The organism is Tautonia rosea, assembly GCF_012958305.1.
Taxonomy (GTDB): Bacteria; Planctomycetota; Planctomycetia; order Isosphaerales; family Isosphaeraceae; genus Tautonia; species Tautonia rosea.
Genome location: NZ_JABBYO010000010.1, coordinates 172,019 through 229,689 on the forward strand (window position 1 = coordinate 172,019; position 57,671 = coordinate 229,689).

The window sequence follows — 57,671 nt, forward strand, 5'->3', positions numbered from 1 at the left end:
GAACCGAGGTCGAGCTGATGGATGATCGTGCCGAAGCTTGGGCTGGTCTGGTCGACATCCACGGTGATGATGAAGTCGTTCTCTTGCGCATCAGCATCGACGCAGAAGACATACAGATACTTCTCGGGCCTATCGAGCCGCGTGACGTAGGGCGACAGGCATGTCTCGGCACTGGCGACGGAGGCGACCAGGATCATCGCCAGGATTCGAGGAATCTGCACGCAAAAACTAACGATTCGACACATGGTTTCAACCCTCTTTGGCAAGGTGGCAGGGAAACGGTCGTTGTGGTGCGGGATGACTCAGGGATTCGGGCCAACGTGCTCGGAGGGAACGATGGCGATCGAATCGAGCCATCGGCGAAATGCCTCGGCTTCTCCTCCGCGCAGGATGGTCGCCTTCTCGGTGTTGAAGAAGATCTCAATGTCGATGCCGGTGTCACGCACTTCCGTGATCATGTCCAGATTCAAATAACTTCCACCAATCTTGACCAGGGTCATCGAGGAACCTCCGATCGAAGTTCTGGCCAATTCCTTCCGGGAACTGGCCTGGCCCGTCCGGGCACGACAGTGCCAGGGAGGGCCGTATCCCACGTTACCAGAATCACACGTTCGAATGGATTGCTTTTCCCCCCTCGGCCGCGTGGCAGACGTGCACCTCGACATGGGTGCCGGTGCGTCGGGCGTATGCGTCGAGCACCGAAGCGGCGAAGGCGTCGGCCTGCTCGGTCTGAACCAGATTGACCGTGCAGCCGGCCCAGCCTGCCCCGCAGAGCTTGCCACCGAGAAATCCGGGCGCGGCCTCGGCCGCTTCGACCAATGCATTCAGCGCCGGTGAGCTGTTCTCGAAATCGTCTCGGCTCGAAGCGTGCGAGTCGAGCATCAGGCGGCCCAATCCGGCGAGGTCGCCACGTCTCAGGGCCTCGATTCCTTGCCGGACCCGTTCGTTCTCGGTCAGGACATGCCGCGCGCGACGGAATCCAACCGGGTCGAGCCGATCGCGATAGGCATTCAGGTCGGCGAGGGTAAGGTCACGGAGCGAGGTGACCGATGGAGGTTCCCGATACGGATCAGAGAATGATGATGCCGGTGGATGCTCGCGGAAGAACTGGACGACGCGATCACATTCCTCCCTGCGCTGGTTGTACTTGCCGTCGGCCAGGTGTCGAGAGGTCTTCGAGTCGCAGACGACGATCGCCGGGCTCGGATCGCCCAGCGAGAGCCGTTCGAATTCGAGCGAGAAACAATCGAGCGCGACGGCATGATCACGTTTGCCCAGCAAGGTGCAAACGAAATCGAGCAAGCCCGAGGCAACGCCGACCGTCTTGTTCTCGGCCTCGCGGAGGGTTTGTGCCAGGGCCATCCGGGCCGGTTCGTCGAGCGAGGCGGAGTCCCCCCCCTGCCCTTCGCCGAACAGACCGGCGTTGAGCAAACACAGCGCGAGGGCCCCCTCCAGGCTCGCCGAGCTGGAGAGGCCCGCGCCCAGAGGCACATTGCCGGCGATCGTGGCCTCGAACGCGGATTGAGGCGGCCCGAACCGATCGCTCATGGCCTGGAGGACCCCGTGGAGATAGCGTCCCCAGGCACCGGGAGCGTCTGGCACGTCCTCGTGCAGCGGCAGGCCGTAGAGATCGTCAAAGGCTTCGGAGTAAATCCACGATTCCTGCCCCCGGGTCGGCCGACAAGCCACAACAGTCGTGCGGTCAATGGCCGCGGCCAGGACCAAACCGTTGTTGTGATCCGTGTGGTTGCCCAGCAATTCCACTCGCCCCGGTGCCATGCCAAGGCTCGTCGGCTCCGCGCCGAAGCGCTCGCGGAAGGCGGCCCGAGCACGCTCGATCGGATCGGATGCGGTCATCATCGGTCCCCCTCCTGAATCACTCGGGAGTCAATCGTCATCCGACGGGAACAGCTCGGCCACAGTCACGGAGAAGCCCGGAACGACCTCGCCACCGTCGAGGATTTCTGCCTCACTGAGCAAGACGGATTGCTCGGAGGCGGGGCCGGTATGCACGCGGATGGACCGTGTGGTCGGATCGACCATCCAGACCAGGCGGACCCCGGCCTCGAAGTATTCGCGAAGCTTGCGCTCCATCTCGGCTCGGGAGTTGTTCTTGCTCAGAACCTCGACCGCCAGGTCGGGCACGAGGCTCGGGATCGGCTGGTCAGGAAGTTTGCCACTGGGGAATCGGCCGCGAGCGACGAACGCCACGTCCGGAATCCGCACGAGCTGGGGCATGATCCTCATGGTTCCATCGGCCCCCGAGACGTAACCCAGGCGGCGAGGCAGGACGTGAGTGTTCAGGAGTGTGAGGATCAGCCCTGCAATCAGTGACTCCCGGTAGCCCATCGCCTTCTCCACCAGCACGCCCTCGACTAGCTCGCACGGAAGGTTCTCGTGATCGAGCAGTCGAAGGAGGTCCTCCTCCGTAGCTGAACCCGGCACAGGCCGGAAGCGAACACGAGAGGCCGGGATGTCGCCCAAGCGGTGAAGCAGCTCGGCGATGGTCTCTGGCGGGTCGGTGGCGATCGTGGAGGGGCTGGTCGACGTGGCCACGCGTGAGGCTCCCTCGCGGGTTTGGGGCTGGGGATCATCCCTGTTCTGATTGTACGATGACCCCCTCGGCGTTGCCCAGCGCCTCCGGCCCGGTCTTCACAGGATCAAGAGGGGCATTCCCGACGGTTGAGCTTCGCGCTCTCGGGTTGCCGGAATGACGATCCTGACGCAACACAACCGTGCCTGGTAGAATGAGAGGTCGTGATCCATCGACGAAAAAGCGGTTTTTGAAATGATGTTCGGTCGAGACGCAATCCGACCGTAACGATCATACGAGAAGGAGCGCGGCACGATGGCGATCTCAAGGAACCCGATCCGGCGTATTGCCATCTCGACCGGAGGAGGCGACGCACCGGGGCTCAACGCGGTGATTCGCGCGGCGGTCGTTTCGGCCTTGAATCGAGGGTGGGAGTGCGTCGGAATTCGGGACGGGTACGACGGCGTCTTGACCCCCGAGCGGTTCCCCGATGGTGGTCTGATTCCCCTGACGGCTGACCGGGTGCGCGGCATCACCCACCTGGGAGGGACGATTCTGGGGACAACGAACAAGAATAACCCGTTGAGGTTCCCGACACCGCAGCCGGATGGCTCGATCGTGCCGGTCGACCGCAGCGCCGAGCTGGCCGAGCGATTGGGCGAGAACGTCGATGCGGTCATCGCCATCGGCGGCGACGGCTCGATGGAGATTGCCCACGCCCTGAGCCGGCATGGCCTGCGCGTGATCGGTGTGCCGAAGACGATCGACAACGACCTCGATGGCACCGTTCTCACGTTCGGGTTCCTCACGGCGGTAGCCTTTGCCACGGAATGCCTCGACCGCCTGCACACGACGGCCGAAGCCCACGACCGGGTCATGGTGGTCGAGGTGATGGGCCGCTACGCCGGTTGGATCGCCATGAGCGCGGGGATCGCCGCTACCGCCGATGCGATCCTCATTCCCGAGATTCCCTTCGACCTGGAGCCGGTGGCCCGGAAGATCGTCGAGCGCGACCGGATCGGCCGGCGCTTCTCGATCGTGGTGGTGGCCGAGGGGGCGTATCCGAAAGGAGGCGAAGTCTCACTCGTCCCCGGTGAACCCGGTCGTGTCGAGCGTCTGGGCGGCATGGGCGAAAAGGTCGCCGAAGGGCTTCGGGCCGCGACAGGGAAGGATGTTCGGGTTGTCGTCCTGGGCCACCTGCTTCGCGGCGGCCCCCCCGTCCCCATGGACCGCCTACTGGCGCTTCGCTTCGGAGCAGCGGCGGTACGAACCCTGGCCGACGGCCATTCGGGCGTAATGGTCGCCCTCGACCCGCCGGAGGTCAAGTATGTCCCGCTTGATGTCGCCACTCACCGCATGAAGTCGGTCCCCCTGGACTGCGACACCATCTTGACCGGCCGCGACATGGGCATCAGCTTTGGCGACTGACCGCTCATGATCGTCCGTACGACGGTCCTCGGCACCGGCCCCGGCAAGAGCCCTCAGGGGTCAGGACTCTCGCCGGTTGCCGGATTGCGCTACCGAGGCTGCAAAGCGAAGCATACTCAAAGAAGCTCAACACTCATGCATTGTGGCACACGGTACAGCGTGACTCACGACAACCATCGCTCGTAAGTCTCTTGCATTGTGTCAGGTGGTTGTCGGTCCCGTCAACATCAAAGCCAGAAACACATCGTATTTTCATCATGCTTAATCGAGCGAGCTGGAAGGAGGCTGCCATGTCTGGCGTGATTGGGGTTTGGTTGTGTGACTGCATGGATTTTGGTGGGTCGTGACGGAACTCGCCGGGTCTTGTCTAATGTAACGAGGCGCAAAAACGAATCGCCCCGGTGTCCTCGATCGGTCGAGCGAGCGAGGACGCCGGGGCGGTGAGCGATCGGTCGCGAGCGGGGGGCGAGGCCGAATCAGGCGATGGCTGAGGCTGTGGCGGCCTGCTTGAGGGCCTCGGCCTTGTCGGTCTTTTCCCAAGTGAACTCGGGCTCGGAGCGGCCGAAGTGGCCCCCGGCGGCGGTCTTGCGGAAGATCGGCCGACGCAGCTCAAGGTGGGCGATGATGCCCGAGGGGGTCAGCGGGAAGTGCTCACGGATCAAGGCCTCGATCTGATCGTGCGGAAGAGTTCCGGTGCCGAAGGTGTCGACGTGAATACTCACCGGGGCGCTCACGCCGATGGCGTAGGCGAGCTGGACTTCACATTTCTTGGCCAGTCCGGCGGCCACCACATTTTTTGCGGCATAGCGGGCCATGTAGGCGGCCGAGCGGTCCACCTTGGTCGAGTCCTTGCCGCTGAAGGCTCCGCCCCCGTGACGGCCGGCGCCGCCGTAGGTGTCGACAATGATCTTCCGGCCGGTCAGGCCGGCGTCGCCGTGCGGGCCGCCGACGATGAACTGGCCGGTTGGGTTGATGTGGTAGGTGATCTCCCCCTTAACCATGTCCTTGGGCAAGACCGGCTCGATGATCTCCTTGATCACTGTCTCGCGGATCTGCTGCTGGGTGACGCCGGGGTTGTGCTGGGTCGAGACAACCACGGTGTCGATCCGGACCGGGCGGCCGTCGTCGTATTCGACCGTGACCTGGCTCTTGTTGTCCGGGCGGAGCCAGGGGATCGTGCCGTTTTGCCGCAACTCGGTCAGGCGATTCAGAATGCGGTGAGCCAGGGCGATCGGCAGGGGCATCAGCTCGGGGGTCTCGTCGCAGGCGAAGCCGAACATCAAGCCTTGGTCGCCGGCGCCGATCTCCTTGCCCTTGGCGGAATCTTCGTTGACCCCCATGGCGATGTCGGGCGATTGCTTGCCCAGGGCGACCATCACGCCGCAGGTGTCGGCGTCAAAGCCCATGGCGCTGGAGGTGTAGCCGATCTCTCGGACGACCTGCCGAACCACGCCGGGATAATCGACGACCGCCGTGGTCGTGATCTCGCCGGCCAGGACAACTAGGCCGGTTGTCACCAGAGTCTCGCAGGCGACCCGGGCATTGGGGTCCTGTTCGAGGATCGCGTCGAGGATGCCGTCGGAAATCTGGTCGGCCATCTTGTCGGGATGGCCCATCGAGACCGATTCACTAGTAAACAGGTAGCGATTATTCTGAGACACGGGCAGACCTCTCCTGCGGTCGAGTGACGGGGCCGGGGGACCGGATCACACCTCCAACGGGGCCATCGGGCAAGCGTACCCCCTTCGGGAGCTGCAAACTCCGTTCTTGAGGGGCGAGTCTATCAAGGCCCCCGTCGCGCTGTAAAGCCAAGCCAGCCTTGAGCGTGGGCCCAGTGCCACACAGCCGAGCAAGAATCTGGCCAGATTTCACTGGACAATTCCGGTACGTCCGTTCATACTTCGCCCGTTCTTCTCTGTTCGTGTGTTCAGTAATGGCCGCGAAGGGGAGGACCACGGATAAACGCTTTCACAGTGGAGGACCAGTCAGTGCGACTCAAGACGCAAGGGCAAGCATTCCTGGCGGCCTGGGTGGTCGCGTTGGTTCCAGCGTTCGGACACCCTCAAGAGGACATTGAAGCCATGTTCCCTCAACCGACGGCTGAACATCGACATTTGACCGAGGAGGTTGGCACCTGGGACGCGACAATCACCTCGTTCATGAACGGTCCCGGCCAGCCTCCCACAATGTCCAAGGGGGTGGAGACGAACCGGATGATGGGCGAGTTCTGGCTCCTGAGCGCGTTCGAGGGAGACTTCGGCGGCATGCCCTTCCGGGGCCACAGCCAGATTGGCTTTGATCCCAAGGCCGGCCATTACGTCATGAGCTGGGTCGATACGATGAACCCGAAGCTCTCGACCCACACCGGCTCCTACGACCCGGAGGCAAAGACCTTCACCTTTGTGGGTAAGGCCTTCGACCCGATGCTCGACAAGGAGGTGGACCAGAAGACCATTAGCGTTGCCACCGACTCGGATCACAAGGTCTTCACTCTCTTCATGAAGGCCCCCGAGTACGGCGACGACTGGGTTGAGTTCATGAAAATCGAGTACACCCGACGCAAGGAGTGAACGGTGCGCTCACACGGGGCATCGAGCCCAGCCGCTCAGGATCGCCTGGCGAGCGCCGGGCGATCCGCCCTCGGGCCGGTCCTGCGTTTCGGGGCTCGTCACGTGTGTCACGTCCACGAGGACACACCATCCTGAACCGACAGGATTCCATTGCAAAAGAGTGTCGATTTGGAGATGTCCTCCCAGGGCGATCCAGGCAATTCGGTTTCAGGAGCTCCTGAGGAGGTCGACGATTGCCAGGAAGATCCCGAAAAGGACCATGAAGGGGCCGAGGACCTTGAAAACCATGCCGTACTGCTGATGCCAGGCATCCCACCGGAAATCAGTTCCGGGCGTCTTGCCGATGACCCGGTGGCCCAGCAGGGTCGCGAAGACCCCCGCGACGATCGGGATGGTCGCTTCGACGATGACGGCGAAGAGATCGGGATTCCGCAAGATCGATTCAAAGATTCCAATTGTATTCATTGGGTTTCGGCATCCCGGTTTCGATCGCGGCGATACCAGGTCCAAAGCAGGCGGAGGGTAGTGGCGTCGAGCATCGCCTGGGAGGATGGGTAGGTGCTGGGCTCGGCCTCCGGAGAGGGGCGGCCAAGCAATGCGAGGGTCGAGTCGGTAATGGTGGCGGCATCGGCTCGGGCGATCAGCTCGGCGAGGAAGATCGGGAAGTTCTCGACGGCCGAGGGGAGCAGGCGGTCGCCGAGGTCGCTGTAGTTCATCTGGTCGGCGACAATCCGGAAGGCGATCTGGGGATCGGTGCGGACCAGGTGCAGCTCGGTGACGGGGTCTCGGGGAACGCGCTTCGAGCGACGGGTGCGGGGGGGCTTCGGGCCTCGGAGGATCATCGCGTTGAGTCCCGAGGCGACGGCGTTGGCCCAGCCGATTCCCTGCGGATCGCGGAACTCGTCGTCGGTGGCGATCCGACCGCCGTGGACCAGCTCCAGCTTCGACCAGGGGACGTAGTGGGCCGGTTCGCCTCGGAGTCCGCTGATGCTTAGCCCTTCGGGCTGGATGGCCGCGCGGTGGACCGATCGCGCGGGGACGAGCTTCGGCACGGTATCGACGCGACGGGCCTCGGCGGCGATTCCCTGGTCATACAGGGCGTCGAGCAGCTCGCGGACCTCTCCTTCGGCCAGGGGCCAGGGGAGGATGCCGGGGGCGCGTTTGACCCACTGCATCGCCTCGGTCGGGTGCAGGCCCATCACCCCCCGGAACAGGTCGCGCAGGGCGTCCGGGTTCTCGGGAGCGTCGAAGAGGATCAGGCGGTAATCGGTTTCAGGCATGAGTTTCGATCGCCTGGGCGATCCCCCGATCGGCGTGCGGGTCGATTGAAATTGAGCTTACGCCCTCGATGGTCCGACGGCCAGAGGTCACGGCCCTGCGATGCCGGTGGCCAAGGACGCCAGGGGATTCTGGAAACGAGGGGAGGGTTCGCGCGCAGAGCCTCAAAGACGAGAGAAGGAGAGCGGTCTTCATTGCAGTGGGCCACCACCTCGACGCGGGCTGTCTGAGGGGGTAGAGTCCCGAAACGAGGACGGCATGCGCGGAGGGGCCATCGAGACGACCCGAAACGATCTGATCCGAAACGACGCAACGCGGCGAGGCTGAGCACAACCACACGCAGAAGGCTGGGCGACTCATGGTGATGGCGATCTCTGCTTGGATCAAGCGAATCCTGGGCTCGCTCGGGCCGGGGCTGATCATTGCGTCGGTCTGTCTCGGTCCAGGGAGCGTGACAACGGCCTCGAAGATCGGGGCTGAGTACGGGTATGCCTTGATCTGGGTGGTCGTGTGCGCGGCGGCGGCCATGATGATGTATACGGTCATGGGCGCGCGCTTCGGGGCGACGCAGGTCCGGTCGTTCCTGCAGGCGGTGGCCGATCACTACGGCCGATGGTTTGCGGTCCTGATCGGTCTGGCGGCCTTCTTGATGTCAGCCAGCTTCCAGTTCGGCAACAACCTCGGGGTTACGACCGCGACGGCCAGCGTGACAGATAACTGGGCCTCGCGGAACCTCTCGGCCATGCTCGGCCGGTCGGTGGCCGAGGAGCAGATCTGGCCCTTCGTCTTCACCGGCACAGCGATTCTGATGGTCGCCTTCACGAAGAACCTCTATCGGCTGATTGAGCGGGTGATGATCGTGCTGGTGCTGATCATGATCGTCGCCTTCTTCACGAACCTGGTGGTGGCTCGGCCGAACCTGGCCGAAGCGGCCGCGGGGCTCGTTCCTCAGGTGCCGAAGGGAGACGGTACGATCACCGTGATGGCGGCGATGGTGGGGACGACCTTTGTCTTGCATGCCTGTCTCTATCAAGCGTACCTGGTGCAGTCGAAGGGCTGGCGCTTGCCAGACGTCCGCAAGAGCCTGATCGACTCGATCGTCGGGATCACGTTGCTGTCGACGATCAGCATCCTGATCATCCTCACCTCGGCGGCGGCCCTGCGGCCTCGCGGAATTGTGATCCAGGATGCCGCCGAGATGGCCCTGCAACTGGAGGCGACCTTCGGGCCGATGGCCAAGTTCATCTTCTGCCTCGGGTTCTGGGCGGCGGCCTTCTCGTCGATCCCGGTCAACGCCCTGGTCGGCGGGGGTCTGCTGGCCGATGGGCTGGGGCTTGGCTCGCGGATGGACCAGCCCTGGCCGAGGCGGTTCGCCTTGGGGATCATGGTCATCGGCATGCTCATCGCCACGATGCCGCAGGAAAACCGGGCCAATGCCCTGGTGATCGCCCAGGCCGCGACAATGCTGGCGGTGCCGGCCGTGGGGATCGGCATGTTCCTGATGCTCAACAATCGCTCGGTCATGGGGCGGTTTGCGAACTCGTGGCGTCAGAACATCCTGGCGGGCTTCGGGTTGCTGCTAGTGTTGGTCCTCTCGGTGGCGACCTATGGGAAGTTGATCGACCAGATCGGCAAGGTTCGGGAGCAGTGGCGGACGGAGGCGGCGACAACCGCAGTTCCGGCTTCCGTCGAGGTCGAACCAGTGGACGAATCGGACTAGACGCGGGGGGCAAATCCTGGCAGCATCCGTCATCCCCTCTGGAGGAGGCGGCGTTCGTCCGCCCGACGCTTCGTCGATGTCCGTTGAAGTCTGAAAATCAACGACCCGCGCGCTCCTGGTACGGGGGTGGGCCGTTGGAGGGCGAGTCTCCATGCAGCGGTACCCGATCCGGCTCGGCGTGGTGGTCGTCTGCCTTGTGCTGGCCATCAGTGCTTCCGGTTGCAACGCCCTTGGGCTTGGCAAGAACAAGGATGGCCGATCCGACCAACCGACCTTCTACGACGAGTTCTTCAGCGGCCAGGACGAGGCCGATGCGATCGCCTCTTCGCGCGAGCAGGACCCGGCCGCCCCGGCCCGGATGCACCGGCGGAACCGTTTGCCCGGCGGCCTCAGCTCCGAGGCGAGGGAAATCGAGCGCGGTTCGTTCAATATCTACTGATCCTCCCCTCTCGGTGGTGCGGGGCAGGAGGACCGGTTGAGGGGCCTTCGGGAGCGTGTTGCGATGTTCCGTCTTCGCCTCCCGATCCGGTGGCCGATCAGCCGGAAAACCGATCGCCCCTGGAACCAGTGGTTCGGCGACCGAGGGGAACGGGCCGCCTCCCGATACCTGCGCCGAAAGGGGATGCGCATCCTCTGCCGGAGCTACCGAACCCCTCGCGGAGAGATTGATCTGGTCGCCCGAGACGGGGACACGCTCGTCTTCGTCGAGGTCAAGACCCGTCGCCGAGGGCAGCCCGCCGAGGCCGTGACCCTGGACAAGCAACGGCGGATCACCCGCGCCTCGCTCCAGTTCCTCAAGTGGCACGGCCTGCTCGACGCGGCTCGTCCGGTCCCCTGCCGGTTCGACATCGTGGCAATTGTCTGGCCCGACGGCCTTGGCCGGCCGACCATCGAGCACTTCCCCGACGCCTTCGACGCCGCCGGACCTCGAGGGCAATTCTTCGTCTAGAAGGTTGTTCCCTGGCGGGTCGGGGCCGCGTCAGGCTCGACCATCGATCCGACGCTCGTCGGCTCGGTGACGGAAATCGGTCAGGTGTGGTTGAAGAATTCCGAGCAATGCGCAGCCTTGCCTGGCAAAATGTGGCCCGGCGCCCCCTTTTGATCAAGAAAGGGCAATGGCCCGCGCCAGGTCCGAGCCCGCCTTGCCCGCCCTGCGAGTCACCTCAAGAGGATTCCTCGTGTTGCGTTCACGAATTGGCATGGTCTTCCTGACGGCCTGTCTCTTTCTTTCTTCGTCCTGGGCGAAGGCTCAGGAACCGATCCCGAGGGTCGGCCTCGACGAGGCCTCCGGCGGAACCCTGGTGACGACCCAGCAGCGCCTCAGGCCCGCTGGCACGTCGGTCGAATTCCCCGGTCGGCCGGTTGATGTGGCCGTCTCGCCCGACGGCTCTCTCGTGGTAGCCAAGGACAATCGCGGCGTGCTCCTCATCGACGCCCAGACCTGGCAGATCAACCAGCGTCTTGCCTTCCCCGACGGCGGCGGGTCGATGCACGGCATCGCCGTTTCCCAGGACGGCCGGCGATTCTGGGCCACCTCGGCACAAAGCCATCTTTACGAGGCCACCCTCGCCGATGACGGAGCCTTCGCCTGGTCCCGCACCTACGACCTGCCCGGACCCAACGGCGAAGGACCCTCACACGCCTGCGGCATCGCCCTGAACGAGGATGAGACGGTCGCCTACGTCGCCCTCTCCCGGAACAACTCGATCGGTCAAGTCGATCTGACGACCGGCGCGGTTGTCCGCGAGATTCCCGTCGGTGTCGCGCCGTTTGACGTGGAGCTGGATCCGAGCGGAACGGTTCTTTATGTCTCCAACTGGGGAGGCCGACGCCCGCTCGACGGTGAACAGACCGCGCTGTCGTCCGGCACTCCCGTGCTCGTCGACGATCGTGGCGTCGCCAAGAGCGGGACCGTGGGTAAGGTCGATCTGGAGCAAGGCGCCATGACGGTCGAGGTCGCCACCGGCCTGCACCCGAGCGACCTGGTGCTCGACCCCCGCGCCGGCCGCCTCTATGTCGCCAACGCGAATTCCGACACCGTGGGCATCCTCAACGTGTCGAACGGCGCCTTCTCCGAGGTGGCCGAGATCCTCGTCCGCCCCGACCCCACCTTGCCCTTCGGCAGCGCTTCGAACGCGCTGGCCCTCTCCGAAGACGGCGGGACGCTCTACGTCGCCAACGGTGGCAACAACGCTGTGGCCGTCGTCTCGCTGAACGACGACCGAACCGGTGGTGCGGTGCTCGGCTTCATCCCGGCGGGATGGTATCCCGGTGGGCTGGCTCTCGGCCCCGACGGCCACCTGTTCATTGCCAATATCAAGGGGCTCGGCTCTCGAAGCGAGCCGGAAGACCCCGCCAAGGGGCGATCGGTCTACGCCTACCTCGGCACCGTTCAGAAGGTCGCCCCGGCCGACACCGAGACGCTGGCTGATTGGACCGCCCAGGTCCTCGAAGACTCCCGAGTCCCTCAGGCGCTCCGCGCCTGGGAACGGGAACAGGTCCGGGCCGACATCGCCCCCCGCCCTGTTCCCGAGCGTCTGGGAGAGCCCTCGGTCTTCGAGCACGTCGTCTACGTCATCAAGGAAAATCGCACGTATGATCAGGTCTTCGGCGACTTCCCCCAGGGTGAAGGCGATCCGAACCTCACCATCTTCGGCCGTGAAATCACGCCCAACCATCACGCCCTGGCCGAGCAGTTCGTCCTGCTCGACAACTATTACTGCAACGGCGTCAACTCGGCCGACGGCCATTCCTGGTCGACCGAAGGGAACGTGACCGACCACCTCGAAAAAGCCTTCGGCGGCTTCACCCGGAGCTACACCTTCGGCGACGATCCGCTGAACTATTCCTCGACCGGGTTCATCTGGGATAACGTCCTGCTGCACGGCCTTTCCTTTCGCAACTACGGCGAGATGGACTATGCCGAACCCGTCCCGAAGGACGCCACCTTCGTGCAAATTTATGAAGATTTTCTCAACGGCACGAATGAGATTACGTTCACCCAGAACATCGGTATCGACACCCTCCGCCGCTACTCCAGCCCCAACTTCCCCGGCTGGAACATGAAGATTCCCGAAGTGCTTCGCGCTGACCGCTTCCTCAAGGAGCTGGCCGAATTCGAGGAAACCGGCACGTTCCCCAACTTCGTGATCCTTTACCTCCCCCAGGATCACGGCTCGGGCACGACTCCCGGCATGCCCACCCCGAACGCCCACATGGCCGACAACGACCTGGCCCTCGGCCGGATCGTCGAGGGGATCAGCGCCAGCCGATTCTGGCCGAAAACCTGCATCTTCGTCATCGAAGACGACCCGCAAAACGGCTTCGATCACATCGACGGCCACCGCTCCATTTGCCTCGTCGCTTCCCCCTACACGAAGCGAGGGGCCGTGGTCAGCGAGTTCTACAACCAGACCTCCGTCCTGCACACCATGGAGCGCATCCTCGGCCTGCCTCCCATGAATCAGATGGATGCCATGTCTCCCTTGATGACCGAGTGCTTCACCGACGAGCCCGACTTCACCCCTTACACTGCCCTGCCCGTCACCGTCCCGCTCGACGAACTGAACAAGCAGGTCAGCCAGCTTCCTCCCGGACAGCGCGTCTGGGCCGAGGCCAGTCTCGCCCAGGATTTCACCGTCTTCGACCGCGCCGATGAGGACACCCTCAACCGCATCCTCTGGCACTTCGCCAAGGGGGCGGACACCCCCTATCCCGCTCACCTCGCCGGCGCCCACGGCACCGGCCTCAAGGGTCGCAAGCTCATCCACGTCGAGTTCGAGGATGATGACGACGAGGAAGATGACGACGACGATGACTGATCGCTCGCCGATCCGGTATCCTCGGGGGAGGGTGCTTCGCTGAGCCGCGATCACCCTCCCTTCCCGATCGAGGGACCCAATGCCATGCCAATCCACGACTGGACCTGCGTCCCGGCGGGGACTTTTCACGACGTCCACCACGAGTGGATCTCGACGATCAAGCGAGCCCTGAACGACGGACTTCTGCCGGACAGGTCCTATGCCATGGCCGAGCAGATCGCCGGCGGCATGGGTCCCAATGTCTTGACACTGGAGCGGCCCTCGCCTCGGGTTCCGCTTCCGGAGCCGGGCCAGGACGGGGCTTTGGCCCTCGCGACTCGACCGCCTCAGGTCCGCTTCCATGCCGGTCGAGAGGACGACCTCCTCGCCCGGAAGGCCAAGGCGGTGGTCGTCCGCCATTCGAGCGATCATCGCGTCGTGGCCATGATTGAACTGGTCTCGCCGGGAACCAAAAGCAGCCGATACGCCATCGATGCCTTCGTCCGTAAAGTCCGCGATGCGCTTCACGCGGGCATCCACCTCCTGATCGTCGATCTCTTCCCCCCAGCCCCCGCGACCCCCACGGCATTCACCAGGTGATCTGGGAGGAAGGCAGCCCCGGAGACTTCCCCTTGAACGCCGACGAGCCTCTGACCTGCGTCTCCTACATCGGCGGCCTCATCGGCGAGGTCTTTCTCGAACCCGTCGCAGTCGGACGCCCCTTGCCCGAAATGCCCTTGTTCCTCTCCGATGCCATCTATGTCCCCGTGCCCCTTGAGGTCACCTACGCACGTGCCTGGGATGCCGTCCCCGCCGTCTGGCGCAACGCCATCGCCTCAATCCCTCCCCAATCTTCCACCTGACCCTCCCCCCTTCAATTGCCCCGATTCCGTTAACCTGGGGCACTTGCGAAAGTGATTCGGACGTGAGAAACTGTCGCCCGCGCCTCCAAAGCCGTGGCCGAAGGGTGGGACTCCTTGCGTTCTTGCATGGCTGATTGCTAGCGTTGAGCAAAGACCGATCCCCGATGGCAGGCGGATCGAGGACGGAGGAATCGTCCTGGGCGGGCCGGGGGAATCCGGCGGGCGGGGCAATTGCATCGATTGAGGAAACAGCGATGAGTCGACAGGGTCGTCGAGCAGTGCGGGCGTTGCTTCGTCGTCGGAGGGTGCGGGGGCATCGGTTGGTCGTCGAGCCGATGGAGCGTCGGGAGTTACTGGCGACGATCCAGGTGACCACCCTGACCGATGCGCTTGCCCCGATCCCCGGGCAGGTCAGCTTGCGCTCGGCCATCGAGGCGATCAATGCCGGGGGCACCATCAACCCCGACATTCTTGCCAATACCACCGGCACCTTTGGCGATAACGACCGAATCGTCTTCAATGGCCTGAGCGGGTCGATCACCCTGGTCGGCAGCTTGCCCGACCTGTCGGTGCCAGTCGTCCTCGACGGCACTTCGGGGGCCGGGTTCTCGGACCGTCCGGTTCTGACGATCGACGGCGACCGCGTGGCCAATCGCACGATTCGGATCACGGGGCCGAACGTGACGATCCAGTCCCTGGCGATCGTCGGCAGCCGAGGAGCCGGGGTCGAGATCACCGGCCTGGCCGCGACCGGGGCGATTCTGCAAGGCAATCACATCGGCGTTGATGCGGCCGGGACGACCTCCGATCCGAACCTCGGCGGCGGTGTGGTCGTGACCAACGGCGCGAGCAACGCCCGAATCGGCGGAGCGCTGGCGGCTCCTTTCGTGCTCGGGACCGTCGGCAACGTGATCGCCGGCAACGACACCGATAACGTCCTGCTCAACGAGGTCCAGAACGTCCTCGTGCAGGGGAATTTCATCGGGACCGACCGCACCGGAACGGTCGCCTTGCGTGACGGGATCATGGGGGTCGATGGCCACGGTGTCCAGATCGTCGCCGGATCGGGCCACACCGTTGGCGGCCTGACGGCGAACCTGGGCAACCTGATCTCCGGGAACGGCATCAACGGCGTTGAGGTCCGCTCGGGCAATGCGAACCGGATTGCCGCGAACCGCATCGGCACGGCGGTCGATGGTGTCAGCCCGCTCCGCAACGAGTTCCTCGGCATTCGCCTTCACCAGGCGTCGACCAACAATACGATTGGAGGCGCCAACGCGACCCCCTTCGTTCTCTCGGCCGGGAACCTCGTCGCTCACAACGGTGGCGACGGCATTCGCATCCAGGGGCCAGGAACCACAGGAAACCTCGTGGCCGGCAACTTCGTCGGTGTCGATGTGACGGGAACGATCGCCCGAGAGAACCTCGACACCGGCATCGAGATCAACAACGCCACTCTCAACACCATCGGCGGTACCGGCGTCGGGATGGGCAACCTCATCTCCGGCAACCGGGGCGACGGCATCTTGCTCGCCAACGCCGGCGCGGCGAATAACCTGATCCAGGGGAACCGGATCGGCACCAACGCCTCGGGCACGTCGGCCTTGCCGAACCAGGAAGACGGCATTGAGATCAACGGCGGCCTCAATAACACCATCGGTGGCGCAGCGGCCGGGGCTGGCAACTTAATCTCCGGCAACGGCAGCGACGGCATCGAACTGGAACGAACCTCCTCCGGAAACGTGGTTCAGGGGAACCTGATCGGCACCAATTTCGACGGCTCGGCCGCCGTGCCCAATGTTGAGAACGGCGTGCGGCTCGATGCCGGGCTGGTCAATGTGGGCGGGACCCCCCAGTTCCTCGGCGCTGTGAACAACACGATCGGTGGCGTGAACGCCTCCAGCGGGGTCCGCACCGCGGGCAATCTGATTTCCGGCAACGGCCACAACGGCATCTTGCTCTACGGCGGGCCGACCTCGAACAACGCGATCCTCGGCAACTTCATCGGCACGAACGCCAACGGATCGAGCGCGATCGGCAACACGAGGCATGGCATCCTGCTCGAAGGGGCCTCGAACAACACGATCGGCGGCGAAAATATCAGCATCAATCCGGGAACGCTCCGCGCGGGCAATCTCGTTTCCGGCAACGGCGGCGATGGCATCCGCCTGACAACCTTGCTGAACGAACCCGGCGGCAACAACGCCGCCAGTGCCTCGAACCTCATCTCCGGCAACTTCGTCGGCACGAACCCCTCGGGATCGCTGCCCATCGGCAACGCCGGGGCGGGCATTGCGTTGATCGGCGTGGCGAATCCCGTCGGTGGCGTCTCCGGCAACACGATCGGCGGCGTGAACGGTGCCCCTGCCGGCCTGAGACGCGGCAATCTGATTTCCGGCAACATCGGGCCGGGGCTCTTGCTCCAGGGCGAGGCGGCTTCGGGGAACATCGCCCTCGGCAATTTCGTCGGCACGAACGTGACCGGATTGAGCGCGATCGGCAACGCGGTCGGGATTCTCCTGAGTGACGCTCCGAGCAACACGCTCGGCGAAGGAAACGTCATCTCCGGCAATCTCAGCCACGGTGTCCATCTGACCGGAACTGGCAGCACGTCCAACGCGCTGACCGGCAACTTCATCGGCCTTGGCCCCGTCGGTGCGACGGCCGTGCCCAATGGCGGCGACGGAGTTCGGATCGAGGGGGCCTCGGCCAACAGCCTGACCCGCAACGTCGTCTCCAGCAACCTTGGGACCGGCATCGCACTGATCGGTCCCGGCGCGACGAACAACGTCATCCGGTCGGGGCGAATCGGAACCGACGACGTCGGCCTTGCCGCCCGAGGCAACCTCGGCGGCGGAATTCTCCTGATCAACGCCAGCGGCAACACCATCGGCGGTGTGCTCCCGGCTGATGGCAACATCATCTCGGGCAACGCCGGATCGGGCATCGTGCTGCAAGGATCGGGCACCTCGAACACCCAGATCAACGGCAACGTGATCGGCCTCGACGCCACCGGAGAGGCCCCGCTCGGTAACGCGGCTCATGGCGTGGCGATCCTCAACGGGGCCTCGGCCAACCGTGTGGGAGGAGACGTGGCCGGCTCCGGCAACCTCATCTCCGGCAACGGAGGCGATGGCGTCGTCCTTGCCGCCGGGGCGTTTGAGAACCTGGTTTCGGGCAACGTCATTGGTGCCAATGTCGTCGGGACCGTGGCGCGAGGCAATGGCGGAACCGGCGTCCGCATTTCCGACTCGGCCCGCAACACCATCGGCGGCCGGTCGAACCTGATCTCCGGCAACGGTGTTTTCGGCCTGACGATCGCCGGCGGCTCGGCCTCAGGGAATGTCGTCTCGGGCAACCTGATCGGCACCAACCTCGCCGGCACGGCCAGCCTCGGCACGCAGCAGATTGGTCTGGTGATCCTCAACGCCCCGAACAACCGGGTCGAGAATGGCAACCTCATCGCCGGGCACTCGGGAGACGGTCTTCAGGTCATCGGTTCCTCGGCGTCGGGTAACCTGATTGACGGTAACCTCATCGGCACCGACGAAACCGGCCTCGACGGGCTGGGGAACGCCCGAGGGGTTTTCCTCGACATCGCGCCCAACAACGTCCTGGCAGGCAACGTCATCTCCGGGAACCGCAACGATGGCGTGATGGTGCTCAACGGCGCGAACGGGAACCTGCTCACGGGCAACCTCATCGGCCTGGCCGGCCCGACCGGCTCCCTTGCTCGACCGAACCTCAGCGGCGTTCTGATCGTCAACGCCAACAACACCTCGCTCGACTCCAACGCCATCAGCGGCAACCGAGGCTTCGGCGTCGCCCTGGCCAGCACCTCCGGTAACTTCCTGACGAACAACCTGATCGGGACAAATCGCCAGGGCATCGCCGCCCGGCCGAACACGTTGCACGGGGTGATGGTCCTCAACGCCCGGAACAACACCCTGTCGGCCAATGTCCTTTCCGGCAACCGCCTGTTCGGCGTCGAGCTGCGCGACGGCTCCGACGGCAATACCCTGATCGACAACCTCATCGGCACCGACCGCACCGGCCAGTTCGCCATCGCCAATCAGCGCGACGGCGTCTTCCTCGACAACGCCGCGTCGAACCGCCTTGAGCGAAATGTCATCTCGGGAAATCTCGGTAACGGCGTGATGGCCATTTCCCAGGCGTCAAACACGGTGCTGATCGGCAACTTCATCGGCACGAACCGCGACGGCTCGGCCATCCTGTCCAACCGAGGCAGCGGCGTGATCGCCGCCGGGCCGTCGAACATGACCCTGCAAAGCAATGTTGTCTCGGGCAACATCGGGTTCGGCATCGCCCTGGTCGGCGGCACCGGCAACGTGATTGCCGACAGCTTTGTCGGCACCAATGCCCTGGGAGAGGCCGCCCTGAGCAATCGCTTGGTCGGCGTCTTGCTGCTGAACGCGCCGGGCAACACGGTTCTCAACTCCGTGATTGCCGCCAACGGGGTGGTCGATCGTCGGGGGAACCTCCGGATCGACGGACCCGGAAGCACCGGCAATCGCGTGCTCGGCAGCTTCATCGGCACCGACCGCACCGGCTCCCGATCGCTCGACCCTCAGGCCGGCAACGTCCAGACGGGTCTTCCCACCACCCCCAACGACGGCACCCCGGGCGCGAGCGATCGCCGGACGTTCGACCCCCGCAACGACGGTATCGTGATCGCCGACGGCGCCTCGAACAACACGATCGGCGGCATCGACACCGGCCAGGGGAACGTCATCTCCGGCAACCGGATCGGTGTCTACATTCGAGGCCAGTCCGCCCGCAACCTCCTTCAGGGGAACCGGATCGGCACGAACCGAGACGGATCGGCCGCCGTGGCCAACAGCGACGGCGTGATCGTCATGAACTCCTCGAACAACACGATTGGCGGCACCGGCCCATCGGTGAGGAACCTGATCTCCGGCAACCTCGAAGTCGGCGTCCGTCTGACCAGCATCGCCTTTGACGAGCCCCGCGCCCCGGCCTCGGGCAACCTCGTCGCGGGCAACTTCATCGGCACCGACGCAACAGGCAACGCCGCCCTGGCCAACCGCCAGGGGATCTTCATCTACGGCGCGGCCGGCAACCAGATCGGCCTCGGCTCGTTCACCGATCCAAACGGCGGCGGCAACCTGCTCTCGGGGAACCGCGAGGTCGGCCTTCAGATTCTCAATGCCGACACGATCAACGCTGTCACCGTCCTCACCCCCGCCGGCCCGCAGATCGTCCCGTATCCTCCGGCCGTCGGTGCGGTCACCACAGGAAACATCGTGGCCGGCAACCGTGTCGGAACCAACGCCGCCGGCACCGCTCGGCTGCCGAATTTCCAGGGCATCTTCGTGAGCGATGCCCCCGGAAACACCATTGCCGACAACCTGATCAGCGGGAATTCCCAGGTCGGTTTGAACATCACCGCATTCAATGCCATCAACAACCTCGTGACTGGAAACCGGATCGGCCCCGACATCAACAATACGATTGGCACCGTCGGCAACGGGTTTGCCGATCCGAACGGCCTCGGCTCAGGCCTGTTCCTCAATCAGGTGGTTGACGGTGCGAACACCATCGCCTCGACCAACGACATCCGAGGCAACGTCACCGCTCAGACCCGTACCCGGACGATTGCCGCCGGGCCGTACGTCGAGCGGGTGATCCCCGTCTTCAATCCCACCACCGGCGCATTGATCCGGATCGACGTTCGCATCAACGGCTATCTGAGCCGCGATGCCTCCCGGACGCTCAACCTGGCCAACTTCAGCCTGGTTCCCAACACCACGGGCGCTGCTCCCATTCCGATCGCCTCAGTTTCTTACGACGAGGTGGCCCGGATGCTCTCCATCACGCCGAGCAGTCCGATTGCCCCTGGTCAATCGGTCCTCCTGACCCTCGTTGGCCGCGCTCCCGGCGGCTTGCAATCACGGCCAGGCCCCGGCATTTCCCCGGCCTTCCTCGCCGGCAGCGGCTTCGCCGGGACGAATTTCACCCAGGTCCTCACCATCCCTGCCCCGGGAACCTCCCTTGCGGCCCGACGGGCCGGTGGCCCTTCGGCACTCGGCGTCGATCTTCTGCTCGCCGGCTCCGGTCGCTGATCGGCTTATTGAGATGCAAACACAATGGGGGCGATCCGGCAACCCTCGCCGCGACCGCCCCCTGTCTTCTCCAGAACCCTTGCTCAGCGGCCCGACGATCCGGACACGTATGAGTCGAAGACCCGGACGGTCGACCACAGTTCCTTGTTCTTCTCGATGAATTCCAGGTGGCGCGGGTGGTCCTGGTAGGTGTCGTGCGCGGCCTTGTCTTCGAAGACCAGGTGCAGCGCGACGTCGAAATCGGTGACGTTCACCTCGCGGTCGAACTCCTCGGCTCGGGTGCCGGCCGAGAAATAGACGGTCCCCTCGTGGCCGTCGAGGTACTGATGGCAGGCATCGACCAATTTCTGGGCGTTCGCCTCCGATCGGTTCGCCAGCGTGAAGAAGACCATGTGGGCCAGCGGCGCGGCTGCGACCGCCGTCACCGGCTCGGCTTCCGATTGCCCGGTCATCGACAGGACCGCGGCCATCACTAGGGCCCCGGCAACGGCGGCCAGCACCGGACGAATCATCATGTTACGCATCGTTGCAGTCTCCCGACCTTTGTGTTGCGTGACGTTGCATCGTCGAAACAATTTCAAGCCGGGGTCCGATCCCTCGACCGCCCCCGAGCAATCACTTTCGAACTCAATCGCTCGGCCTGGTCTGGCCTGGCCTGCCGATCCGGGCCTCGTTCCAACCCACTTCGACCAACCAACTGACCGACCGATCGACGCCGATTGTACGACGCTCCTCGTCCTCGAACCAGAAACCAGCGACCCGATCCCTCAATCCTTCGCATGCTGACCCCGCCCACGTCGCGCGACTCGATTCCGAGACCAGGCCGGCCCCTTGGTTGATTCGATTGACGTAACCGGCATTCTCAAGGGGATGCCCGAGGGATCGGAACGCCGACCGAGTGCTAGGCTTCGGGGGAAGTCTTTGGGGACTGTCAGGACGGAGTCGGTCCCCCCAATCCAAAGCGATCGGCCCGCCGTGTGAGGAGGGAAGGCGATTGCCGCTCAACGCATCCTGTTTCAGGAGCCCTTTCGATGATGCGACGCTCTTCCCTGTTCTGTCGGGCGTTTGGGTTGACGGTCGTGCTGGTCCTCGTCCCCACGGTCGGTGCCTTCGGGCAATCATCCCCGAGCGCCGGCTTCCGCAACGGGTTCTTCGGCCCCTTTGACGGCTACGGAGCGATCTGGGCCTATCCGTCTGATTACAGCAACGGCCCGTCACCCTATTACTCGCCGATCTTCAATTCGATGGCCGCCAGCCGTCCCTCGCCGACCCTGGAACCGAGCCCATACTACCGGTCGCCCCTGGATCTCCTCAGGTTTAATCAGCCCGAAGCGCCCAGGCCGTTCGCCCGGATCTTCCGCAGGCGGTGAGGGCGACCCCCTGGACGGGGCGTTCAACTCCAAATTCGGAAATACAAGAAAATTTTGTTCTTGACTTGGCATGGCGCCTCTGGGAGATTTATTACTGCCTGAGATTCATGTGTGTCAAGTGTGTGGAATAGATTGGTCGGTGGACCCTGAAGGCTGGAGGCGGCCATTCCCGCCGGGCTCAGTTTTCATCGTTGAGGGGTGCGCCATGGGCGAAGTCGCGGACATCATCAAGGCGGTACACGAGGTCTACAACGGCGGCCAAGTCGACGTGACCGTCGATGGGCGAAATTTGGGCATGGCCTACGCGATTCCGCGCGGCCTTGAGGGCACGGTCGTTGAGACATATGGCCCATGGAGGGAGGCCGAGGTCAAGCAGGTCTTCTACAAAGAATCGGCCATCGTCGGCTCGGTTCTCGCGGAGATTCAGATGATCCTGACTTGGCGCTGTTCGGCCGCAAGTCAGTACATCATCGAGGCTTACCTTTCGAACAACGTGATCTCGATCGACCCGACAGTGAATGTGAAGATTCGGGTGCGCTTTGATCAGCCGCAACTCTACGACACGGACCTTGAGGCTTACATGATCCCGTTCTGGGTCGAGGTGGAGTTCAGGCCGATCGGCTCATCGAGTACCACGATCTATCGGGGGACGATTCGTGCTGATGGAAGTGGGACGTTTGTGCAGAACTAACTCGCAGAGCGAGCAACGAAGAGGAACCGCACCATGGCTCAGATTCAGAGAATGCCCTTCCGGGGCTCGGCCACACTCGGCCGGGGCGTCAATACGCTCAAGGGCGAGTTCGTGGGCAAGGCGCTGAAGGTGGTCAGTAAAGAGCAGTTGTCGACCACCGGCCAGGAGGCCCTGTTCGACGTGCAGATCACCGAGACGCACGACGCGCTGATGGAGAGCCTGGGGCTCTCGGTCGAGGCGAGCGGTCGTTACGGGATGTTCTCGGCGGAAGGGAAGTTCTCCCTCTCGGAGAAGAGCAAATTCAACGCGTCGTCGACGTTCGTGGTGGCGAGCTGCCGGGTTCAGAATGCCTTCGAGATGGTCGACTCGGTCGAGGTGCTGCCGGAAGCGATGCGGCTGCTGGAGGAGCCGGAACGCTGGAGGACCACGTTCGGTACGTCGTTCGTCCGCGGCCTGCAGACGGGGGGGGAACTCTACATCGTCTTCCAGACGACCTCGACGAGCCGGGAGGCGCAAAGTTCGCTGGGAATTTCCTTCCAGGCGGCGTGCCAGGGGTTGATGGCGGCGGCCGAATTCGAGATGCAATTGAACAAGGCGAAGGAGTCGACGTCGCAGAAGACCGAGACCTCGATCTTGATGTATCAGCGAGCCGGTCAGGACGAGCGGATCGGTTACGTCTCCGACCCTGGGGAGATCATCAAGCGCCTGCGCGAATTCCCTGCGATCGCGCGGGCCAATCCGGCGGGATACGAGGTTGAGGTCGCCGACTACAACACGCTGGCGCTTCCTGAGATCAACAATGAGGAGGTCGCCGATCGCGAGATGTCGTTGACCGACTGCGCCCGGCTCCGACTGCGCTACATGACCCGGCGCAACGACATCGAGTTCGCGCGAGAGAACCGCCAGTTCTTCGTCGATTTACCGCCCGACGAGGATCTGGCCGACCTCTGGGAAAAATACAGCCGGGCGGTTGCGGCCGTCCAGCTCCACGCTCAGAAGATCGCCGGCCGGAGGATCCCACCCCTGCTCTTCGACCCGACGCTCCTCGAACCCCCGCTCGACCTGCCCGTGATCAACCTCCGCCGTGTCGACCTGCCGTCGGAGATCCTGGTCCCCCAGCTCGTGGGCAACCCGATCGATAATGCCAAGGCCCAACTCAAGACGATCGGCCTGGAGCACGAGACGACTTACGTGACGGTGGAGGAAAACTCGGGCAAGCCGCTCAACACGGTGATCGCGCAGGATCCTCTTGCAGGGACGAAGGTCCAGCCGGGCGCGCGGGTCCGGCTGACGCAGAATGTTGTCCCTGGCAACTCTCGGTTTGTGTACATGGCAAGGACTCCCAACCCCAGACTTGCCGAATTGATCCGGCGAGGTGGCTGAACGGAGCTTCCAAATCTGGCCCGTGGATGTCTCGGAAAGCAGGGCGTCCACGGGCCAGTCTTGAAGGTCCCCCTTCTTTCTTCTTCCGTGTGATCATCGGAGCTCCCGCTGTTCGGAGACACAACTGTCTCAACTGGGCCACATTGGCGGAAGAATCGATGCTCAATTTGGGTGATCGGGCTCGGATCGGGTGCCCTCGTTGACCGATTAAAAAGGAGGACGTATTGTTCTGCGTCGGTCTGAGAAGGGCTTTCGCGATCGCGCTGCGCCCGGACCGAGGGCTCGAAGGAGGGGCTGCCCGCACCATGGCCACATTGATCGACGACTCCCCGATCCGCAACGGAACGCTCGGCACTTACCACTTCCGAGCACGCGAGCTAAACGTGACCCGAGGGGAGCCCCTGCCCCTGGGAGCCAATCGCGCACAGGGGGGCGTGAACTTTGTCTTGATTTGTCGGCATGCATTTTCGGTCAACCTGGTCCTCTGCGAGCCCTGCAACGGAAGCATCCTGACAGAAATCCCCCTCGACCCGAGGCTGAATCGGACGGGAGATCACTGGCACGTCCGGGTCGAGGGGCTCGACAGCGACTTTTGTTACGGCTATCGCGTCGACGGCCCCAAGGGCGGCCCGCACCGATACGACCCGACGAAAATCCTGATCGACCCGGCCTGCCGGGCCCTCTCGTGCGGCACCCCCTGGGGCCAGACCGGCACGATGCCGAGGCTCAGCCTGACGATGCCGTCGGACTACGACCGCATCAACGACCTGCACCCGCGGATCCCGCTCGAAGACTCGATTCTCTACGAATTGCACGTCCGAGGATTCACCGCGAACCCGAATTCGGGGGTCCGCCACCCCGGCACCTTCGCCGGCCTGGCGGAGAAGATCGACTATTTGAAAGACCTGGGGATCACCGGCGTCGAACTCCTGCCGATCGACGAATTCGACGAGAACGATTGCCCCTTCGTCAATCCGTACACCGGGGAGCGGAACCGGAATTTCTGGGGCTACAACACCATTGCCTACGCTGCTCCCAAGGCGGCCTATGCCAGCAACCCCGAGCGTACCGCCCCCTGGGAAGAATTCCGCCGGATGGTCCGCGCCTTCCACGACTCCGGCCTTGAAGTGGTGCTCGACGTCGTCTTCAACCACACGGCCGAAGGGGGCGAGGGAGGCCCGACCTACAGCTTCCGCGGCCTCGACAACGAGCTGTATTATCTGGTTGACGAACACGGGCACTATCATAACTTCACCGGTTGCGGCAACACGGTGAACAGCAATCACCCGGTGGTGCGCAACCTGATTCTCGCCTGCCTGCGGAACCTGGTAGCCGAGTCACACGTCGATGGCTTCCGGTTCGACCTGGCGTCGGTCCTCGGGCGCGACAAGAAGGGGAATGTCCTCATCGAGCCACCGGTGGTGGAGATGATCAGCGAGGACCCCTTGCTCCGCGATACGAAGCTCATCGCCGAGCCCTGGGACGCGGCGGGGCTGTATCAGGTCGGCAGCTTTCCGGGCGGGGTCCGATGGTCCGAGTGGAACGGCCATTACCGCGACGACGTGCGGCGGTTCTGGAAAGGGGACTGCGGCCAGGTGAATCTGCTCGCGACCCGACTCTGCGGCAGCCAGGACCTGTATGCCGATCGCGGTCCCTTGCACTCGATCAACCTGATCACCTGCCACGACGGGTTCACCTTGCACGACCTCGTCTCGTACAACCAGAAGCACAACCTGGCCAACGGCGAGGACAACCGCGACGGCCACAACGACAACGCCTCGTGGAACTGCGGCGTCGAGGGGCCGACCGAGGACCCGGCCGTCCTGTCGCTGCGGGCTCGTCAGGCACGCAACATGATCGCCACCCTGATGGTCAGCCAGGGGGTGCCGATGCTCCTGGGAGGCGACGAGTTCCTCCGCACTCAGGGCGGAAACAACAACGCCTGGTGTCAGGACAACGAGACAAACTGGGTCGATTGGTCCTTGCTTGACGAACATGCTGATTTTCACCGATTCGTCAAGCAATTGATCGCCCTGCGAAAGCGACATCCGGCGTTGCGGCGTCGGACCTTCCTGAAGCGCGTGGCCGGCTTCCCGCCCGATGTCGTCTGGCACGGGGTCCGGCCTGGCGAGCCCGATTTCGGCTACGACAGCCACACGCTCGCCCTGGCCCTCGACGGCCGCCGCTGCGATCGGCCCGGCGTGATCGACCGCGACATTTACATCGCGTTCAACGCCTACTGGCAGCCGCTCTCGTTCACAATCCCCGCGTCTCCCTCGGGCCGACCCTGGCGGCGGGCCGTCGACACCGCCCTGCCCTCTCCCGATGACGCCCTGGGACTCGATGAAGGACCCGTTGTGCCCATCATGAAGCCCTACCGGGTCACGGGCCGGTCAATGATCATCCTCGTCTCGGAGGGCTGATCGGCTCCACGCCTCGGCCTCGGGCGGCGATGAACGGCCCGAAACGCCTAAAGCGACGTTCCCGTTCGCGGAGCAGCAGAACGCCAGCGTCGGCGGTGATCCGCCCGCCTCGGACTTCGCCGCGAACCGCCTTGGGGCCGAGGCTGGTGAAGAGCAGCGTCATCTGGAGAGAAAGACGTATGCGCGAATCTTGATCCAGCAAGACGTTACTTTATCGCTCACTTTTCGTGAAGGAATGTGCATGAGTGGGCTGTGTGAGACGTGTCTGAACTCATGAGTGCTGTTGAAATTCAGTCAACGGTGGTTTTTCTTGTTGCGATCATCGGAAATTCATGGTGAAGTGACGTTGGGCCATTGACTCGAATGCCCCAACAATTCTGCGGGTTATCTCCAAGTAATTGGGTCAGTCCTTCAACAGGACACGAGGAGAACCTTTATGAGTCGTATGTTTCGCTCAAAGCGATCGGCATTCACGCTGATCGAGCTCTTGGTGGTCATCGCGATCATCGGCGTGCTCATCGCGCTACTGTTGCCGGCAGTCCAATCGGCCCGAGAGGCCGCTCGTCGCGCGCAGTGTAGCAATAACCTGAAGCAAATCGGGCTCGCCCTGCATAACTATCACTCGGCGGTTGGGTCTTTCCCCTGGACACAGGGCATCCTCTCGGCGTTCCCGCCGCAGGCCTTCAATGGCCGGGCTCCCTGGGAGGGCGGTAACGGCCACGAATGGGGCAACTTCAGCGCCCTGGCGCTCATGCTGCCCTACATGGAGCAGCAGGCCGCCCACAATGCGCTGAATTTCGACTTCGGCTTCAACTGGACCGTCGGGCCGCATCCCATCTCGGCCGAGCCGACCCAGTTCACCGGGGCGACCACCTACATCTCCACGTTCATCTGCCCGAGCGACTCGGATGGACTGGGCCGCAACAACTACATGGCCTCCAACGGGACGAACTTCGACTGGTGGTCGCGCCCGGCCGCCGCGGGGGCCCTCCAGCGTCCCCTGGTCGCGTCGTGGTCGCCCGTCCGGGGCCACTTCCGCGGGGATATCGGCAGCATCGGCGACGGGACGTCGAACACGATCGCCTTCGCCGAGCGGCTCCGGGGCGACGGCGACGGCGTGAAGCAGTCGCCCAGCGACATCTACAACGCCGTGCCCATTAACGGGCTCTTCCTCAACGACCCGGGCTACGTCATGCAGGCCCAACCGTTCTCGGCCCTGCAGGAAGCGATCCGGCAGTGCGATGACTTCGCCCGGGCGAATCCCCGCAGTTCCTGGGACTGGTCAGGTCTGCACTGGGCTGCGGGCACCTATAACCAGACGGTCTTCAACTTCGTCGTCACCCCGAACCACCCGGGTGCCGACTGCTCCCCCTGGGGCGGTGTGGCCACCGGCTTCGGCTTCTTCACCCCGCGCAGCAAGCACCCCGGCGGTGTGAATGTCATGCTGGCCGATGGGTCGGTCCGCTTCGTCAAGGACACGATCGCCTTGCAGACCTGGTACTCGCTGGGCACGAAGTCCGGCGGTGAGGTGCTCTCGGCCGATTCCTTCTGATCGGGACGCATCGCCCGCCAAGTAGATCGACCGTTGAGGTGACGAGGAATTCCTCGTCACCTCAACGGTCGGCCGTATTCTCCCCCCATTGCGATCGGAGCCATTCCGGGTACGTCCCGACCCCGATCGCAACGGGCCTCGTCCTTATTACTGGCCCGGCGGCAAGAGCGTTGTCTCACCACCGCCGTAGAATTGCTTCTCCATCTCTTCCATTTCCTTGTTCGACTGTTCGAGTTCTTCCGGCGTGGCTGGTCTTGCCTCGGGGATGTTCGTGCTCCTACCCCCGCATCCCGCAGTGAGGCCGAACATCAAGGCGATGCCCATCGAACCGACAACGATTGATCGTCTCATCTGTGATGCCCTCGCTCTTGATCATAAATGCTAAAGTATTGTTCTGTGAAGAAATTGAATGCGAATTACGATTCGCTCTTCACATCCGGCACACTACCCGTACGGGGTTGCCCCGTCAATCAATCAGTCGGTCGCGCTTGTCCCCGCCCCCTGCCCTGATCCCACCTCCGCGGCCCGAGGCTGAGTGATGGTGAGCGCGTTGCGACGACGTCGAACCTTGCGGGTCGCGATGGTGCTGGTCGCGGTCGGCGTTGCCGCTTTCAGCTATGATGCCTGGCGATCCCGACGCACGCTTGACGAGGCCCGGCAGGCCATCGAGCGGGGAGATCTGCGTGCTGCGGGGCCGATCCTCGAGCAATTCGCTCGCTCCCGGCCCTGGCTCCGGGGAGCCGAGTCCGATTACCTGCTTGGCCTGACCCGCTGGGCCTCGGGGCGGCAGGCCGAGGCGCTCGACGCCTTCGATCGCATCCCGGCGAGCAGCGAGTACGCCGGCCGCGCCGCCTTCTTCCGTGTCGAGGCCGCGCTGGGACGCGGTGGGTTCGCCGAGGCGGAGCAGATCCTTCGGGGCTTGATCCAAGGCGGCGGCCCCGGGCTGAACCCAGCCCGACAGTGGCTGGCGCAGGTGCTCCGTATCCAGGCCCGATTCGACGAGGCCCGGCCCCTGATCCGCGACTGCTTCGCCGAGGCTGACAACCCGGTCGGCCTGCTGCACGAGCTTTGGCTTCTTGATCGCGGCACGGTCGGCCTCGAGATCCAGTCGGCCGCCCTCAGGCAGGCCGCGGCACTGGCCCCCGACGACGACCGGGTCCGGCTGGGCCTGGCCCGGGTGGCAATCCTCGACGGCGACCTCGACGAAGCCCGTCGCCTCCTGGATCCCCTGATCGACGCCCGGCCCGACCGTGCCGTCTGGCTCGCCGAACTCGACCGTGCCGCTGCCGCCGAGCAACCCGTCGAGGTGCTCAAGGCGCTACGGGCCATTGGCCCCGAGGGATTCGACCCGGCCGATCGGCTCGACTGGCGCGTGTGGCTGCTCCGCCGCCTGGGGGACGCCGACCGGGAACGGCGTGCCCTGGAGCGACGGCTGGAGGTCGAGCCGAACGATCCCCGGACGCTCCAGCGGCTGGCCGAGCTGCTCCGCCGGACCGGTCAAGACGACCGCGCTGCCGGGCTCCTGCTGCGCAAGGCCGAGGTCGACGATGCGATCAGCCGCTACAAGCTCCGCATGGGCTCTGACTCGCCCGCCTCGACCCGGGACGAGCGGCTCGAAATGGCCCGCCTGGCCGAGGCCGCCGGCCGGCCCTGGGACGCGGATCGATGGCGGGAGCTGGCCCTTGGGGCGGAAGCCGAGTCGAACAAGGAGCCGCCGTCGCTGCTCGCGCAGCGGCGCATTTCGGATGCAAACGTCCTCGACGATCCGTGGAGTGACATCGACGCCTCGGCACTCGTCGCCGCTCGGGATGCGAGCGGATCCGGCCGCGCCCGCCTCCGGTTCGTCGAGGCCGCCGAGTCGGCCGGGCTCGACTTCACCTTCGTCAATGATGGGACGCCGCGCCGGCGGCTGCCGGAGGTGATGAGTGGCGGCCTCGGCCTGCTCGACTACGACCGGGACGGCTGGCTTGACCTCTACGTCGCCCAGGGCGGGCCATTCCCGCCTCCCGAGGACGCCCGGTCCGGGGACCGGCTCTACCGCAACCGAGGGAACGGCACCTTCGAGGACGTCACCAAGGCCGCCGGCCTGGCCGACCTGCCTGGCGGCTACGGCCAGGGGGTCGCCGTCGGCGACATCGACAACGACGGATTCCCCGACGTGTTCCTCTCTCGATGGCGGTCGTACGCTCTGTACCGCAACCGAGGCGACGGCACGTTCGAGGATCTGACCGAGGCCGCCGGATTGGGCGGCGATCGCGGCTGGCCATCCTCGGCCGCCTTCGCCGATCTGGACGGCGACGGCGACCTCGATCTCTACGTCTGTCATTATCTTCAGTGGGATCCGGCCCGCTTCGAGCCGTGTCGGGATGGGATCTCCGGGGCCTTCATCGCCTGCCCGCCAACCCGGTTCCCCGCCGAGCCGGACCGCGTGTTCCGCAACGACGGCGGCCGGTTCGTCGACGTGACGGCCGAGGCCGGCATCGCCGACAGCGACGGCCGAGGCCTGGGCGTCATCGCCACCGACCTGGACGGCGACGGCCTGCTCGACCTTTACGTCGCCAACGATCAGACCGGCAACGACCTCTGGCGGAACCTCGGCGGGATGCGGTTCGAAGACTTCGGCGCCCTGTCCGGGGCCTCGGCCGATGCAGGGGGCGGTTATCAGGCGGGCATGGGGGTTGGCTGCGGCGATCTCGACGGCGACGGCCGTCCCGACCTGGTCGTGACGAATTACTACGGCGAGGGCACGACCTTCTACCGAAACCTCGGCGCTGGCACCTTCGTCGACGATTCGACGGACTCCGGCCTGTATGCGGCCAGCCGCTACCTGCTTGGCTTCGGCATCGGACTGTTCGACGCCGACAACGACGGCGATCTCGATCTCCTCTCGGCCAACGGCCACCTGCACGACTTGCCGGACAACCCGTACCGAATGCCGTCCCAGCTCCTGGAGAACGACGGCGGGGCGTTCCGAGACGTCACCTCGTCCACCGGAGACGCCCTCACCCAACCTCGCCTCGGACGGGCCTTCGCCCAGGGCGACCTTGACAATGATGGGCTCGTCGACGCGATCCTGCTCGACCACGACGGCCCGCTGGCGTTGCTCCGCAACCGCACCGAGGATCCCGGACACTGGCTGACGCTCCAACTGGAGGGCTCGGCGTCGAACCGAGACGCCGTCGGTGCCCGTGTGACCGTCCTCGCCGGCGATCAGACACAGTTCGGCTGGCGAATCGGAGGCGGCAGCTATCAATCGGCCCCGAGCCCCCGGCTCCATTTCGGGCTGGGCGAGGCCGAGGCAGCGACGGTCGAAGTCGCCTGGCCCTCCGGCCTCGTCGAGCGTCACGAGGCGTTGCCGAGCGACGCCATCTATCACCTCCGCGAAGGGGACGGCCGGGCCGATCGCCTCGGCCCAAGCCCCGGGCGCTGAGCCCCCGCGATCGGACGCTCGGGGCCTCCACTGCGAGACAACCGATTCCAGGGGATGATCTGCTGATGTTGTCGAAAGACATCAGATCAGTTTCTCCGCGTCGATTTCCGATGTGCTCCCGTGGTTCCGTCGCTTTAGGCGGGCCAGCGATTTCAGAAGGCGTTTGGATCTGCCTCTGCACCAAGCTGCAAGCCCGAAACGGGTAAGGTCACGACCCCAGACCAGGGCACGTGCGGCCGATCACCGGGGGGATTGCATGGACATGCCTCCTGGCTCGTGTTAGGGTAAGTTTCTGCCAAAGTTGAGCGAGAGTTAAACATCGTCTCGAGGTCCCACCAGCTCAACCGAGGGGGGTGCGACTGTGTCGATTCCAAGAAACCCTGGCGGGCGATTCCCTGCGCCGTGTGCCGGTCCGAACCGCCGAGAAGCCTTGAAGGCCGGGGCGCTCACGCTCGGCGGCCTGTCGCTTCCCGGCCTGTTCCAGGCCCAATCGGCGGCGGCCTCGCCGGTGCGGACGACCTCGGGGCGCGCGAAGGCGTGCATCCTGGTCTTCGCCTGGGGAGGTCCGAGCCAGCTCGAAACCCTCGACCTGAAACCCGACGCCCCCGACGAGATCCGAGGCGACTTCCGGCCCATCGCCACCTCGGTGCCGGGCATCCAGATCAGCGAGCACTTCCCGATGCTCGCCGAGCGGATGGACAAGATGGCGATCATCCGCTCGATGTCGCACGATGACCCCGCGCACCTGTCGAGCGTGCATCATCAGCAGACCGGACACCTCGCCCCCCGGCCGAAGTCGGATGCCGACGGCCCCTCTCCGCTCGACTGGCCGCACCTGGGGTCATTGGTCGCCCGGGTGCAGCCGAGATCGGGCGCGTTGCCGTCGTCGGTCATTATGCCCTGGACGGTCGCGCATCCGGCGGCTCCTGGCGGCAAGGCTCCCGGCCAGCACGGCGGCTGGCTCGGCAAGTCCTTCGATCCGTTCCTCCTGCCCGGGAACCCGAACGCTGAGGGGTTCCGCGTCGAAGGGCTCAATCTCCCCGAAGGTCTCGGTCCAGATCGTGTGCGGTCGCGGCGGGACTTGCTGTCGAGCGTCGATCGAGGGGCCGTCGAGCCGCCGTCGTGGACCAAGACGCAGGCCCGGGCGTTCGATGCCCTCCTCTCGGCCGAGGCCCGAGGCGCCTTTCAGATCGACCGCGAAGACCCGATCACCCGAGACCGCTACGGCCGGCACATTCACGGTCAATGCATGCTGATGGCCCGTCGCCTGGTTGAAGCCGGCGTTCCCCTGGTCACCGTCAACTGGCACGACGACCGAAAAAACTTCTGGGATACGCACCTCGACAACTTCAACCACCTCAAGAACCGCCTGATGCCGCCGACCGACCGCGGCCTGTCGGCTCTGCTCGACGACCTGGCGGCGCGAGGGATGCTCGACGAAACCCTGGTGGTTTGGGTCGGCGAGTTCGGCCGCAACCCCCGAATCACCCGCAACAACGCCGGGCGGGAACACTGGCCCCGCTGCTACTCCGCCCTGCTGGCCGGCGGCGGCGTGCAAGGGGGCATGGTGTACGGCTCGTCCGATCGCTGGGCCGCCTACCCTGCCTCCGACCCCGTCAGCCCCGCCGACCTCGCCGCGACGATCCTCTTCGCCCTCGGCATCGACCCAGGCACCGAGGTGATCGACCCCATTGGCCGCCCCCTGCCCATCAATCGCGGAACCCCCGTCACCGATCTCCTGGCATGAGGTGACCTGAACAAGACGATCGCTCCCGGAAATCAGGACCCTGGCACGCAAATTGCCGTGGTTGGCTCCCGACACGGTGATGTCATTCGCTCGTGATGGCGTCAACGATCCGTCTTGAATCACAGGTTCAACCATCAATCGGATGAATGAGGGAAGCCAACCATGACTCTGCTGAAATGGGCATTGATTGCACTGATCGTCGCGGTGATTGCCGGAATTTTTGGATTCAGTGGTGTGGCCGAAGGGGCCGCGACGGTCGCGAAAGTTTTGGTAGGGATCTTCCTGGTCCTTGCCTTGATTCTTGGAGTCCTGGGCGCCACGGTGTACAAGAAGGTGACCTGAGCGAGCACCGGCTCGCCATTTGATCGAATCGAAACAACGCGGACCTCGATCCCGGCGCGAGATGATCGATCGAGCCGTAATGGAGGTCCGATCCCCACCTGGAGGATTCCCGACCATGCGACCGCGACGATCTCGACCATGCTCCAGAAAATCATCGGTGGCGTCGGGTGTGGATCGTCGGGCCTTCCTGGCGGCTTCGGCGGCCGGGGCCACCCTGATCGGCGGCAGTGCCGTCCCGATCGTTCCGGGAGCGCTGGCCTCTGGCCTCGGACCCAGGGTCCTGGCCGAAGGACAGGGTTTCCCCGGAGCCTATCCTGGTCGGGTGGTCGAGGTGAAAGACCCGGCCGCGGTCATCGACGGTGAGCCGGTGCTCGACGCCGTTCGCCTGATGATGGCCAGGGGCATGACCGGCCTGACCGGGATCGAGGACCCGGTCGAGGCCTGGCGGTCGATGTTCGAGCCGGGTGACGTGGTCGGCATCAAGGTCAACCCGGTCGGCCAGCCGCACGCGATCAGCAACCACGCGACCGTCCACGCGATTGTCGAGGGGCTCGAATCGGCCGGTATCCCCCGGCGCGACATCGTCGTCTTCGACCGCTACAAGGATCAGTTCATCCAGGCCGGCTACCTGGAGAATCTCCCCGACGGCTGCCAGTGGGACTGGGCGGTCGACTCCTACGACGAGGCCCAGCTCGACATCGCTCGGTACGACCCGGACGTCTTCGCCACGCTCGACATCGTGCACGCCCAACCCGGCATTCACGACCCGAAGGACGATCGCACGCGACGCTCTCACGTGGCCAAGGTCGTGTCGCAAAGAATCAACAAGCTGATTTGCATCCCGGTTTTGAAAGATCATGGGTCGGGCGGCGTGACTTTGTCGCTGAAGAATATGAGTCACGGATTGGTCAACAACGTCTCCCGCAGCCACGGCACGCACGACACGAATACCTGCAACCTGTTCATCCCGGCCATCTGTTCCTTGCCGGTGATTCAGGAGAAGAGCGTTTTGCAGATCCTCGACGGCCTGAACGCGGTCTATCACCGAGGTCCAGGCGCCGTCAAGCGTTACGTCTGGTCGTACGGTGCCCTCTTCTTCGCGACCGACCCGGTGGCGATGGACCGGGTCTGCTGGGAGATCGTCGACGCCAAGCGCGTGGCCGAAGGCATGCCCCCGGTCGCCGAGGTGGGCCGATCGGGCAAGGACCCGACCGGCACCGAGGCATTCGACTATCGCCAGCCCCAGCACATTGCCGGAGCCGGCGCCCTCGGCCTGGGAGTTTTTGCACGGGACGCCATTGACCACCGCGCCTACAATATGAACGCATCATAAAAAGAAATCACCATCTGGTTGATTCTCCATTGGACGAAGTGTTCGTGCGAAGCTTGAGGTTGTTCCTGGCCGCTCTGGTTCGACTAACCGGGCCATGCGAACTTCCTGCTCGCCGACGGTTTGATCCGCTTCGTCAAGGACACGACCAACCAGATCGTCATCTGGAGCATCGGCACCCGAGATGGCGGCGAGGTCGTCTCGTCCGACCAACTCTGATCGGTCCGTTTTGACTCGACCGGCAGACCTTTCGAAACGCGTGCGTGACCAAGGGTCTGCCAGAATCTGATCGCTTGAGCATCCCTTTGAATCGAGGTCGGTCCTGCCATCAAGAGCGCGGGACCGGCCTCGGTGCGTTTGGCCGCGCGGGTTCGTTGCGTCAGGGCTTCCGATCAAGGAGCCAAAGCGCGACGATCCCGATCAGGCATCCGGTCAGCTCGGCCGCGAGCAAGCCAACGAACAGGCTGTCCGAAACACCATCGACGACGATGCCGATGATCCGGCCCAACGCCACGCCGCCAAGGGCCGCGGCCTGGGCGAACAGGCCCGCCGCGAACCAACTCGGTCGCGAGGCAGCCACGGTGAAGAAGAGGGCCAGACCGAGTTCCAGTCCCCCGTAGAAGGCCCTGATCTCCGCGCGGGCGACTGGGTGGGTCAGCTCAACTCCAAGCCCCGTGATCCCTTCGGGCTGGATGAGCAGCCACAGGCCGAACCCGCCGAACGCGATCGCCGTGAGCCACAGGGAGATCCGGGCGAGACGCATCGGAAAAGTCCCTCAGTCGATCGGGTCCGAGATTCGAGCGGCGCTTGTCCGGCGGCTCTCTCAGCAACGGGGTTTGCTGTCGCAATCGCGAACCGGCACCTCGAAGACTTGAAGCCAGTCCCCAATTCCTGGCGCGCTGGGCTGAAGAAAAGCAAGCAAGGTGTGCTTAGCTCGTGATGCCCTTGGTCAGGTGCATGAAGGCGGTTTCGAGGTTGATCTCGTCTTCGCGGAAGAGGGTCAACTCGAAGCCGTTCTCGATCAGACGCTGCGCCAGGAAGCCGTACGTGACAACCTCCGGCTTCATCTTCACAACGAGGAACGTGTGGTCGTTCAGGTCGGTCTTCTGGTCGATCGACTCGATCTCGGGCTGCTTTTCGAGGAAGTCGGCGGCGTCGATCATGCGGTCGGCGACGGTGATGTTCAGCACGATGTCGGTGCGGACCTGCTTCATCACGTCGGAAACGGCGCCGTTGACGAGCAACTGCCCTTGCTCGATGATGCCGATCTTGTTGCAGATGTCGGCCAGCTCGGGAAGGATGTGGCTGGAGACGAGAATCGTCTTGCCCATCGCCCGAAGCTCCTTGAGTAAGGCCCGAATCTCGATCCGGGCGCGGGGGTCGAGCCCCGAGGCCGGCTCGTCGAGCAAGAGCACTTGCGGGTCGTGCAAAAGGACGCGGGCCAGGCCGAGGCGCTGAGTCATCCCTCGGGAGAGGCTGGTCACGAGCGCGTCGCGCTTGTAGGTCAGGTCGACCAGTTCGAGCACCTCCTCGCAAATCTTCTTGCGGGCCGGGCCGGAGATCCGGTAGGCGGCGGCGAAGAATTCGAGGTACTCGATCACCTTCATGTCGTCGTAGACGCCGAAAAAGTCGGGCATGTAGCCGATGGCGCGGCGAATGTCCTTCGCACCGTTGTAGATCGAGTGGCCGCAGACGTACGCCTCGCCCCAGGTCGGGTTGAGCAACGTGGCGAGAATCCGCATCGTCGTGGTCTTGCCCGCGCCGTTCGGGCCAATGAACCCATACACATCCCCCTGATTGAGGGTCAGGTTCAGGCGATTCAGGGCGTAGAGGTCGCCGTACATCTTGGTCAGGTCGCGGGTTTCGATCATCGGCGGGGCCTCTCAGACGAGGGGGGGCGTTGAGTTGAGGGCGTCTCGAAGCATCAGATCAATAGGTTGATCACACCGAGGGAAAGGGTGGCTCAGGTCGTGTCGACCCCCGTCGGCCACGCTAGTCGCCCAGCGGAGTCGGCAGCAGGACTCGGAGAACGGTCGATCGCTCTTGCGTGGCGGTGGTCGGTTGTTCGCCATCGAGCACGAGCGCCGACGACGGACCATCCAGCTCGGCCAGGAGGATCGGTCGGCCCAGGTCGAGCTGCGCCGAGAGGTCAAGCTGGCCGAGCACCAGGTTCGACTTCTGCCCCCGCTGGCGACGCCCGGTTCGAGCGAAGCTGAGCGATCGGATCAGGTCCCCTCGGGAGACCGTCACCGTGGCGTTGGGGTCGTAGGTATAGATCTGGTTGAAGTTTCGGGCGATCTGGTCGAGGTATCCGGTCAGGTTCCGGTTGCTGGCCGAGGTGATCCGGACCGTCTCGCCGGGGGCAATCGGCTGGTCGAACAGGTAGACATCCCCGGAATAGGCGATGAGCACCTGATTCATCGTCCGGCCGAGGCGGTTGGTAATCGTCCCGTCGAGCCGATTGCCGCCCAGGTCGGTCAGCTCGGCGTCGATCGCCGGGGGCATGTCGTCGTACCAGGTCCCCATTAGCGCCCGGGTCGTCCAGATGGGCACGCGAACGCCCGACAGTTCCGACGGCGGGGTACTCGACATCGGGTCGTTCGGCGACTGATAGGCGTAGCCGGTGCTGGTCAGAGCCATCCCGCCGGTGTTCCCCATGCCGCCGAAGCTGCGCTCGGCGGTGCCGAACCAGGTGGTAATCACCTCATCCACCTCGCCGGCGGGCAACGGCTCGGCGGTTTCGGGGGCGTCGGTGTCGATCGGCAAGGGAAGGACGCTGACGTCGTAGTCGCGGTTCTGGGGGCTAAAGATCGTGGCGAAGCTCGTTCCCCGGGCCAGATAGCGGTCGCCGTCGCCGAAGCCCTGGTCAACGTCGACCACATCGACCCGGTTGATCCGCAGGTCCGTTCCCTTGACCGCGTAGGCCGTGGCGTAGGCGATCAGGCTGACGATCACCACGATCGCCGGGAAGGTGATCCAGGTCAGCTCCATTCGCTTCACGATGCGCTTCAGGAAGAAGTAATCGCCCGGGCCGATCAGCAGGATGTACAGGAATACAAACCCCGCGACCCACCCGAAAGGAACCAGCCGGACCCCCTGAAACTGTTCCAGCGAACGGTGCAGATAGCTCGACAGGTCGCGGACCTCTCCCGTGTAAAACGCGCTTGAGGTGCTCGTCTCGCTCACCGTCGCCTCTCGGCCGCCGAGGTCGAGCACGCGGGACCAGAAGGCATTGCGATCGCGCCAGTCGGTGAACGGTCGTTCGTCGACGCTCAGGCCGACAACGGTCACGCGGCCCAGGCCGTAGGGCCCTCGGACGATGACCGGACCGCCCACGGATCGGTCGTCTAGCAGGATGCGAGCCCCTCGGCCCGGCACCGGCGTGAACGACGTGACCGAGACAAGATTCCCTGGCGTGGTGATCGGCGCGATCGAACCAACGAACGACTCGATCGCCCCCAGGTCTCCTGTCTCCGTCCGTTCGGCGGGCAAGGCGGGCAGCAGGTCGGCGAGCACACTGTCGGGATCCGACGCCACTTGCCAGCGGGCGAAGCTCCCGGCTAGAACCAGATGACCGCCGTTGCGGACCCACTGCAACAGCGGCTGACTCCGAAAATCCTGCAAGCCTTCCAGCGTGCCGGGATCGTTCAGGTCGAGAATCAAGGCTTCGACCGCGTCGTAACCGTACCAGCGGTCCGGAACCCCCTCGGGCACGGCCAGGCGAGAGACGATCAGCCGGGCATCCTGCAAGGGGTCGGTCGAGCGATACTCGGCCATGCTCGGCAGCAGATCAACCCCTCCCGGATTGCCGATCACGGCCAGCACGATCTGCTCGGGGTCGAGCCAGGAAACGTTGTCTTCGGTCTCGACAGCCCTGAGCCGACCCCTCTCGTCGAAGACCTCGACCCGGAACGTGGTGGCCGTGTCGCCGGGCCGAACGTACGTCAAGAACGAGGCGAGCGACCGGGCCGGAACGTCGACCCGCCGTCGGACGATCGTCGGCACACCGCCGTCATCGGGAACGATCACCCGAAGCTCTCCGGCGAACCGCTCGGGGCCGCCTTGAAGATCGACCCGTACCGGAGTCCACGCGCCGATCTTGTACGCCTGATCGGCCCGATCTTCGGCCAGACCGACCCGGATATTCTCGATCGTGACGACCGCCTCGGATTGTCGAGCGACCGCCGTCGCGGCTCCTCGTTCCAGCCCGGCAACTGCCGCGAGTGCGACCATTGCCGCCAGGACCGGGCGGCGAACTCGGAACGATGACCTCATGGTGCCTCTCCGCGGTCGCTGCATGTCACCTGGGGCGGGTTCGGGCGGATCTGGGGACACGAGAAGACACCGATTGGCCAGCACCCTTGCCTCGCTCGCAAGGAGACCGCAGCGCCTCGGTGCCCCGTCCGGAAGAACTGGGCCGATCCAACAGTGGCGTCGTCGAGGGGTGAAGGCATTCCGTACGTCGAGAGGAAGCAAGATCGGATCGAGTGTCGTCCCAACCACCAGAGGGCGAATGTCTGTGAAGGCGGTTCAAGCGGTCGCGAGGCCGATCGGGGGCTCAGGGCTTCTCGGACGGGTCGCAGCGGCAAGGTTCGCCACCGCAGCCGGGGCAGCCCTGGCCGTACTTGCGCCGCACCGCCGCGTCGAGGTCGATCCCGCGAAGGTTGGCCAGTGTCGCCAGCCAGGCGAGCACGTCGGCCATCTCCAGGGCGAGATCCTCATCGCTCCCGCTGCGAAGCGCCTCGGCCAGCTCGCCGAACTCGGCGGTCAGCCAGAGGAACGTCGCGGCGTCACCTCGCGCGGCATCCTTGACGCCGTAGAGCGAGGCGATTCGACGCTGCAACGCGCCCAGCGTCATCCCTCCGGCGGAAGATTCGCTCATCACGGCTCAATGTTAAAGCCAGGGGCCGAGAATTGCCAGCCCCGGGCCGACCTTTGCCACGGTCGGCCCGGAGCGATTCGCAAGCGCTCGATCAGGGAATCTGGTTGCCGACGACCAGGAACAGACCTGGCGGGAACGGATTCTGGACCGAGAATCGGCTCGTCCCGACGAAATCTCCCAGATCAAGGAACGGCCCGGCCAGCGTCCGGTTGATCCGGAAGATGCTGCCCACATCGACCAGCACCCCGCCGTCAATCCGAGCCCCTCGCCCTCCCAGGCCCGTGCCCGAGGCCGGCTGTTCGAGCAAGCCCAGGTCGCGGCCGATCTGAACGCTCGCCCCGTCGGTCATCGTCAGGTAGCCGCCCACGTTCAGGACGTTCAGATCCAGACCCGTCCGAATGCCGGTATCCGGCCCCGCCAGGTGGGCGCTGCGGAGAATCTCCAACTGGTTCAGCGTGCCTGCCACATCGACTGTCGCGCCCGGCTCCATCTCGGCGATCGCAATCCGATCGACCGTGGAATCGCTGCGGACGATCAGCGGGCCGCTCAGCTTGGCCGTGTTGTAGCCGAAAATGCCGTTGATCGGGCCATACACGTCAAGCAGGCCGACGTTCAACATCCCGTCGCCAAACCCCTTGAACGGGCCGAACGTATGAGCACCCCGAGGAACCCGAACCCGCGGCAGCGGAACAATATCCAGCTCACTCAGCGTGTTCGTCCCTCGCACGACCAGGCCGATCCGGCCGTCGGGCAACGAGGTCGACGTCACCGCCCCCTCGCCGGTCAGTTGCACCCGATAGCGTTCGCCGTCGGTGTCGGTCACCGTCACCGCGCTGCCGGCCGCGGTCACAAACCGCTGGACGTGGCCGCGAGTGCCGAAGCCCAGTTGCTGCGCGAGCATGGCCCGTTGCTGCAGGAAGCGGGCACCGGGGGTCAGGGTCGACATCAGTTGTCGTGATTCGAGGGCATCGCCGATGGCCGGCCGGTAAGTCCGTCGAGCCGGCCGACCCGTCCTGTCTCGCTTGCTCATCATCCCGATTCCTCCCTGAATTGGTCGGGTGCGTGCTCGAAGCCTCCGGCCCCGCCCGTCGATCGCTCGACACGCCGTCTCCGAAGAGCCACACGTCCTCCATGATCGGCACGCTCTCAACGGCCGATCGGGCCGGATCGGCCTCGGTTTGCCCTGCGGGTCGGCCTGTACAGGTCTTGCCGATCCTCGTGTCCGACCGAGCGGCCCAAGAGCCTGGATCGCCGCGATTGCCACCCGATCGAAACGGATCAAGGGCTTTTTTCGAGCGAATCGGTTGTGCCTGCCCTGGGGCGTCTCATTGGTGTCAGTGCATTCGGTCACCGCGCCTCACGTCGCCTGGATCGATTCGCAAAACCAGGCCAGGAAGACCCGTCGGAATCCCGGGTTTCGTTGGATCGATTGGATTGGATTGGATTGTCAGGCCAGATCTGCCGATTATTCGATTCGTCCGAAGCCGAAGCTCGAACCTCTCAGAGGGTTCATGGCCCGTCTCTCGCGGGAAAAGGGCACGAACGAATGACCACAAACCTTGCCATTCCAACGAGAGTGAAGCGGGTTGTTCTGAAGCTCGTTCTCGCCGGAATCCCCTTCTCGGCAGCTTGGGGCCAGGAGCCGTCTCGTCCCGAGGTCGAGCTGCCCCCAGTGGAGTCTGCCCTGCCCGCGTCGGAGCCTTCGATCGCGGAATTGCAGGCCCAGGTGGCGGAATTACAGGAGTTGATGCGTGCCAGCCTCGTGCGACAGCAAGCCCTGGAACAGCGCGTGATTGAACTCCAGGGAGGCCCGCCCGATCAGGCGGTGGTTCCGGTTCAGGCTTCGAGCGGCTCGGAGTCGCTGTCCTCGGTCATGCCCGGGGGACCGTCAACGAGCAGTCCGCCCCCATCCTTCGCCGGTCCCGGATCGGGAAGCGACGCCCAGGGCCGATCGCTCATGCCCCCCGGCTATCCGGGAGCCTCCGTGGCCGACATGCCCGCCGCCCCCTTGAGCCTCAACGGCAAGACGAAGTTCGGCCCAGGTTTCCAGATCAGCTCCGAGGATGATGAGTTCGTCATCCAGTTCCACAACCTGACCCAGGTGGACGGCCGCTTCTACCAGCAGGGAGGGCAAACCTTTTCGCGAGATACCTTCGCCGTCCCTCGCCAGTGGTTCATCTTCAACGGCCAGCTCACCCGGCCGTTCGAGTATTACGTCGCACTCAACCAGGGTTTCGACAACCTGAACCTGCTCGACGCCTTTCTCAACATCCGGTTTGACGACCGGTTCCAGATCCGCGCCGGTCGCTATAAGACTCCCTTTACCTACGAGTTCTACGGACTTCCCATCAACGGCCTGATCACCCCCGAGCGCTCCCAGTTCTTCAATAACTTCGGCCTGAACCGAGACGTTGGCGTGATGGCCTGGGGCAGCTTCCTCGACAAACGCATCGAGTACGCCGCCGGCATCTTCAACGGCAGCCGGAATGCCTTCATCGACGCCGATAATGGCAAGGACGTGGCGGCCTACGTCAATACCCGGCCCTTTGCCTTCACCGATTCCCGCATGCTCCAGAACTTCAGCGTGGGCGGATCGCTCAACGCCGGACACCAGATTGAGCCAAGAGTCCCTCGTGTCCTTCGGCTGAACGTCCCCACCACGGCCAACGCCGCGATCGGGACGCCGTTCCTGCTCTTCAACGATGGGGTCCTCGAATCCGGCGAGCGGGCCCTCTGGTCGCTGCACCTGGCCTGGTACTATCGCCAGCTCTCTCTTATTGGCGAATGGCAAAGCGGTTACGAGACGTACGCCTTTGCCGAGACCCCCCTGGAGCGGACCCGATCGCCGGTACAGAGCTACTACGTGGCCGCCGGCTACTTCCTGACCGGAGAGGAAGTGACCTCCCGAGGGGTCGTCGCGCCGCTGCGGCCCTTTGACATTCGCCAGGGCCGCCGAGGTCCCGGTGCGCTCGAACTGGCCTTCCGCTACAACTACCTCAACGTTGGTGATGAGGTCTTCACAGGCGGATTTGCCGATCCGAACCTCTGGACCGACGAGGTCACCTCGATCGACCTGGGCCTGAACTGGTACATGACCCAGTACATCAAGGTGTTTGCCGGCTGGCAGCACAGCATGTTCGGTAGTCCAGTCCTGCTCCGATCCGAGCCGTACGAGCAGCTTCAGTTAACCAGCGACCTGTTCTGGTTCCGCTTCCAGGTCTACTTCTGATCGGAACCATTAGGAGCGAAGTCCCCCTCGGCACTGTTCGAGAGGAATCTGGTCGCATGGGTTGGCGTGCAGGGTTACGGGTTCCCCGGTGGCATGCCGATGCCGGAGAACGGCTCGTCAGGCGGTGGGAATTTCCTGTGAAGGATGTTGCTCGCGACAATCCCGAACGCCTGCGGATGGTCTCGCTGCGTCCTCAGCAACTCGGCCCGGTCGTCCTGCGACAAAACACTGCCGAAGAGTGCAGTCCCAAAGCCCTGGGTCCTGAAGAAAGCCGTTTCCCGCTGGGTGAAGGTTTCGATTGCTTCGTCCGACGGTGGCCCCTGGAACAACGTCTCGTTTGTCTCGGCCCAATCGCCGATCTTGCCTGAAAAGGCGTTTCTCACACGAGAGGGGTAGCGTTCATATCCGAGGTTCCTCCGAATCCCGGTAATCAAGGACCCCAGGGTGTGACTGCCCGAGTGCCTCTCCGCCACCGCAAAATACCGGTCACGCTGCCCCAATTGCGAGGACACTGGGCGATCGCTGCCAAGCGAACTCTGCTCAGAATCAAGGCCTTGCGACATGACTCGTCTCCTGTCTTGATGGTTGCCGCGTGTGAGATTGCGGAAGCCACATCACCCAAGAGCGAGATTATCTTTGCGCAATCATGGTGAGAGAGTCAAGTGTTCTCGCGCCTTTTTATGCAGGGTCATTCGTGGTCAAGCGACCCAATGGGAAGAATGGCCAAACAATGATCGTTTCAAGAATTCAACAGGTGGATTCAAGCGTGATCGTCCTGGGTTCGCGAGCGGACGCGAACCCGGAAACGCTCCCCTCGGGCGTCGGCAGGTCACGATTCAGAAGGTCACGGCGGACCGCCTGAGCGTGAGACGAGCGGTCATCGCGGACCCGCCCCGGCGCCCAACTCGTCTCGAAGGGACTTGGCGTCCGTATGGTCGGGAGAGCGTTCGAGAACGCTCTCGAGCACCGATCGGGCCTCGTCCTCTGCTCCGTCGGCGGCGAGGGCTCGGGCTCGCTTGACCCGCAGGGCGTCGGGGTCTTGCGGCTCAAGGCCGAGCGCGACCTCGAACTCCCTCGCCGCCTCGGCATGGCGGCCGAGACCGGCGTAGGCGTCGCCCAGGACCGTGTGCGCCGTGACGTCGTTCACATCAATATAAAGGCATTCCTCTGCCCATCGAGCGGCCTGCTCGAAGTCCTCACGCGCCAGATGACGCTCGGCCAGAACCTTGCGGACGGAAAGATCATCCGGGTCGTTTTCGGCCAGCCGGGCGAGGTCGCCGAGGAAGGCGTCCACGTCTCCTTGACGCAGATGCACGCGGGCCAGGCCCGCGAGCCACTTCGAGTTCAAGGGATCGTCGCGGCGGGCCAGCTCGTACAGCCGGGCGGCTTCCTCCAGGTCGCCGTCCTTCATCGTCAGCTCGGCCAGGAGATCCACCACCCGCTCGTTCGGTCGGTCCTCGTCCACGGCGGGGCGGAGCAGCTCGAGCGCCTTCGCATCGTCGCCAATGAGCATCATCACCCGAGCCATCACATACGAGGCGAGCGGCTGATGCGGTTCCAGTTCGAGCGCCTTTTCCGCAAACGGCCGGGCACTCTTGTAGTCACGCCGGGCAAAGTACTCGTACGCGACCTTCGCGTTCAGCTCGGCGTTGTCGGGCTCCTTGCGGGTGTCGAGCAAGAGACGGGAGAAGGAAACGGATTCCTCGTCCTCGACACGCGTCCGGATCGTCTCCACCACCGCGTCGAGATGCGCCAGATACCCTTCCTCGAAGTCCTCGACCGGCACGCCAAAGGTCGATTCGACTGCCTCCTTTGTCGTCATACCCAGGCGATACGCTTCCAGCAGGTCAGCCAGCGCCCCCGCTCCGAACCGTTCGACCATGTACCGGGCATAAAGCTGGGCCTGGCAGTAGGCCAGTTGCCGCTCGTCCGGCTCTTTCGGCCGGATGAAGCCGAGGTTGATCGTCTCCAGATTCAACAGGTTCCGCTTCGGCACCCGATCAACGAGCAGCTTGTTCCAGGCCTGCGGCCTCGGGCCGCCCTCGCTCTCAACAGCCAGGGCCTCGGTGTACCAGTGCGGAATGTTGAAATTCGTTTGTTGCAAGGTGATCACGTGAGCGACCTCATGCGTCAGCACCCGAGCCCAGTTGAACGCCTGCCGCGTCGCCGCCGGGCTGGCCAGCGCCACTACCTTGCCGGTGCAGGCCCCGACCGTCGGGATGAACGGCAATGCCGTCGTGCGTCCGCTGAACTTCTCGTGATCCTTCATGATCTGGATCGAGGTCTTCCCCGGCGGCTCGAATCCAAACCGCTCCACCAGCTCGGGGTGAACTTTCTCCAGATAATCGGCCATGTAGCGCCCGAGCAGCAGATCCTGCGTCGGGTCGACCAGCACAATGTAATGGTCCGTCTCGATCGCCTCGTACGAGGCCATATGATCGAGCACTTTCATCATGTTGTCGGCACGAATGTTGAACGGGTCGGCATCGAAGGCCACGTCGAACAGGGCCCGGGCCTCGGTTTCGCGGCCGATCTGCATGTAGAGCATCCCCAGCCCCACCTTCGGACCCGCCGCGGCAGGATCGGCCGCAATGGCTTCGAGAAAAGCCCGTTCGGCCGGATGATACTTGCGGCGATCGGCCAGCCGATCACCCAGCGCCTCGTAAAAGGCCACCGGCCGGGGGGTATCACGCAGCGCCGCCGCTTCGGCCGCCGCCGCCCCAATCGGCTGCACCAGCAACTGATACGACGCCGCCAGCCGAGCCAGCGCGTCCTGATCGCGAGGATTCAGCCCCACCGCATTCTTCGACGCCTCCAGCGCGTCCGTAAACCGCTCGTCCGAGATGTTCAGATCGGCCAGCAAGACCAGCGCGGGGGCATACGATGGATTGATCTCCAGCGCGGCCTCGGCCTTCGATCGTCCGTCGCTCAACGCGTAATTGTCCAGGTCGATCCGGCCGAGCGTCACCAGCACCTCGGCCGCGCTCGGGTTGATGAGCAGGGCCCGGTTCAGCTCTCGGCGGGCATTCCCTTGCTGATAGCCGTCGAAGAACAGCTCCCCTTGCAGCCAGGCCGCTTGCCAGGCTCGGGGATCAACCTTCAAGGCCCCTTCATACAGCTCATTGATCACATCGTTGAGCGATTGCGCCAGGTCTTCGCCGCGAGCCGTGGCCCGGTAATACCGCTGGGCGGCCTGGCCGATGAGGATCAAGGCGTCCGGATCGCGCCGGGCTTCCTTGTTACGGGCATTGAAGTCTCGGATGAACCAGCGATAGGCTTCGAGGGCTTCCTTCGTCTCTCCCCTTGCGTCGTGCAAGAGGGCCGCGACCCACCGAGCGCGTCGGCAGAGAGTGTCCGCCTCCAGCGCCTGGGCGACGAGGTCGTCGGCGGCGTCCCACTGTCCCCGTTGGAACTGCAATTCGGCGAGCATGCCGAGCACCTCGGCATCCGGCTCCTCAGCGCCGGCCAGGGCGTCGAGGGTTTCGATCGCCTCGTCGATCCGTCCCATGCTCCGCAGGCAATCGGCCTTCTGACGGGCGACTCGGGAGGCCTCGCCCGGGTCGGCCGGTTCGAGGGCTTCCAACCGTTCCAGGGCCCTCGCGTAGCGGCCGGTTTGCCAGTCGCGGCGAGCCTCTTCCAGCTCATCGGCCCGGACTAACGCTCCGCCGATGAGGTGCCCGCTCCCGATTCCGATGAGGAGAAACACGAAGATCCGAAGCCGCATGGTCGCCCTCTCCGTGGGTGCTCGTCCGCAGTGGGATACGTACCGCGTCGGCCGGGGTCGACTCCGGCCGCGCACGTCGATCGACCCTTCCACCTTACCACTCCCGACTCAATTCCTACCAGGGTCGTCAGTGCCTCGCAGTGCCGAGCCGCCGAAATGCTCAGGATCGGGGCAGACCATGTGCTCGGCCCGTGCGGCGGGCGAGGTAGTCGAGCAAGATGCGTTCGGGAGGCTCGGAGGTCGGGGCGTACTGGTAGTCGGCCCTCATGCCCAGCAGTCGCTCCCGGAGCAATCGGCAGTGCGTCTGGAATCGCTCCAGGTAGGTCCGTCGCAGGCTCGACGGGTCGACCCGCATGGCCCGGCCGCTCACCTCCAGATCCTGGAACCGGACGGGTCCGGCGAAGTCGAACGATTCTTCCTCAGGCGCAAGGATCTGGAAGAACAGAACCTCATGATGCCGATGCCTGAGGTGCCGGAGTGACTGGCAAAGCGCATCGAGGTCATCCAGCCCATCGGAAAAGATCACGATCAAGCCTCGCCGTCGAATCCGCTCGGCCAGAGCGTGCAAAACCCGGTGCAACGGTGCCTCTCCGCCCGGCGTCGCCTGCTCCATCGCCCGGCAAAGGACCGAGAAGTGCCCCGGAGCCGATCGCGCCGGAATCATCGACCGCACCTCGCCGTCGAACGTCACCAGCCCCACCGCATCGCGCTGACGAATCATCAAGTAGGCCAGTGATGCCGCCAGCCGCCTCGCCTGCTCCAGCTTCGCAATCGTCCGACCAGCAAAGGCCATGCTGCCCGACGTATCGAGCACAAGGTACGCTTTCAGATTCGTTTCTTCTTCATATTCGCGGACGTAATACCGATCCGTCTTGCCAAACGCCCGCCAGTCGATATGCCGAATCTCATCCCCCGGCCCATACGGCCGATGCTCGGCGAACTCGACCGAGAACCCCTTGAACGGGCTCCGGTGCAATCCGCTTACCACCCCCTCGACCACCAGCTTTGCCAGCAATTCCAGCCTCCCGAACCGCGCCAGCGCTTCGGGATCGAGGTCGGCCGTCGGGTCGGGAGGCGTGTTCGGGGGCATGGGGTGATCCGGGAGAGGTCGAAGCAGGCTCAGAACCAGTCCGAGCGATTTATCGAGCACCCGTCAGCCGATCGGCCGCGGTTGCCAGCGGGTTGGGCACGTCGTCGAGCAACTGGCCGATCACGCGGTCGGCGTCGATCCCCTCGGCCTCGGCGTGGAAGGTGGTGACGATCCGGTGCCGCAAGACGGGACGAGCGACGGCGTTCACGTCGTCGATGCCGGCCGCGAACCGGCCATGCAAGACGGCTCGGGCCTTGGCGCAAAGGATGAGCGCCTGACCTGCCCTCGGGCCGGCTCCCCACGAAACATTCGTGCGGACAAACGCCGTGGCCTCGGGCTGGTCGGGACGACTCGCGCGGACAAGGTCGCGGGCGTAGCGGAAGACGTGGTCGGGAACGGGCACCCGTCGCACAAGGCGTTGCAGCGTCAATATCGTGTCGGCCGTCAGGAAGGCTTCGGGGTCGGGGCTGGGCTCTCCGGTCGTCCGTCGGAGAATTTCCAGCTCCTCATCGGGGGTCGGATACGGCACGCGAACGTTGAGCATAAAGCGGTCGAGCTGGGCCTCGGGCAAGGGATACGTCCCTTCCTGCTCGATCGGGTTCTGCGTGGCCAGGACGAAGAACGGGTCGGGCAGGTCGAACGTCTGCCCCCCGGCCGAAACGTGCCGCTCCTGCATCGCTTCGAGCAGGGCCGCCTGTGTTTTCGGAGGCGTCCGGTTCACCTCGTCGGCCAGTACCACGTTGGCAAACAACGGACCCCGAATGAACACAAAATGCCTGCGACCCGTCTCGGGGTCGTCCTGCAGAATATCGGTCCCGGTGATGTCCGAGGGCATCATGTCCGGCGTGAACTGAATCCTCCGGAAGCTCAGATGCAAGATCTTCGCCACCGTCCCCACAAGCAACGTCTTGGCCAGCCCCGGGACGCCCACGAGCAACACATGCCCCTTTGCGAACAGGCTGATCAGTAACTGCTCGACCACCTCATCCTGGCCGATGATCACCTTGGCGATCTCCGATCGCATCGTCCGATACGACTCGGCCAGGTCGGCCAGCGCGGCCAGGTCGTCGGGCTTCTCAGAGGAAGGAGATAGGGAAGGGGAAGGCTCGGGCTCGGGCATGACGGTCAGGTCCTTCGTTCACTTCGCCGCTCCAACCGCGTTCGGCTGGCACCTGGCAGGACAATCGCACCAGCGTCCCAGCCCCCGGCGCACGCGTCAAGGCAGCGCCCTGCCCCGGCCTTGCCAGGAATGCGCCGTCCAGACCACTCGGTGTCACGCGGTCGCCGAAACGGCCGAACGTTCCAGCCGATGCAGGAACAACACCTCGGGCGGCAGCTTCGATTGGGCCAGCTCCACCAGATGCTCGTGATGCGTGAAAAACAACACCTGCGTCCGCTTCGACAGCTCTCCCAGGGCGCGAAGCGCTGCGGCGGAGCGCTCATCATCAAAGTTCAAGAGAATGTCGTCGGCGATCAAGGGAATCGGCTCGTGCCGGTCGAGCCATCCTTCCAGGCTCGCCAGGCGAAGGGCCAGGTAAAGCTGGTCGCAACTGCCGTCGCTCATCGCCGACACCCCCACTCGCAGACCGTTCCGCACGCCGAGCAAGACGGGCCTCCCCTGGTCATCCTCGTCGAAGTCAAGCCCCTGGAACGAACCGCAGGTCAGCTCGGCGAACAGCTCGCCGGCGCGGCGGATGACCGGCCCTTGGTGCTCCTCGCGGAACTGCTCGATTCCCCGGTGCAGCAGCTCGGCGGCGATCCGCAGCGCCGCGTAGTCCTCCACCTTCGACCGCAGCTCGGCCAGCAGCGACTGCGTCCGCTCGGCCGCCAATGCCGCATCGTCTCCCCCCTGTTGCGATCGCAGCCACTCCCGCTCGCCGCCGATCGTCTGATCCAGGCTCGATCGTTGCTCCTCGATCGTCTCCAGCTCCGCTTCCAGTTCCTGAAGTCGCAGATCAATCGCATCCGCATCAATCGATTTCACCTCGGCGATGAACTCCTCCAGCGAGGCCCCTGCGCTCAAGTCTCGGATCTGATCGTCCACGCGGCGCAGTTCGCGTTCCACCCTCGACCGCTCGGCGGCTCTTGCCTCGGCCTCGGGCAGTTCGTCGGCCGATGCGCAGCGGGCTTCCTGACAAAGCGCCTCAAGCCGAGCCTGTTCGTGAAGAATCGTTTGCTCGGCCGATCGAAGCTTCGCGACCACGGCTTCAAGATTCTGCCGGGTCGTTTCCCAATGCTTACGCCGGTCCCTTGCCTCGCCAAGCCGGCGGTACAGCTCGGCCACAGTCGTTTCGACCGGCCGCTCAACCAGATCAAGGGCGATCGCCTGGCAGACCCCGGCGACGTCCTGGGCAAATTCCCTGGCGTCGCGGTCAATCCCTTCAATCCGGGCCTTGAACCCTCGGGCGTTCTCCAGGTGGCCGAACAGGGCGTCAATCCGATCCAGAAACGAGTCGGCTTGAGCCGGAGTCGCTTCGGGTTCGAGCCCGATTCGGGCCATCAACGGACCCCATCGGCCGTGCCATTGCTCACGATGTCGGGTCGATTCCAAGAGCCTCCGCTCGGCCTCGTCCCGTTCGCGGCGGGCGTGCTGGACGTTTTTCTCCACCTCCTTGCGCCGCGTCCGACGCTCCTCGACCTCGGCAATCACGGCCTCGGCGTGCTCCAGCCGATCGGCCAGCGCCTCGGTCTCGCTCCCCTTCGCCTCCAAGCCCGCCGGCAAGGCCGAGGCGATCGCCTCCCGATGCTCGTTGATGGTGCGTTGAAGGGATTCGATCTGCTCGTCCCGCAGCCGGAACGCCTCTCCAGCCTCCACAATCGCCTCGCGGCGGCGGAGCCAACCGCGCAGTTCTTCCGGGCCAAGTGGAGTCGGCAGCCCGAGCGATCGGAGCCGCTCGGCCCACCGTTGCCGGAGGCGTTCCAGAGCCTCCGACTCGCGTTCCCTCGCCTCCCGGAGATCAGCCCGGCGGCCTTCGAGCGTCTCTCGCTGCGCATGATGATGGGCCAGGGTCGCGGCCCGATCAGCCTCGCGGCGGAGCCGGTCGGCCTGTTCATCTGCCCGCAACAGGCTACGCTCGAAGGCCCCGTCGAGCGCTCCTCCCGGCGCGAACTCGGCGATAAACGCAGCCGTGTCGTCTCCCGGCGCGGCCCGATCGATCCACGAGCGCCGGACTAGCTGCCAGCCCTTGTCACGACGGAATCGGGCCTCGGCCAGATCGGCCTCGGTCGGCACGTCTTGTTCGAGCGTCAAGGTGCGAATCTGAACCTCGACCGCCTCCAGATCCCGCGTCAGGGTCGCCAGATCGCGATCACCTTGCTGGAGCCGCTGCCCATGCACGGTGATCGCCTGCAACGCCTCGGCAATCGTCTCCTCAAGCGGCGGCCGAAGCTGGGCCAGCTCCTCAAGTGAACCGTCCCAGTGGGGCAAGCCTTGAAGCGCCCGCTGCAGGCTCCGCTCCTCCTGCTCGCGAGCCGACTGCCAGGCCCGCAACTCCTCCTCCGGATCACCGAGCTTCCGGCACCGTTGAACCACCCGGCGCAGCGGGGTGATCTCCGGCTCCGGACCAATCGTGTTGAGGTCTTCGGTCAATTCCCCCAGGCGAGCCTTCTGCGACTCGAACGCCTGCCGATGGCGGTCGAGGCTGGTTTCAATCGACGCATGTTCGCGCCCGAGTTCGCGGATCAGCTCCGGCTCGTCCCCTCGGAGCCGAAGCGCCGCGGCCTGCTCCAGATCCCGAGGCTTCCCCAGCTCCACCAGCAGATTCCGCGCGAAATGCTCGTCGCTCGTCTGCCTCGACCGCAGGTCGGGCCGGTCGTGCTGCCCCTTCAGGTACGCTCCCAGCCGCTGGTGAAGCGACTCGATGGTCTCCCCGTGCGCGAGCAAGTCATCGGGAACGGCGATCGCGTCAAGTGAAGCGGTCAGCTCATCACGATCCGCCTTCGCCTGTTCGGCCAGCGCCAGGGCTCGGGTCAGCGACTCTCGGGCCGATCGGTGCCGCTCGGCAAAGTCGTCGGCAAGCGGGACGACATGGGCCAATCCTTCGAACCGCGTGAGCAGCTCGTCTCGTTCGGCGATCGGCTTCAACGCGCTTTGAATGCGCACCAGCCGGTTCCGGGCTCGCGAGCGATCCTGGCGAGCGAGGTCGTACTCCTCCTTCGCCCGCATCGCATCGCGCAGCCCCTCGTGATGCCGGTTCCACTCGTCGCTCGGCAGTTGCGACTCCTGAACCTGCTTGCGCAACGCCGTCAGTTCCGAGAGCAAGCGGTTGATCTCAGGAATCTGGCCCTTCGGCTTGAACAGACTCTCAAGTTCCTTTTGAAGCGTTCCGGTTGCCGCTTTCAGGCCCGTCAGGCCCGATCCGGCCGCAAAGAGCAGCTGACCGACCTGCCCCTCCCCTTCCAAGATCGCCTTGCCCCCCTTCACGAGCCGTTCGTGGTCGATCCCGAAGAGCGCCTCGAAAGTCTCCGCATCGACCCCGCCGAGAAAGCGATCAAGCGTTTCGCCCTCAATGGTCGTCGCGGGGTCGTCGGATGACGTCAACGCATTCTTGTTCTTTTTTCGACGCTGGAAGGCGAGCACGTTCCCCGCGCGGTCTTCAATCTCGGCCCCAACGCACATCTGGTTGTGTTCATGAACAAAGTTGTCACTCGATCGGTGTGGAATGCCGTAAAACAGGTCGTGAATCGCACGCAGGGTCGAGCTTTTCCCGGCCTCGTTCGGTCCGTGGATCAGATGCAGGCCGAACGATCCGGCCGAAAGATCGAGCGACAGGTCGGTAAACGGCCCAAAGGCCAGGAGGTCGAGGCGTCGGAGTCTCATGAGTGCGGCTCGTTCGCGGCGCGGAGCCGGTGCAAGAGGAGCGGCCCGGCCCGGTCGAGCATCTCGCGGAGCCAGTCCGGGTCGTCGAGGCTCAATGGGTCGTCGCCGGTCGTGAATTCCGAGGGGAGCTTGCGCCTCAGGTCCGCCAGCCGATCGCCCAGGTCTCGCAGCGCCTGATCGTCGCTGCGGTACGAATCGACCAGGCTCATCAAGGCGTCGATCGGGCCGTCGCCGTCCCGCTCCGAAGCCCGCAGCAAGGGCCGGGTCGAGAGCTTCACCCGCTCGATCCAGAGCCGATCACCGTCGATCGACAAGCCCTCGGCCCGAATCTCATTGATCCACCGGGCGCGATCGGCCACAAACGCCTCGTGCCAACGACTCGCCCCCAGCACCCGGACCCGCACCGCCAGCAAGCGGTCGGGGTCGTCCTCCTCGTCGAGCAGGCGGTGCAGTTCCTGATCGACCAGGGCGAGCAGATCGCTCGGCCGCTCCAGGTCCGAGGCGTCCAGATCGCAAACCTCCCAGCGCATCACATCGAGCCGGTGGAACGTCGATCGCGGCTCCTGGCCCGGCTCCAGATCGACGATCAGGCACCCTTTCGGCCCCGTCTCGCGGATGTGCCGCCCTTGCAGGTTGCCCGGGAAGACGATCGACGGATCCCCCGCCACGTCGTGCCTCAGATGAATATGACCGAGCGCCCAGTAGTCATACCCCTTCGCCCGCAACCCTTCAACCGAGCACGGTGCGTAGCGTTCGTGCCCCTCGGCCCCGGCCACGCAGGTGTGCAGCATGCCGATGTTCAGACACCCGCCGGTCGGCGCCGGGTATCGGGCAGAAAGATCCTGCGTGACTGCCGCCGTGGCAAACCCCTGGCCGTGAATCATCACGTCCAGCTCGCTCAGGGGAATTGTCTGCGGTTTGTCGGTGTCGAGCATCGTGATCCCCTCGGGCAGCGAGAGGGACCGGGTCATCTTGTTCTGCGCATCGTGGTTGCCCGCGATGATGAAGACCGGAATCTTCGCATCAATGAGCGCTTCGAGCGTCTTGCGAAGAAACAGCCCCGTGTTGTAATCACGCCAGGTCCCGTCGTAGAGGTCGCCGGCAATCAGGACGAAATCAACCCGCTGCTCAATCGCCAGCTCCACCATGCGCTTCAAGGCCCGCCGCGTGCTCGACCGTAGCCGATCGATCGGCGCGCCGTCATACCGCTCCAGCCCGCACATCGGACTGTCGAGGTGGATGTCTGCCGTATGAAGAAACCGAGGCATAACCAGAATTGCCCGGATTGAAGTGAATCTCGTCCCAAGCGGGTGATCCCTCCCGAGAGGCGACCGCGCGCACTCGGTGACATCTGACCATCATGACACGATCTCCCCCTCCGACAAGAGCGATTGCCGAGCCGACCGTCCCGCCGCCCTCACGACCCCCCCGACCCGCGATCGAGCCATCGGCGCTTCGTCTTCAACTCCGCCAGCCCCGGAACACTCCGTCCTCCCATTCCCAAGTTCCTGTGACTACCGCCCTTGAATTTTTCGATGATGTTGTTGTGGACCTTCCCCCTTCCGAACCCCGCACCGCAGCTTGAGCCCTCGACGCCCGACCGCCAATGCACCCTGCCTCCCCCTGCCCACGATCCGATCTCCCCTCGGGGCCTCTTGCTCCCCCGAGCCCTCAAACGCTCCGCGCATCGCAATCCCCCCGGCCCGCCGTCGGCGCGAAACGAACCCAAGTGCCCGCGCCCAATGCTCGAAACGAACGGGATCAATCGGCGCAAATCCAGAACCGGAAGTCAGAAGCGTCAATCATGCCAGGCGCACCCGAGGCGCACCCGGCGGCGCACCAATCGCGCACCCGATCCCACCGAAGCCTGGCCTCCACCACTCCAACGAACCCGCCGCGCCCCTGCCGCGTCTTTCCCGAAACGAAACGGACGAATCGGCGTAACTCCCTCTCAAAAAACAACCTACGGCCGTATTTCTCGGCGCACCAGGTGGCGCACCGAGCCGCGCACCTGGCAACCGCGAAACCGACCTGCCCCCACCAGCTCCGGGAAGCCTCCCGGCTCGCCGGTTCGTCTTACGCTTTCGTGCGATCACGCCTCGGAATCCCGAAACGAAAGCGTCGATTTGACGCAAGTCCCTATCATTTCAGAAAGAGCGTTATTGGCCATCAGCGCACCCGAAGGCGCACCAGAGGCGCACGAGCCGTTACCACCGAGGGGTTTCCCATCATCGCCCCACCGTTGACCCGAATCGTCCGGCACTCCCGGCCGAAGGCTTCGGACTTGCGACCCGTCACCGAGGCTGATACGCTCGTCCAATGGTTGTTAAATAATCTCGTCCCCATCGCCCGGCCCACGCGGGGGAGGCACGCGATGTTGAATCGGACGGCATCGGTCTTGATGGTTTCGGCGGCGTTGGTCTGCGGGAGAGGCGGCCTCGAAGCCCAGGCCCAGACACCCGATGCAGCCTCGGAAACCTTCTTCGAGGTCAAGATTCGTCCGGTCCTGGCCGAGTCCTGCGTCACCTGCCACGGCGAGGTGAAGCAGAACGGCGGCCTGCGGCTCGATAGTCGGCAGGCAATGCTCGACGGCGGCGTCAGCGGCCCGGCCATCGAGCCGGGTGCTCCTGAAGAAAGCCTGCTCACCTTCGCCATCTCCCACGAGGACGAGCTGCTCAAGATGCCCCCCGACGAGCCCCTTTCCAGGGAGGCTCGAGACGACTTCGCCGCCTGGATCGCCGCTGGTGCCCCCTGGCCCGAGGCGGCCGCTCGCGCGCCGATCGAGGGGAAAACCCACTGGGCCTTCGGGCCGCTCCGCCCGATCGAGCCCCCCATCGATCCGACCGGCTGGGCCACCGAGCCGATCGACCAGCTCATCGCCGCGAAGCAGCGCGAGGCGGGCGTCTACCCCGTCGATCGGGCCGACCGCCGCGCCTTGATCCGTCGCGCCACCTTCGACCTCATCGGCTTGCCTCCCGAGCCGGATCGGGTCGAGGCCTTCGTCAACGACGAACGGCCCGACGCCTACGACCGATTGATCGAGGAGCTTCTCGCCTCGCCTCATTACGGCGAGCGCTGGGGACGCTACTGGCTCGACCTCGCCCGCTACGCCGACACCGCCGGCGATAACTCGGACTACCCGATCCGAGAGGCGTACCTCTACCGCGATTACGTCATCGACGCCTTCAACGCCGACATCCCCTACGACCGGTTCCTTCACGAACAGCTTGCCGGCGACATCCTCGCCCTCGAAGGCCCCGAAGACGACTACGCCCGGCAGGTCATCGCCACCGGGTTCATCGCCCAGTCGAAGCGGTTCGGCACCCGCAAGCTGGAAGACATCCACCAGATTATCGAAGACAGCCTGCACACGACCGGCCAGGTGGTCCTCGGGCTCTCGATGCGATGCGCCCGATGCCACGACCACAAGTTCGACCCGATCAGTGCGAATGACTATTACGCGCTCTATGGCTTCTTCGCCGGTGCGAAGTACCCCTTTGCCGGGGCCGAGGAAGTCCGACGGCCGAGCGAGTTCGCCCCGCTCGTTCCCCCGTCTCGGCTCTCCGAGTTCGAATCGCAGTACAACGAGACATTCACTCGCCTGAAGGCCGAGCTGAGCTCCACCGAGGCCGAGGCAACCGAGGCGATCGGCGATGCCGGCTTCGCCGCCGCGGTCGAGCAGTTCGTCGGCCTCCCCGACCGGATCGAACGGGCCGAGGTCGAGCTGTCGCGGACCACCCGAAGCCAGAACCGCCGCATCAACGGTGTGAAGACCGAGCTGAAACAGCTTGAGGAGGCCGGTCCCGAGGCCCTCGCTCCCAAAGCCTACGCCGTCCGAGACGGCGAGCCGACCGACGCGAAGTTCCAGAAAGGCGGCGACCCGCGCAACCTGGGCGAGGTCGTCCCCCGAGGCGTCCTCCGCGTCCTTGACCCCTCCGGCACCATCGACCTGCCCGAGACCGGCAGCGGCCGCCTGGCCCTGGCCAAGTGGCTGACCGACGGCCCCCCGCGCGATCTGGTCGCTCGGGTCATGGTCAACCGCCTCTGGCAGCACCACTTCGGCAAGCCGATCGTCGCCACCCCGTCCGACTTCGGCCTCCGGGGCACCCCTCCCACCCATCCCGACCTGCTCGAATGGCTCGCGAGCGACTTCATCGCCTCCGGCTGGTCCATCAAGGAGATGCACCGCCGGATCATGCGGTCCGAGACCTACCGCCTCGCTTCGACCCGAGACGCGAACAACGAGGCGATCGACACCGGCAACGCCTGGTACTGGCGGTTCGACCGCCGCCCGCTCGACGCCGAGGCCCTCCGCGACGGCCTCCTTGCCCTCGGTGGCAACCTGAAGACCGATCGCCCCGGCCCGCACCCGTTCCCGGATGTCAACACGTGGACCTTCACCGCGCACCATCAATTCAAGGCGCTCTATCCGTCGGAACACCGAAGCGTCTACCTGATGGTCCAGCGGCTCCACCCCCACCCGTATCTCTCCCTGTTCAACGGGCCGGATGCCGGGGCCACAACCGCCATGCGAGACAGCTCGACCGTTTCGCTCCAGGCCCTCTATCTGCTCAACAACACGTTCGTCCACGACCAGGCCGAGCGGTTCGCCGATCGGCTCGTGAGCAACCTGGCCGACCACGACACCCGGCTCCAACACGCGTATCTGCTTGCCTTCGGCCGCCGGCCGACCGACGACGAACGCGACCGGGCCGAGACCTTCCTTGCCCAGTATCAGGCCAGCCTCGTTGCTGAGGGCTGCGCCGACGACCGCTGCGAGTCGGAAGCCTGGTCGGCCCTCGCCCGCGCCATGTTCGCTTCCAACGAATTCTTTCACGTGGATTAATGAATTGATCGCCGTGCTGCTCGATGCTCGACGGAGGGCCCTCGCCGATGGCGTTTGAACCGATCGACCGCCGGACCATGCTCCGCCGCGCCTCTGCGTTCGCCACGGCCGGCGGGCTGGGAATGTATCGGCAACTCTCGATTGCCGCCGCCGCTAACGAGGGGCACCCGCTTGCCCCTCGCCCCGGCCACTTCCCGAGCAAGGCGAAGCACCTGATCATCTTCTTCATGACCGGCGGATTCTCGCATCTCGATACGTTTGACTACAAGCCAAAGCTCCAGGCCGACCACGACAAGGAGGTCGGCCGGAACAAGGTGCTGGCCTCCCCGTATGCGTTCCGCCCCCGGGGTGAGTCGGGCAAGATGGTCAGCGAGCTGTTCGAGCACGTCGGCGGCGTGATCGACGACTTCTGTTTCCTGCACACCGTCCACGGCGACTCGGCTGGGCACTCGGCCGCCACGCTGGGCATGCACACCGGATCGGTCACAATCCCCTTGCCGAGCATCGGCTCTTGGGT

General features: G+C 64.7%; 42 protein-coding genes (2 of these 42 running past the window's edge). 21 read left to right on the plus strand and 21 right to left on the minus strand.

Annotation, left to right across the window (positions count from 1 at the left end; genetic code table 11):
• The 4 genes from HG800_RS18490 to HG800_RS18505 form a co-directional block, all read right to left on the minus strand.
• On the minus strand, positions 1-245 hold the 5' portion of the coding sequence (locus tag HG800_RS18490; protein ID WP_169978174.1) for a selenium-binding protein SBP56-related protein. The gene continues 970 nt to the left of window position 1, outside the view; the window shows 245 of its 1,215 coding nt (coding positions 1-245); it begins with the start codon at positions 243-245; the stop codon falls past the left edge of the window.
• Between the two features lie 57 nt (positions 246-302).
• Positions 303-500 carry a hypothetical protein gene (locus HG800_RS18495; protein ID WP_169978175.1) on the minus strand — a complete coding sequence of 66 codons (198 nt, stop codon included), beginning with the start codon at positions 498-500 and terminating at the stop codon, positions 303-305.
• Positions 501-603: 103 nt separating this feature from the next.
• Positions 604-1,860 (minus strand): galactokinase, encoded by a 1,257-nt coding sequence (galK, locus tag HG800_RS18500; protein WP_235963779.1) that lies wholly within the window; start codon positions 1,858-1,860, stop codon positions 604-606.
• Positions 1,861-1,887: 27 nt separating this feature from the next.
• Complete coding sequence (locus tag HG800_RS18505; protein ID WP_169978177.1) at positions 1,888-2,556, minus strand: Uma2 family endonuclease; 669 nt, start codon at positions 2,554-2,556, stop codon at positions 1,888-1,890.
• 292 nt (positions 2,557-2,848) lie between these two features.
• Here HG800_RS18505 and HG800_RS18510 point away from each other — a divergent pair, with 292 nt between their 5' ends.
• Positions 2,849-3,961 carry a 6-phosphofructokinase gene (locus tag HG800_RS18510; protein ID WP_169978179.1) on the plus strand — a complete coding sequence of 371 codons (1,113 nt, stop codon included), beginning with the start codon at positions 2,849-2,851 and terminating at the stop codon, positions 3,959-3,961.
• A gap of 476 nt (positions 3,962-4,437) precedes the next feature.
• Here the strand turns inward: HG800_RS18510 and metK are convergent, their stop codons facing one another.
• Entirely contained in the window at positions 4,438-5,577 is a 1,140-nt protein-coding gene (gene metK / locus HG800_RS18515) for a methionine adenosyltransferase (protein ID WP_206352349.1), read from the minus strand.
• Positions 5,578-5,949: 372 nt separating this feature from the next.
• Here metK and HG800_RS18520 point away from each other — a divergent pair, with 372 nt between their 5' ends.
• A complete protein-coding gene (locus HG800_RS18520; RefSeq protein ID WP_169978183.1) occupies positions 5,950-6,531 on the plus strand; it encodes a DUF1579 domain-containing protein in 582 nt (193 codons plus the stop codon).
• Between the two features lie 207 nt (positions 6,532-6,738).
• Here HG800_RS18520 and HG800_RS18525 read toward each other — a convergent pair whose 3' ends face one another.
• Complete coding sequence (locus tag HG800_RS18525; RefSeq protein ID WP_169978185.1) at positions 6,739-6,996, minus strand: hypothetical protein; 258 nt, start codon at positions 6,994-6,996, stop codon at positions 6,739-6,741.
• Complete coding sequence (locus HG800_RS18530) at positions 6,993-7,811, minus strand: hypothetical protein (protein WP_169978187.1); 819 nt, start codon at positions 7,809-7,811, stop codon at positions 6,993-6,995. Before HG800_RS18530 ends, HG800_RS18525 begins: the two co-directional genes overlap by 4 nt.
• Positions 7,812-8,173: 362 nt before the next feature.
• On the opposite strand from HG800_RS18530, the gene HG800_RS18535 reads away from it, so the two are divergent.
• From HG800_RS18535 to HG800_RS18565, 7 genes are all read left to right on the plus strand, one after another.
• Positions 8,174-9,529 carry an Nramp family divalent metal transporter gene (locus tag HG800_RS18535; protein ID WP_169978189.1) on the plus strand — a complete coding sequence of 452 codons (1,356 nt, stop codon included), beginning with the start codon at positions 8,174-8,176 and terminating at the stop codon, positions 9,527-9,529.
• A 151-nt stretch (positions 9,530-9,680) separates the two neighbouring features.
• Positions 9,681-9,968, plus strand: a complete 288-nt coding sequence (locus HG800_RS18540; protein ID WP_169978191.1) for a hypothetical protein — start codon at positions 9,681-9,683, stop codon at positions 9,966-9,968.
• Positions 9,969-10,031: 63 nt separating this feature from the next.
• A complete protein-coding gene (locus tag HG800_RS18545) occupies positions 10,032-10,478 on the plus strand; it encodes a YraN family protein (protein WP_169978193.1) in 447 nt (148 codons plus the stop codon).
• A gap of 232 nt (positions 10,479-10,710) precedes the next feature.
• Complete coding sequence (locus HG800_RS18550) at positions 10,711-13,350, plus strand: bifunctional YncE family protein/alkaline phosphatase family protein (protein ID WP_235963780.1); 2,640 nt, start codon at positions 10,711-10,713, stop codon at positions 13,348-13,350.
• Between the two features lie 84 nt (positions 13,351-13,434).
• Positions 13,435-13,929 carry a DUF4058 family protein gene (locus HG800_RS18555; protein ID WP_169978195.1) on the plus strand — a complete coding sequence of 165 codons (495 nt, stop codon included), beginning with the start codon at positions 13,435-13,437 and terminating at the stop codon, positions 13,927-13,929.
• Between the two features lie 32 nt (positions 13,930-13,961).
• Positions 13,962-14,192, plus strand: a complete 231-nt coding sequence (locus HG800_RS18560; RefSeq protein ID WP_169978197.1) for a hypothetical protein — start codon at positions 13,962-13,964, stop codon at positions 14,190-14,192.
• 254 nt (positions 14,193-14,446) lie between these two features.
• Complete coding sequence (locus tag HG800_RS18565; protein ID WP_169978199.1) at positions 14,447-20,296, plus strand: beta strand repeat-containing protein; 5,850 nt, start codon at positions 14,447-14,449, stop codon at positions 20,294-20,296.
• Between the two features lie 83 nt (positions 20,297-20,379).
• Here the strand turns inward: HG800_RS18565 and HG800_RS18570 are convergent, their stop codons facing one another.
• Positions 20,380-20,820, minus strand: coding sequence for a Dabb family protein (locus HG800_RS18570; protein ID WP_235963781.1), 441 nt, complete (start codon positions 20,818-20,820; stop codon positions 20,380-20,382).
• 507 nt (positions 20,821-21,327) lie between these two features.
• On the opposite strand from HG800_RS18570, the gene HG800_RS18575 reads away from it, so the two are divergent.
• From HG800_RS18575 to HG800_RS18590, 4 genes are all read left to right on the plus strand, one after another.
• Positions 21,328-21,666: a hypothetical protein gene (locus HG800_RS18575; RefSeq protein ID WP_169978201.1), complete on the plus strand. Its 339-nt coding sequence runs from the start codon at positions 21,328-21,330 to the stop codon at positions 21,664-21,666.
• Positions 21,667-21,805: 139 nt separating this feature from the next.
• Complete coding sequence (locus HG800_RS18580) at positions 21,806-22,357, plus strand: hypothetical protein (protein ID WP_169978202.1); 552 nt, start codon at positions 21,806-21,808, stop codon at positions 22,355-22,357.
• 33 nt (positions 22,358-22,390) lie between these two features.
• Positions 22,391-23,740 carry a PASTA domain-containing protein gene (locus HG800_RS18585; protein ID WP_169978203.1) on the plus strand — a complete coding sequence of 450 codons (1,350 nt, stop codon included), beginning with the start codon at positions 22,391-22,393 and terminating at the stop codon, positions 23,738-23,740.
• A 305-nt stretch (positions 23,741-24,045) separates the two neighbouring features.
• Positions 24,046-26,163, plus strand: a complete 2,118-nt coding sequence (locus HG800_RS18590; RefSeq protein ID WP_169978204.1) for a glycogen debranching protein — start codon at positions 24,046-24,048, stop codon at positions 26,161-26,163.
• On the opposite strand, the gene HG800_RS18595 is transcribed toward HG800_RS18590, so the two are convergent.
• Positions 26,141-26,326 (minus strand): hypothetical protein, encoded by a 186-nt coding sequence (locus HG800_RS18595; RefSeq protein ID WP_169978205.1) that lies wholly within the window; start codon positions 26,324-26,326, stop codon positions 26,141-26,143. The two genes, HG800_RS18590 and HG800_RS18595, sit on opposite strands and share 23 nt — an antisense overlap.
• A 273-nt stretch (positions 26,327-26,599) precedes the next feature.
• Here HG800_RS18595 and HG800_RS18600 point away from each other — a divergent pair, with 273 nt between their 5' ends.
• Entirely contained in the window at positions 26,600-27,715 is a 1,116-nt protein-coding gene (locus HG800_RS18600; protein WP_169978206.1) for a DUF1559 domain-containing protein, read from the plus strand.
• 147 nt (positions 27,716-27,862) lie between these two features.
• Here the strand turns inward: HG800_RS18600 and HG800_RS18605 are convergent, their stop codons facing one another.
• On the minus strand, positions 27,863-28,066 hold the full coding sequence (locus HG800_RS18605; protein WP_169978207.1) for a hypothetical protein: 204 nt from the start codon (positions 28,064-28,066) through the stop codon (positions 27,863-27,865).
• A gap of 199 nt (positions 28,067-28,265) precedes the next feature.
• On the opposite strand from HG800_RS18605, the gene HG800_RS18610 reads away from it, so the two are divergent.
• From HG800_RS18610 to HG800_RS18625, 4 genes are all read left to right on the plus strand, one after another.
• Entirely contained in the window at positions 28,266-31,145 is a 2,880-nt protein-coding gene (locus HG800_RS18610; RefSeq protein WP_169978208.1) for a CRTAC1 family protein, read from the plus strand.
• A 361-nt stretch (positions 31,146-31,506) separates the two neighbouring features.
• Positions 31,507-32,892 (plus strand): DUF1501 domain-containing protein, encoded by a 1,386-nt coding sequence (locus tag HG800_RS18615; protein ID WP_315852059.1) that lies wholly within the window; start codon positions 31,507-31,509, stop codon positions 32,890-32,892.
• Positions 32,893-33,054: 162 nt separating this feature from the next.
• Positions 33,055-33,234, plus strand: coding sequence for a DUF1328 domain-containing protein (locus tag HG800_RS18620; protein WP_235963782.1), 180 nt, complete (start codon positions 33,055-33,057; stop codon positions 33,232-33,234).
• 115 nt (positions 33,235-33,349) lie between these two features.
• The gene (locus HG800_RS18625; RefSeq protein ID WP_169978209.1) at positions 33,350-34,567 is read left to right on the plus strand and encodes a DUF362 domain-containing protein; all 1,218 of its coding nucleotides are present in this window, start codon (positions 33,350-33,352) and stop codon (positions 34,565-34,567) included.
• A 376-nt stretch (positions 34,568-34,943) separates the two neighbouring features.
• Here HG800_RS18625 and HG800_RS18630 read toward each other — a convergent pair whose 3' ends face one another.
• From HG800_RS18630 to HG800_RS18650, 5 genes are all read right to left on the minus strand, one after another.
• Positions 34,944-35,327: a DUF4345 family protein gene (locus tag HG800_RS18630; RefSeq protein ID WP_169978211.1), complete on the minus strand. Its 384-nt coding sequence runs from the start codon at positions 35,325-35,327 to the stop codon at positions 34,944-34,946.
• A gap of 166 nt (positions 35,328-35,493) precedes the next feature.
• Entirely contained in the window at positions 35,494-36,435 is a 942-nt protein-coding gene (locus tag HG800_RS18635; RefSeq protein ID WP_169978213.1) for an ABC transporter ATP-binding protein, read from the minus strand.
• Positions 36,436-36,556: 121 nt separating this feature from the next.
• On the minus strand, positions 36,557-38,839 hold the full coding sequence (locus HG800_RS18640; protein ID WP_169978215.1) for a hypothetical protein: 2,283 nt from the start codon (positions 38,837-38,839) through the stop codon (positions 36,557-36,559).
• Positions 38,840-39,122: 283 nt separating this feature from the next.
• Entirely contained in the window at positions 39,123-39,446 is a 324-nt protein-coding gene (locus HG800_RS18645; RefSeq protein ID WP_169978217.1) for a MazG nucleotide pyrophosphohydrolase domain-containing protein, read from the minus strand.
• Positions 39,447-39,537: 91 nt separating this feature from the next.
• Entirely contained in the window at positions 39,538-40,479 is a 942-nt protein-coding gene (locus HG800_RS18650; protein ID WP_169978219.1) for a hypothetical protein, read from the minus strand.
• Positions 40,480-40,992: 513 nt separating this feature from the next.
• Here HG800_RS18650 and HG800_RS18655 point away from each other — a divergent pair.
• Complete coding sequence (locus HG800_RS18655; RefSeq protein WP_169978221.1) at positions 40,993-42,675, plus strand: OprO/OprP family phosphate-selective porin; 1,683 nt, start codon at positions 40,993-40,995, stop codon at positions 42,673-42,675.
• Positions 42,676-42,749: 74 nt separating this feature from the next.
• Here HG800_RS18655 and HG800_RS18660 read toward each other — a convergent pair whose 3' ends face one another.
• The 6 genes from HG800_RS18660 to HG800_RS18685 form a co-directional block, all read right to left on the minus strand.
• Positions 42,750-43,238 (minus strand): hypothetical protein, encoded by a 489-nt coding sequence (locus HG800_RS18660; protein ID WP_169978223.1) that lies wholly within the window; start codon positions 43,236-43,238, stop codon positions 42,750-42,752.
• 314 nt (positions 43,239-43,552) lie between these two features.
• Positions 43,553-46,399, minus strand: coding sequence for a tetratricopeptide repeat protein (locus HG800_RS18665; RefSeq protein WP_169978225.1), 2,847 nt, complete (start codon positions 46,397-46,399; stop codon positions 43,553-43,555).
• A 160-nt stretch (positions 46,400-46,559) separates the two neighbouring features.
• The gene (locus HG800_RS18670; RefSeq protein ID WP_169978227.1) at positions 46,560-47,489 is read right to left on the minus strand and encodes a DUF58 domain-containing protein; all 930 of its coding nucleotides are present in this window, start codon (positions 47,487-47,489) and stop codon (positions 46,560-46,562) included.
• 49 nt (positions 47,490-47,538) lie between these two features.
• Positions 47,539-48,609: an AAA family ATPase gene (locus HG800_RS18675; protein WP_169978229.1), complete on the minus strand. Its 1,071-nt coding sequence runs from the start codon at positions 48,607-48,609 to the stop codon at positions 47,539-47,541.
• Positions 48,610-48,762: 153 nt separating this feature from the next.
• Positions 48,763-52,308 carry an ATP-binding protein gene (locus HG800_RS18680; RefSeq protein WP_169978231.1) on the minus strand — a complete coding sequence of 1,182 codons (3,546 nt, stop codon included), beginning with the start codon at positions 52,306-52,308 and terminating at the stop codon, positions 48,763-48,765.
• Entirely contained in the window at positions 52,305-53,576 is a 1,272-nt protein-coding gene (locus tag HG800_RS18685) for a metallophosphoesterase family protein (protein ID WP_169978233.1), read from the minus strand. Before HG800_RS18685 ends, HG800_RS18680 begins: the two co-directional genes overlap by 4 nt.
• Before the next feature lie 1,106 nt (positions 53,577-54,682).
• On the opposite strand from HG800_RS18685, the gene HG800_RS18690 reads away from it, so the two are divergent.
• The gene (locus HG800_RS18690; protein WP_235963783.1) at positions 54,683-57,154 is read left to right on the plus strand and encodes a PSD1 and planctomycete cytochrome C domain-containing protein; all 2,472 of its coding nucleotides are present in this window, start codon (positions 54,683-54,685) and stop codon (positions 57,152-57,154) included.
• A gap of 47 nt (positions 57,155-57,201) precedes the next feature.
• Positions 57,202-57,671, plus strand: the 5' end (the start) of a protein-coding gene (locus tag HG800_RS18695) for a DUF1501 domain-containing protein (protein WP_169978235.1). The gene runs 898 nt beyond the window's last position; 470 of the gene's 1,368 nt are visible here — the first part of the coding sequence; it begins with the start codon at positions 57,202-57,204; the stop codon falls past the right edge of the window.

Bases quoted from the DNA above. Each gene is read 5' to 3' on its own strand.
- HG800_RS18495 (WP_169978175.1), bottom strand. From the start codon at position 500: ATGACCCTGGTCAAGATTGGTGGAAGTTATTTGAATCTGGACATGATC.
- galK (WP_235963779.1), bottom strand. From the start codon at position 1,860: ATGATGACCGCATCCGATCCGATCGAGCGTGCTCGGGCCGCCTTCCGC.
- HG800_RS18510 (WP_169978179.1), top strand. From the start codon at position 2,849: ATGGCGATCTCAAGGAACCCGATCCGGCGTATTGCCATCTCGACCGGA.
- metK (WP_206352349.1), bottom strand. From the start codon at position 5,577: ATGGGCCATCCCGACAAGATGGCCGACCAGATTTCCGACGGCATCCTC.
- HG800_RS18525 (WP_169978185.1), bottom strand. From the start codon at position 6,996: ATGAATACAATTGGAATCTTTGAATCGATCTTGCGGAATCCCGATCTC.
- HG800_RS18530 (WP_169978187.1), bottom strand. From the start codon at position 7,811: ATGCCTGAAACCGATTACCGCCTGATCCTCTTCGACGCTCCCGAGAAC.
- HG800_RS18535 (WP_169978189.1), top strand. From the start codon at position 8,174: ATGGCGATCTCTGCTTGGATCAAGCGAATCCTGGGCTCGCTCGGGCCG.
- HG800_RS18540 (WP_169978191.1), top strand. From the start codon at position 9,681: ATGCAGCGGTACCCGATCCGGCTCGGCGTGGTGGTCGTCTGCCTTGTG.
- HG800_RS18545 (WP_169978193.1), top strand. From the start codon at position 10,032: ATGTTCCGTCTTCGCCTCCCGATCCGGTGGCCGATCAGCCGGAAAACC.
- HG800_RS18555 (WP_169978195.1), top strand. From the start codon at position 13,435: ATGCCAATCCACGACTGGACCTGCGTCCCGGCGGGGACTTTTCACGAC.
- HG800_RS18565 (WP_169978199.1), top strand. From the start codon at position 14,447: ATGAGTCGACAGGGTCGTCGAGCAGTGCGGGCGTTGCTTCGTCGTCGG.
- HG800_RS18570 (WP_235963781.1), bottom strand. From the start codon at position 20,820: ATGCGTAACATGATGATTCGTCCGGTGCTGGCCGCCGTTGCCGGGGCC.
- HG800_RS18575 (WP_169978201.1), top strand. From the start codon at position 21,328: ATGATGCGACGCTCTTCCCTGTTCTGTCGGGCGTTTGGGTTGACGGTC.
- HG800_RS18585 (WP_169978203.1), top strand. From the start codon at position 22,391: ATGGCTCAGATTCAGAGAATGCCCTTCCGGGGCTCGGCCACACTCGGC.
- HG800_RS18590 (WP_169978204.1), top strand. From the start codon at position 24,046: ATGGCCACATTGATCGACGACTCCCCGATCCGCAACGGAACGCTCGGC.
- HG800_RS18595 (WP_169978205.1), bottom strand. From the start codon at position 26,326: ATGACGCTGCTCTTCACCAGCCTCGGCCCCAAGGCGGTTCGCGGCGAA.
- HG800_RS18600 (WP_169978206.1), top strand. From the start codon at position 26,600: ATGAGTCGTATGTTTCGCTCAAAGCGATCGGCATTCACGCTGATCGAG.
- HG800_RS18605 (WP_169978207.1), bottom strand. From the start codon at position 28,066: ATGAGACGATCAATCGTTGTCGGTTCGATGGGCATCGCCTTGATGTTC.
- HG800_RS18620 (WP_235963782.1), top strand. From the start codon at position 33,055: ATGACTCTGCTGAAATGGGCATTGATTGCACTGATCGTCGCGGTGATT.
- HG800_RS18625 (WP_169978209.1), top strand. From the start codon at position 33,350: ATGCGACCGCGACGATCTCGACCATGCTCCAGAAAATCATCGGTGGCG.
- HG800_RS18630 (WP_169978211.1), bottom strand. From the start codon at position 35,327: ATGCGTCTCGCCCGGATCTCCCTGTGGCTCACGGCGATCGCGTTCGGC.
- HG800_RS18635 (WP_169978213.1), bottom strand. From the start codon at position 36,435: ATGATCGAAACCCGCGACCTGACCAAGATGTACGGCGACCTCTACGCC.
- HG800_RS18640 (WP_169978215.1), bottom strand. From the start codon at position 38,839: ATGAGGTCATCGTTCCGAGTTCGCCGCCCGGTCCTGGCGGCAATGGTC.
- HG800_RS18645 (WP_169978217.1), bottom strand. From the start codon at position 39,446: ATGAGCGAATCTTCCGCCGGAGGGATGACGCTGGGCGCGTTGCAGCGT.
- HG800_RS18650 (WP_169978219.1), bottom strand. From the start codon at position 40,479: ATGATGAGCAAGCGAGACAGGACGGGTCGGCCGGCTCGACGGACTTAC.
- HG800_RS18655 (WP_169978221.1), top strand. From the start codon at position 40,993: ATGACCACAAACCTTGCCATTCCAACGAGAGTGAAGCGGGTTGTTCTG.
- HG800_RS18660 (WP_169978223.1), bottom strand. From the start codon at position 43,238: ATGTCGCAAGGCCTTGATTCTGAGCAGAGTTCGCTTGGCAGCGATCGC.
- HG800_RS18665 (WP_169978225.1), bottom strand. From the start codon at position 46,399: ATGCGGCTTCGGATCTTCGTGTTTCTCCTCATCGGAATCGGGAGCGGG.
- HG800_RS18670 (WP_169978227.1), bottom strand. From the start codon at position 47,489: ATGCCCCCGAACACGCCTCCCGACCCGACGGCCGACCTCGATCCCGAA.
- HG800_RS18675 (WP_169978229.1), bottom strand. From the start codon at position 48,609: ATGCCCGAGCCCGAGCCTTCCCCTTCCCTATCTCCTTCCTCTGAGAAG.
- HG800_RS18680 (WP_169978231.1), bottom strand. From the start codon at position 52,308: ATGAGACTCCGACGCCTCGACCTCCTGGCCTTTGGGCCGTTTACCGAC.
- HG800_RS18685 (WP_169978233.1), bottom strand. From the start codon at position 53,576: ATGCCTCGGTTTCTTCATACGGCAGACATCCACCTCGACAGTCCGATG.
- HG800_RS18690 (WP_235963783.1), top strand. From the start codon at position 54,683: ATGTTGAATCGGACGGCATCGGTCTTGATGGTTTCGGCGGCGTTGGTC.